General features: G+C 63.3%; 57 protein-coding genes (1 of these 57 cut by a window edge). 29 read left to right on the forward strand and 28 right to left on the reverse strand.

The window, feature by feature from the left end:
• The 6 genes from GGQ67_RS19830 to GGQ67_RS19855 form a co-directional block, all read right to left on the reverse strand.
• Nucleotides 1–1,002, reverse strand: a 1,002-nt coding sequence (locus GGQ67_RS19830; protein WP_183901859.1) for a 4-hydroxythreonine-4-phosphate dehydrogenase PdxA, incomplete at its 3' end; no start/stop codon positions are given.
• 441 nt (nucleotides 1,003–1,443) lie between these two features.
• Nucleotides 1,444–2,817, reverse strand: coding sequence for a glutamate--cysteine ligase (locus GGQ67_RS19835; protein ID WP_183901860.1), 1,374 nt, complete (start codon nucleotides 2,815–2,817; stop codon nucleotides 1,444–1,446).
• A 145-nt stretch (nucleotides 2,818–2,962) separates the two neighbouring features.
• Nucleotides 2,963–3,703 carry a 16S rRNA (uracil(1498)-N(3))-methyltransferase gene (locus GGQ67_RS19840; protein ID WP_183901861.1) on the reverse strand — a complete coding sequence of 247 codons (741 nt, stop codon included), beginning with the start codon at nucleotides 3,701–3,703 and terminating at the stop codon, nucleotides 2,963–2,965.
• A gap of 12 nt (nucleotides 3,704–3,715) precedes the next feature.
• Nucleotides 3,716–5,215, reverse strand: coding sequence for an inorganic phosphate transporter (locus GGQ67_RS19845; protein ID WP_183901862.1), 1,500 nt, complete (start codon nucleotides 5,213–5,215; stop codon nucleotides 3,716–3,718).
• Between the two features lie 64 nt (nucleotides 5,216–5,279).
• Nucleotides 5,280–5,792, reverse strand: a complete 513-nt coding sequence (locus GGQ67_RS19850) for an NUDIX hydrolase (RefSeq protein WP_183901863.1) — start codon at nucleotides 5,790–5,792, stop codon at nucleotides 5,280–5,282.
• 377 nt (nucleotides 5,793–6,169) lie between these two features.
• On the reverse strand, nucleotides 6,170–7,066 hold the full coding sequence (locus GGQ67_RS19855; protein WP_183901864.1) for a LysR family transcriptional regulator: 897 nt from the start codon (nucleotides 7,064–7,066) through the stop codon (nucleotides 6,170–6,172).
• Nucleotides 7,067–7,200: 134 nt separating this feature from the next.
• On the opposite strand from GGQ67_RS19855, the gene GGQ67_RS19860 reads away from it, so the two are divergent.
• The 4 genes from GGQ67_RS19860 (at nucleotide 7,201) to GGQ67_RS19875 (ending at nucleotide 11,962) form a co-directional block, all read left to right on the forward strand.
• Nucleotides 7,201–8,640 carry an FAD-binding oxidoreductase gene (locus tag GGQ67_RS19860; RefSeq protein WP_183901865.1) on the forward strand — a complete coding sequence of 480 codons (1,440 nt, stop codon included), beginning with the start codon at nucleotides 7,201–7,203 and terminating at the stop codon, nucleotides 8,638–8,640.
• Nucleotides 8,641–8,651: 11 nt separating this feature from the next.
• On the forward strand, nucleotides 8,652–9,857 hold the full coding sequence (locus tag GGQ67_RS19865; protein WP_183901944.1) for an FAD-binding protein: 1,206 nt from the start codon (nucleotides 8,652–8,654) through the stop codon (nucleotides 9,855–9,857).
• A 252-nt stretch (nucleotides 9,858–10,109) separates the two neighbouring features.
• The gene (gene glcF / locus GGQ67_RS19870; protein WP_183901866.1) at nucleotides 10,110–11,468 is read left to right on the forward strand and encodes a glycolate oxidase subunit GlcF; all 1,359 of its coding nucleotides are present in this window, start codon (nucleotides 10,110–10,112) and stop codon (nucleotides 11,466–11,468) included.
• Between the two features lie 56 nt (nucleotides 11,469–11,524).
• Nucleotides 11,525–11,962 (forward strand): hypothetical protein, encoded by a 438-nt coding sequence (locus GGQ67_RS19875; RefSeq protein ID WP_183901867.1) that lies wholly within the window; start codon nucleotides 11,525–11,527, stop codon nucleotides 11,960–11,962.
• A 75-nt stretch (nucleotides 11,963–12,037) separates the two neighbouring features.
• Here GGQ67_RS19875 and GGQ67_RS19880 read toward each other — a convergent pair whose 3' ends face one another.
• Entirely contained in the window at nucleotides 12,038–12,709 is a 672-nt protein-coding gene (locus GGQ67_RS19880; RefSeq protein ID WP_183901868.1) for a L,D-transpeptidase, read from the reverse strand.
• 123 nt (nucleotides 12,710–12,832) lie between these two features.
• The gene (locus GGQ67_RS19885) at nucleotides 12,833–13,594 is read right to left on the reverse strand and encodes a L,D-transpeptidase (RefSeq protein WP_183901869.1); all 762 of its coding nucleotides are present in this window, start codon (nucleotides 13,592–13,594) and stop codon (nucleotides 12,833–12,835) included.
• A 213-nt stretch (nucleotides 13,595–13,807) separates the two neighbouring features.
• Between GGQ67_RS19885 and GGQ67_RS19890 the strand changes: the two genes are divergently transcribed.
• Together GGQ67_RS19890 and GGQ67_RS19895 are read left to right on the forward strand one after the other, a co-directional pair.
• Nucleotides 13,808–14,437, forward strand: coding sequence for a DNA-3-methyladenine glycosylase I (locus GGQ67_RS19890; RefSeq protein WP_183901870.1), 630 nt, complete (start codon nucleotides 13,808–13,810; stop codon nucleotides 14,435–14,437).
• A complete protein-coding gene (locus GGQ67_RS19895; protein WP_183901871.1) occupies nucleotides 14,434–14,943 on the forward strand; it encodes a hypothetical protein in 510 nt (169 codons plus the stop codon). The genes GGQ67_RS19890 and GGQ67_RS19895 overlap by 4 nt, the downstream gene beginning before the upstream one ends.
• A 4-nt stretch (nucleotides 14,944–14,947) precedes the next feature.
• Here the strand turns inward: GGQ67_RS19895 and GGQ67_RS19900 are convergent, their stop codons facing one another.
• The 4 genes from GGQ67_RS19900 to GGQ67_RS19915 form a co-directional block, all read right to left on the reverse strand.
• Nucleotides 14,948–15,652: an HAD family hydrolase gene (locus GGQ67_RS19900; protein ID WP_183901872.1), complete on the reverse strand. Its 705-nt coding sequence runs from the start codon at nucleotides 15,650–15,652 to the stop codon at nucleotides 14,948–14,950.
• 65 nt (nucleotides 15,653–15,717) lie between these two features.
• Nucleotides 15,718–16,245, reverse strand: coding sequence for a TadE/TadG family type IV pilus assembly protein (locus tag GGQ67_RS19905; protein WP_183901873.1), 528 nt, complete (start codon nucleotides 16,243–16,245; stop codon nucleotides 15,718–15,720).
• Nucleotides 16,245–16,775: a TadE/TadG family type IV pilus assembly protein gene (locus GGQ67_RS19910; protein WP_183901874.1), complete on the reverse strand. Its 531-nt coding sequence runs from the start codon at nucleotides 16,773–16,775 to the stop codon at nucleotides 16,245–16,247. Before GGQ67_RS19910 ends, GGQ67_RS19905 begins: the two co-directional genes overlap by 1 nt.
• Nucleotides 16,775–18,118 carry a pilus assembly protein gene (locus tag GGQ67_RS19915; RefSeq protein WP_183901875.1) on the reverse strand — a complete coding sequence of 448 codons (1,344 nt, stop codon included), beginning with the start codon at nucleotides 18,116–18,118 and terminating at the stop codon, nucleotides 16,775–16,777. Before GGQ67_RS19915 ends, GGQ67_RS19910 begins: the two co-directional genes overlap by 1 nt.
• 328 nt (nucleotides 18,119–18,446) lie before the next feature.
• Here GGQ67_RS19915 and GGQ67_RS19920 point away from each other — a divergent pair, with 328 nt between their 5' ends.
• A complete protein-coding gene (locus GGQ67_RS19920; protein ID WP_183901876.1) occupies nucleotides 18,447–19,496 on the forward strand; it encodes an aldo/keto reductase in 1,050 nt (349 codons plus the stop codon).
• A gap of 64 nt (nucleotides 19,497–19,560) precedes the next feature.
• On the opposite strand, the gene copM is transcribed toward GGQ67_RS19920, so the two are convergent.
• From copM to relB, 7 genes are all read right to left on the reverse strand, one after another.
• On the reverse strand, nucleotides 19,561–19,932 hold the full coding sequence (copM, locus tag GGQ67_RS19925) for a CopM family metallochaperone (protein ID WP_183901877.1): 372 nt from the start codon (nucleotides 19,930–19,932) through the stop codon (nucleotides 19,561–19,563).
• Nucleotides 19,933–19,991: 59 nt separating this feature from the next.
• A complete protein-coding gene (locus tag GGQ67_RS19930) occupies nucleotides 19,992–20,381 on the reverse strand; it encodes a hypothetical protein (protein ID WP_183901878.1) in 390 nt (129 codons plus the stop codon).
• 49 nt (nucleotides 20,382–20,430) lie between these two features.
• Nucleotides 20,431–20,745, reverse strand: a complete 315-nt coding sequence (locus GGQ67_RS19935) for a BrnA antitoxin family protein (RefSeq protein WP_183901879.1) — start codon at nucleotides 20,743–20,745, stop codon at nucleotides 20,431–20,433.
• The gene (locus GGQ67_RS19940; RefSeq protein ID WP_183901880.1) at nucleotides 20,708–20,986 is read right to left on the reverse strand and encodes a BrnT family toxin; all 279 of its coding nucleotides are present in this window, start codon (nucleotides 20,984–20,986) and stop codon (nucleotides 20,708–20,710) included. Before GGQ67_RS19940 ends, GGQ67_RS19935 begins: the two co-directional genes overlap by 38 nt.
• Before the next feature lie 65 nt (nucleotides 20,987–21,051).
• On the reverse strand, nucleotides 21,052–21,807 hold the full coding sequence (locus GGQ67_RS19945; protein WP_183901881.1) for a hypothetical protein: 756 nt from the start codon (nucleotides 21,805–21,807) through the stop codon (nucleotides 21,052–21,054).
• Nucleotides 21,808–21,817: 10 nt separating this feature from the next.
• Nucleotides 21,818–22,087 carry a type II toxin-antitoxin system mRNA interferase toxin, RelE/StbE family gene (locus GGQ67_RS19950; protein WP_183901882.1) on the reverse strand — a complete coding sequence of 90 codons (270 nt, stop codon included), beginning with the start codon at nucleotides 22,085–22,087 and terminating at the stop codon, nucleotides 21,818–21,820.
• Entirely contained in the window at nucleotides 22,071–22,298 is a 228-nt protein-coding gene (relB, locus tag GGQ67_RS19955; protein ID WP_210279721.1) for a type II toxin-antitoxin system RelB family antitoxin, read from the reverse strand. The genes GGQ67_RS19950 and relB overlap by 17 nt, the downstream gene beginning before the upstream one ends.
• A gap of 128 nt (nucleotides 22,299–22,426) precedes the next feature.
• On the opposite strand from relB, the gene hisS reads away from it, so the two are divergent.
• The 3 genes from hisS (at nucleotide 22,427) to hisG (ending at nucleotide 26,064) form a co-directional block, all read left to right on the forward strand.
• Nucleotides 22,427–24,070 (forward strand): histidine--tRNA ligase, encoded by a 1,644-nt coding sequence (gene hisS, locus GGQ67_RS19960; protein WP_183901883.1) that lies wholly within the window; start codon nucleotides 22,427–22,429, stop codon nucleotides 24,068–24,070.
• A gap of 180 nt (nucleotides 24,071–24,250) precedes the next feature.
• Nucleotides 24,251–25,369: an ATP phosphoribosyltransferase regulatory subunit gene (locus tag GGQ67_RS19965; protein ID WP_183901884.1), complete on the forward strand. Its 1,119-nt coding sequence runs from the start codon at nucleotides 24,251–24,253 to the stop codon at nucleotides 25,367–25,369.
• Nucleotides 25,369–26,064, forward strand: a complete 696-nt coding sequence (gene hisG / locus GGQ67_RS19970) for an ATP phosphoribosyltransferase (protein ID WP_183901885.1) — start codon at nucleotides 25,369–25,371, stop codon at nucleotides 26,062–26,064. Before GGQ67_RS19965 ends, hisG begins: the two co-directional genes overlap by 1 nt.
• Nucleotides 26,065–26,153: 89 nt before the next feature.
• On the opposite strand, the gene GGQ67_RS19975 is transcribed toward hisG, so the two are convergent.
• Entirely contained in the window at nucleotides 26,154–26,600 is a 447-nt protein-coding gene (locus tag GGQ67_RS19975) for a DoxX family protein (protein ID WP_183901886.1), read from the reverse strand.
• A 209-nt stretch (nucleotides 26,601–26,809) separates the two neighbouring features.
• Here GGQ67_RS19975 and GGQ67_RS19980 point away from each other — a divergent pair, with 209 nt between their 5' ends.
• Nucleotides 26,810–27,520, forward strand: a complete 711-nt coding sequence (locus GGQ67_RS19980; RefSeq protein ID WP_183901887.1) for a glutathione binding-like protein — start codon at nucleotides 26,810–26,812, stop codon at nucleotides 27,518–27,520.
• A gap of 75 nt (nucleotides 27,521–27,595) precedes the next feature.
• Here the strand turns inward: GGQ67_RS19980 and GGQ67_RS19985 are convergent, their stop codons facing one another.
• The 3 genes from GGQ67_RS19985 to groES all read right to left on the reverse strand — a co-directional run bounded on the left by GGQ67_RS19985 (nucleotide 27,596) and on the right by groES (nucleotide 30,716).
• Nucleotides 27,596–28,042: a hypothetical protein gene (locus tag GGQ67_RS19985; RefSeq protein WP_183901888.1), complete on the reverse strand. Its 447-nt coding sequence runs from the start codon at nucleotides 28,040–28,042 to the stop codon at nucleotides 27,596–27,598.
• 681 nt (nucleotides 28,043–28,723) lie between these two features.
• Nucleotides 28,724–30,364, reverse strand: coding sequence for a chaperonin GroEL (groL, locus tag GGQ67_RS19990; protein WP_183901889.1), 1,641 nt, complete (start codon nucleotides 30,362–30,364; stop codon nucleotides 28,724–28,726).
• A gap of 55 nt (nucleotides 30,365–30,419) precedes the next feature.
• Nucleotides 30,420–30,716 carry a co-chaperone GroES gene (gene groES / locus GGQ67_RS19995; protein WP_018898571.1) on the reverse strand — a complete coding sequence of 99 codons (297 nt, stop codon included), beginning with the start codon at nucleotides 30,714–30,716 and terminating at the stop codon, nucleotides 30,420–30,422.
• 441 nt (nucleotides 30,717–31,157) lie between these two features.
• Between groES and chrA the strand changes: the two genes are divergently transcribed.
• From chrA to mctP, 5 genes are all read left to right on the forward strand, one after another.
• Nucleotides 31,158–32,576, forward strand: coding sequence for a chromate efflux transporter (gene chrA, locus GGQ67_RS20000; RefSeq protein ID WP_183901890.1), 1,419 nt, complete (start codon nucleotides 31,158–31,160; stop codon nucleotides 32,574–32,576).
• 119 nt (nucleotides 32,577–32,695) lie between these two features.
• Nucleotides 32,696–33,544: a TIGR01459 family HAD-type hydrolase gene (locus GGQ67_RS20005; RefSeq protein WP_183901891.1), complete on the forward strand. Its 849-nt coding sequence runs from the start codon at nucleotides 32,696–32,698 to the stop codon at nucleotides 33,542–33,544.
• A gap of 70 nt (nucleotides 33,545–33,614) precedes the next feature.
• A complete protein-coding gene (locus GGQ67_RS20010; protein ID WP_210279722.1) occupies nucleotides 33,615–34,601 on the forward strand; it encodes a bifunctional riboflavin kinase/FAD synthetase in 987 nt (328 codons plus the stop codon).
• A 173-nt stretch (nucleotides 34,602–34,774) separates the two neighbouring features.
• The gene (locus GGQ67_RS20015; RefSeq protein ID WP_183901892.1) at nucleotides 34,775–34,972 is read left to right on the forward strand and encodes a DUF3311 domain-containing protein; all 198 of its coding nucleotides are present in this window, start codon (nucleotides 34,775–34,777) and stop codon (nucleotides 34,970–34,972) included.
• Complete coding sequence (gene mctP, locus GGQ67_RS20020; RefSeq protein WP_183901893.1) at nucleotides 34,962–36,437, forward strand: monocarboxylate uptake permease MctP; 1,476 nt, start codon at nucleotides 34,962–34,964, stop codon at nucleotides 36,435–36,437. The genes GGQ67_RS20015 and mctP overlap by 11 nt, the downstream gene beginning before the upstream one ends.
• Before the next feature lie 43 nt (nucleotides 36,438–36,480).
• Here mctP and GGQ67_RS20025 read toward each other — a convergent pair whose 3' ends face one another.
• Both GGQ67_RS20025 and GGQ67_RS20030 read right to left on the reverse strand, forming a co-directional pair.
• Nucleotides 36,481–36,678, reverse strand: a complete 198-nt coding sequence (locus GGQ67_RS20025) for a type II toxin-antitoxin system HicA family toxin (protein ID WP_037186717.1) — start codon at nucleotides 36,676–36,678, stop codon at nucleotides 36,481–36,483.
• A complete protein-coding gene (locus GGQ67_RS20030; protein ID WP_037186714.1) occupies nucleotides 36,679–36,933 on the reverse strand; it encodes a DUF1902 domain-containing protein in 255 nt (84 codons plus the stop codon).
• Between the two features lie 318 nt (nucleotides 36,934–37,251).
• Between GGQ67_RS20030 and ileS the strand changes: the two genes are divergently transcribed.
• Both ileS and GGQ67_RS20040 read left to right on the forward strand, forming a co-directional pair.
• On the forward strand, nucleotides 37,252–40,173 hold the full coding sequence (gene ileS, locus GGQ67_RS20035; RefSeq protein WP_183901894.1) for an isoleucine--tRNA ligase: 2,922 nt from the start codon (nucleotides 37,252–37,254) through the stop codon (nucleotides 40,171–40,173).
• Nucleotides 40,174–40,311: 138 nt separating this feature from the next.
• The gene (locus GGQ67_RS20040; RefSeq protein ID WP_183901895.1) at nucleotides 40,312–40,941 is read left to right on the forward strand and encodes a hypothetical protein; all 630 of its coding nucleotides are present in this window, start codon (nucleotides 40,312–40,314) and stop codon (nucleotides 40,939–40,941) included.
• Nucleotides 40,942–41,671: 730 nt separating this feature from the next.
• On the opposite strand, the gene GGQ67_RS20045 is transcribed toward GGQ67_RS20040, so the two are convergent.
• The gene (locus GGQ67_RS20045; protein ID WP_183901947.1) at nucleotides 41,672–42,103 is read right to left on the reverse strand and encodes a nucleoside deaminase; all 432 of its coding nucleotides are present in this window, start codon (nucleotides 42,101–42,103) and stop codon (nucleotides 41,672–41,674) included.
• A gap of 89 nt (nucleotides 42,104–42,192) precedes the next feature.
• Here GGQ67_RS20045 and GGQ67_RS20050 point away from each other — a divergent pair, with 89 nt between their 5' ends.
• Genes GGQ67_RS20050 through GGQ67_RS20065 form a run of 4 tightly spaced genes read left to right on the forward strand, consistent with a single transcriptional unit; the run spans nucleotide 42,193 to nucleotide 46,016 of the window.
• Entirely contained in the window at nucleotides 42,193–44,244 is a 2,052-nt protein-coding gene (locus GGQ67_RS20050; RefSeq protein ID WP_183901896.1) for a pseudouridine synthase, read from the forward strand.
• Nucleotides 44,225–44,785, forward strand: a complete 561-nt coding sequence (gene rsmD / locus GGQ67_RS20055) for a 16S rRNA (guanine(966)-N(2))-methyltransferase RsmD (protein ID WP_183901897.1) — start codon at nucleotides 44,225–44,227, stop codon at nucleotides 44,783–44,785. Before GGQ67_RS20050 ends, rsmD begins: the two co-directional genes overlap by 20 nt.
• 23 nt (nucleotides 44,786–44,808) lie before the next feature.
• Entirely contained in the window at nucleotides 44,809–45,717 is a 909-nt protein-coding gene (locus GGQ67_RS20060; protein ID WP_183901898.1) for a patatin-like phospholipase family protein, read from the forward strand.
• A 23-nt stretch (nucleotides 45,718–45,740) separates the two neighbouring features.
• On the forward strand, nucleotides 45,741–46,016 hold the full coding sequence (locus GGQ67_RS20065) for a type II toxin-antitoxin system TacA family antitoxin (RefSeq protein ID WP_183901899.1): 276 nt from the start codon (nucleotides 45,741–45,743) through the stop codon (nucleotides 46,014–46,016).
• Here GGQ67_RS20065 and GGQ67_RS20070 read toward each other — a convergent pair.
• On the reverse strand, nucleotides 46,013–47,821 hold the full coding sequence (locus tag GGQ67_RS20070) for a monovalent cation:proton antiporter-2 (CPA2) family protein (RefSeq protein WP_183901900.1): 1,809 nt from the start codon (nucleotides 47,819–47,821) through the stop codon (nucleotides 46,013–46,015). The two genes, GGQ67_RS20065 and GGQ67_RS20070, sit on opposite strands and share 4 nt — an antisense overlap.
• Nucleotides 47,822–47,939: 118 nt before the next feature.
• Between GGQ67_RS20070 and GGQ67_RS20075 the strand changes: the two genes are divergently transcribed.
• The 7 genes from GGQ67_RS20075 (at nucleotide 47,940) to GGQ67_RS20105 (ending at nucleotide 54,641) form a co-directional block, all read left to right on the forward strand.
• Complete coding sequence (locus GGQ67_RS20075; RefSeq protein WP_183901901.1) at nucleotides 47,940–49,286, forward strand: TldD/PmbA family protein; 1,347 nt, start codon at nucleotides 47,940–47,942, stop codon at nucleotides 49,284–49,286.
• A gap of 138 nt (nucleotides 49,287–49,424) precedes the next feature.
• Nucleotides 49,425–50,219, forward strand: a complete 795-nt coding sequence (locus GGQ67_RS20080) for a 3'(2'),5'-bisphosphate nucleotidase CysQ (RefSeq protein WP_183901902.1) — start codon at nucleotides 49,425–49,427, stop codon at nucleotides 50,217–50,219.
• Nucleotides 50,220–50,287: 68 nt separating this feature from the next.
• The gene (locus GGQ67_RS20085; RefSeq protein ID WP_183901948.1) at nucleotides 50,288–50,533 is read left to right on the forward strand and encodes a DUF4170 domain-containing protein; all 246 of its coding nucleotides are present in this window, start codon (nucleotides 50,288–50,290) and stop codon (nucleotides 50,531–50,533) included.
• Between the two features lie 159 nt (nucleotides 50,534–50,692).
• Nucleotides 50,693–52,012: a lipid IV(A) 3-deoxy-D-manno-octulosonic acid transferase gene (gene waaA / locus GGQ67_RS20090; protein WP_183901903.1), complete on the forward strand. Its 1,320-nt coding sequence runs from the start codon at nucleotides 50,693–50,695 to the stop codon at nucleotides 52,010–52,012.
• A 120-nt stretch (nucleotides 52,013–52,132) separates the two neighbouring features.
• The gene (locus GGQ67_RS20095) at nucleotides 52,133–52,846 is read left to right on the forward strand and encodes an HAD family hydrolase (RefSeq protein ID WP_183901904.1); all 714 of its coding nucleotides are present in this window, start codon (nucleotides 52,133–52,135) and stop codon (nucleotides 52,844–52,846) included.
• 106 nt (nucleotides 52,847–52,952) lie between these two features.
• A complete protein-coding gene (lpxK, locus tag GGQ67_RS20100; RefSeq protein WP_183901905.1) occupies nucleotides 52,953–53,993 on the forward strand; it encodes a tetraacyldisaccharide 4'-kinase in 1,041 nt (346 codons plus the stop codon).
• A 306-nt stretch (nucleotides 53,994–54,299) separates the two neighbouring features.
• Nucleotides 54,300–54,641 (forward strand): YciI family protein, encoded by a 342-nt coding sequence (locus GGQ67_RS20105; protein WP_183901906.1) that lies wholly within the window; start codon nucleotides 54,300–54,302, stop codon nucleotides 54,639–54,641.
• A gap of 215 nt (nucleotides 54,642–54,856) precedes the next feature.
• Here the strand turns inward: GGQ67_RS20105 and GGQ67_RS20110 are convergent, their stop codons facing one another.
• Nucleotides 54,857–55,126: the 3' end of a phosphodiester glycosidase family protein gene (locus GGQ67_RS20110; protein ID WP_183901949.1), read on the reverse strand. 477 nt of this gene lie beyond the right edge of the window; only the last 270 of its 747 coding nucleotides appear in the window; the start codon falls outside the window, past its right edge — the gene reads right to left on this strand; the stop codon is at nucleotides 54,857–54,859.

The raw sequence follows: 55,126 nt of genomic DNA on the forward strand, positions 1-55,126 counted from the left end.
TGCCATGCGCGCGGCGAGCAGGATGGCTTCGCGGCTGGCGCCGACATCGGCGATGCCCTTGCCGGCGATATCGTAGGCCGTGCCATGCGCAGGCGTGCAGAGCGGGAACGGCAGGCCGCCCATCATCGTCACGCCCTTGTCGAAGCCCATCAGCTTCATGGCGATCTGGCCCTGGTCGTGGTACATCGTCAGCACCGCGTTGAAGCCTTCCTTCAGCGCCCGCAGAAACACCGTATCCGCGGGGAACGGGCCTTCGACATCGAGGCCGCGCGCCTTGGCGGCCGCGACCGCCGGCTCGATGATGTCGATCTCTTCCATGCCGAAGCTGCCGCCATCGCCCGCATGCGGATTGAGGCCGGCGACCGCGACCTTTGGCGATGCGATGCCCGATGCCTTCAGGCAAGAAAGCGTCAGTTCCAGTTCGGACAGGATGCCGTCGACCGAGAGATGGGCGGCCACGTCCTTCAGCGGGATATGCGAGCTGACACGCGCATTCCAGACCTTTTCCAGCACGTTGAATTCGCGGACCTTGCCCTTGAACGACAGCACGTCGCAGACGAAGCGGATCTCGTCGTCATAGCCGGGATAGGCGTAGCGCATCGCCTTCTTGTTGAAGGGCGTGAAGCAGACGGCCTCGACATGCCCGGCGCCGGCAAGCTCCAGCGCATGACGGAAATTGGTCGTGGCGAATTGCCCGCCGGCAAGCGTCGCCTCGCCGATCGTGACCTCCGAAGGGTCGAGATGCGCGAGATCGACGAAGACATGACCGTCGGTGCTCAGCCGACCGACCTGATCGGCATCGACGGTCGGGATCCGCAGCGTCAGGCCGGCATCGGCGGCGCCCTTGTCGAAGATGCGGCGATCACCGATGACGACCAGTTGAATGGCGGCGGCGATCTCCTCGAGCGCCACGAGCTTGGCCGTCAGTTCGGGACTGATGCCTGCGGGATCGCCCATGGCGAGGGCGATGACGGGGCGCGTCTGGCCGATGCTCGAATTCATGTTTTTCCTCCATCCTCACGACCGTCATACGCCATCCAAATTCCCACATCAAGTCTTTTGAATGCTGCATACAAAATTCCGCAGGTGTAAATCGAGCCATGCCTGGAAGCCGGAGAGCTTGTTCTTTGGGGCTGGACTGGCGAAGGCACGGCTTGCGCGGGGACGGATAGATCCGGGCCGCGCCATATGCGTTCAAGCGGCTATGTTCGCAGCGAGAAGGGGTCTCGCACGAGAATCCAAGCGGTTGTGATGAGGTGGATGGACGTGCTTGAGCTCGCGCTAGTCGTGCGCGGCACGTATCGCGCGATAGGATCCGGCGTTCAATATCAGAGAGAGGTTCTCGATTGCGCGGCGGTCGTCAGCGGCATCGCGGCATATCGGGAAGCGGCGGCCAGATCAGCCGCCACCAAATCCCTGTTCCGCTGGAGCCTGTTACAAGCTCTAGTATTGGTACTCTTCGAACACCGGCTCGACCGAGCCGTTCCAGCGGCCGTTGTAGAGCGCCAGCAGATCCTCGGCCAGTGTCGCCTTCTTGGCCATCACCTCGTCGAGCGGCGACAGGAAGATCGTCTCGTCCTGGCCGTCGCCATTGAGTTTGCCGCGCGCCTTGAGCCCGGCCTTGGAAATGGCCAGCACCTCGCGCGCCGTGTCGAACAGCGCATGCCCACGGAACGCACTCTTCAGTCCCTCGGCCGGCACCGCGTTGCGCAATGCGTTGACCTCGTCGAAGCTCCAGTCCTTGGTGAGCTGGTCGGCCGCTTCGAGCGCGGATGCTTCGTAGAGTAGCCCGACCCAGAAGGCCGGAAGCGCGCAGATCCGCCGCCACGGTCCGCCATCGGCACCGCGCATTTCGAGGAAGCGCTTCAACCTGACATCGGGGAACAGCGTCGAGAGATGGTTGGTCCAGTCGCCCATCGTCGGCTCCCAGGCGGCAATCTCGCCCTTCAGCGCGCCGTTCATGAACTGCCGGAAGGTGATGTGGGTGCAGTCCTTGTAGCGGCCGTCGCGGACGATGAAGTACATCGGCACGTCCAGCGCCCATTCCACATAGTCGTGGAAACCGAAATCGTCGCGGAAGGTGAAGTCGAGCAGGCCCGAACGGTTGTTGTCGGTGTCGCGCCAGATATCTCCGCGCCAGGATTGCAGGCCGTTGAGCTTGCCTTCGGTAAAGGGGGAGGAGGCAAACAGCGCGGTTGCCAGCGACTGCAGCTTCATCGATACGCGCATCTTCTTGCGCATGTCGGCTTCCGACGAGAAGTCGAGGTTCACCTGGATGGTGCAGGTCCGGTACATCATGTCGAGGCCCTGCGTGCCGACCTTCGGCATGTAGCGGCTCATGATGCCGTAACGCGATTTCGGCATGACCGGCGTCTCGGCCAGCGTCCATTTCGGGCTGCCGCCGATCCCCAGGAAGCGGATGCCCATCGGCTCGGCGATCTGGCGCAGCGTCGCCAGATGCGCGTTGGATTCCTTGCAGGTCTGGTGGATGTTTTCGAGTGGCGCGCCCGAGAGTTCGAACTGCCCGCCCGGCTCGATCGAGATCGCGCCCATGCCCGATTGTTCGGCGAGGCCGATGATGTTCTCGCCGTCGAGAATCGGCTCCCATCCGTCCGTCTGACCGAGACCCTTCAAGAGAGCCGAAATGCTGTTCTCACCCGAATACGGGACAGGGCTGTTGTCCGCGCGGAAGAAGGCGAACTTCTCATGTTCGGTGCCGATGCGGAACTTGTCTTCCGGCTTGTTTCCCGCCGCAAGATAGTCGGTCAGCTCCTGAACCGAAGAGAGCGGGGTCTGGTCGGTGGTATCGCGAGCCATTCAAGTAACCTGTATTCGGGAAGCGCCCGGACGTATCCGGACAGTAGGAAAGGGTGATTAGGACCGCTGGCCCGCATGTTGCAAGTGAAATTGTTTCATCGACCCATCAAAAAATACCAACATCCGTGGCCTGTTGCCAACGCGCCTATCGGGTCCAGTCGCCAAGCGCCGCCTGGATCACGGCCATCGCCGCGACGGCGGCGGTATCGGCGCGCAATATTCTCGGTCCGAGCGGGATGGCGGTCACGAAATCGAGGCCCTTGAGCCGCGCGCGCTCCTCCTCTGAAAACCCGCCCTCGGGCCCGACCAGCAGCGCCAGTTTCCGTTCCTTCACCGCGTTCAGGATCGGCAGGGGGTTTTGCCCGGCATCGCCCTCGTCGCAATAGATGATCCGCCGCTCGCTCGACCACCCGTCGAGCATCTCGGAAAGCCGCATCGGCTCGGCCACCTCGGGAATGCCGAGAATGCCGCATTGCTCGGCGGCCTCGATGACGTTGGCCCGGAGCTTGTCGAGATTGGTGATCTTGCCCTGCACATGCTGCGTCATCACGGGCCGCAACACGCCAGCGCCCATCTCGACCGCCTTCTGCACGAGATAGTCCAGCCGCCCGACCTTCAGCGGCGCGAAGAGATAGTGCAGGTCGGAAGGCTCCGGCTGCGGTCGGGTCTGCTCCTCGGGCACGATCATGATGCGCTTGCGGGTCGGCAGCGAAAGCCGCGCCTTCCATTCGCCGTCGCGGCCGTTGAAGACAAGGATCTCCGCGCCGTCGCCCATCCGCAGCACGTTGGCGAGGTAATTGTACTGGTCCGCCGTCGCCTCCGCCGCCACGCCTTGCGAGAGGGGAGCGGCGACGAACAGCCGTTGCATTCTGAAATTGGCGCGCATCGAAAGTCCTGTCTAAACAAACAGCGCGACCATAGCCCAATAGAGCATGGCCGCAAGCACGGCGGATGCCGGAACGGTGATGACCCAGGCGGCGATGATCGTCATCAGATGCGAACGTCGCACCAGCCGGCGCCGGCGAACCTCGTGGGTATTGGGGTCGTCGGGCTCTTCCAGCATCCAGACCTCGGCCTTGCGGCGCATGTATTCGATCCGGCGCTTGGAGTTGCGGGTGTACCATTCGCGGAAGAAGCCGACGCCGAACACGGCACCCACCGCGATATGCGTGGTACTGACCGGCAGGCCGAGCCAGGAGGCGACGATGACCGTGAACGCCGTCGCCATGGCCACGCAATAGGCGCGCATCGGGTTGAGCTTGGTGATCTGCTCGCCGACGAGCCGGATCAGGCGCGGCCCGAACAGCAGGAGGCCGATGGAGATGCCGAGCGCCCCGATCAGCATAACCCAAAGCGGCGGGCCGGCGCCCTGGCCGAGCGGCTGGCCGAGAGCAACGCGCACGATGGCCGAGAGCGGGCCGACCGCGTTGGACACGTCGTTGGCGCCGTGGGCAAACGACAGAAGCGCCGCCGCGCCGATAAGCGGCATCTGGAACAGCACCCGCAGCGAGCTGTTGCGGTTCTCCAGCCCCTGCGCCCGCATGCGCACCAGCGGCCGCGACACCAGCCAGCCGACCAGGCCGGCGGCGATGCCGAGCAGGATGATCGTGAGCGCGGAAAACCTTCCGGCGGGCTGAAGCTGCAGGATCATGTAGGCGGCGAAGCTGCCGACCATCATCGCGATCAGCACGGGCACCCACCGCTTGGCCGCGGTGATCTTGTCCACCTGGTAGATGATCAGCGTCTTTACGAGGTACAGCATGCCGGCGGCGATCACCCCGGCGATCAGCGGCGAGGTCATCCAGCTGGACGTGATCTCAAGCATGACGTGCCAGTTGACCGGTGCCGGCCCGAGCGCCCCAATGCCGGCGCCGATCACCGCGCCGACGATCGAGTGGGTGGTCGAAACCGGCGCGTTCAGCCATGTCGCGAGGTTGATCCAGAGCGCCGCCGCCATCAGCGCCGCCATCATGATCCAGGAGAGCGTGCCGGGCGGGATCTGCGACGCGTCGACGATGCTCGATGAGATCGTCTTGACCACCGCGCCGCCCGATATCGTCGCGCCGAGGATCTCGAAGATCGCGGCGATGACGAGCGCCTGGCCCATGGTCATGGCCCGCGCGCCGACCGCCGCGCCGACATTGTTCGTCACGTCGTTCGCGCCGATGTTCATGGCCATGTAGGCCGCGAGCGCCGCACCCGCGATCACCAGCCCGGCGCCGGGGCGGTCGAAGACGTAGATCGCGGCGAACAGCATGGCGAGGCCGAGAAAGACGAAGCCGATCCCCGGCGCCACGAGCTTGCGCGAGACGTATTTCGAGGCGTCCTCGACCTGCGTGAGCTTGTCGAGATCCTTGTCGAGCGTTCGTTTGGTGAGGACGGTGGGGCGGTCGGCCATGCTGTTCCCTGTGATTGAGGCCCGCTTTTGCGCCGCTAATTCTAGCAGCGCAAGATGGCGGGAATCATTCAGCCGGAATCTGCTTCAGCGCCATTGGCTCGCGTTGCGCGGCCATGCGGCGCTTGAAGAGCAGAAAGAGATCGCGCAGCTCGGGTTCGTTGACGCGCTTGGCCGCCTCGTCGCAGGACACCCACTCGAAGCGCCGCTCGCCCTTTTCCTTGAAACTCTTGGCGATCGTCGAGACTTCGAGTACGTAGACCTGAACCTTGCAGGTCACCTTCAGCCCGTTCTTCAGCACCTTGGGATAGTGATAGCAGCCGATCGTCTGGCTCTCGACCGTCCCGCGCACGCCGGCTTCTTCGTAAGCCTCCTGGGCGGCGACCTCATAGGAGGTCTTGCCCTCCATCGGCCATCCCTTGGGGATCACCCAGCGCCCCGTATCGCGGCTGGTCAGAAGCAGCACCTCGAGCGCACCGGTCTTGCCCTTCAGCCGATAGCAGAGCGCAGCATATTGCTGGCGCGGTGGGCGCCGGAACATCAGCTGAACATCGGAGGCGAAGCGGGTAAGAAGGCTCAATGGTCGGGTCACCTTTATCGGTTATGTGCGCATGTGCGAATATTAGTGTCTCATGGAAAGCTTGCGCGATCCATGTGCGTGGTTTGCTTTCGGTTCAGGCTTTAAATCTATCAATAGAGCCTTTCGTTTTGGTTTCGGTTTCAAGAAACCGCCATTGAATGCTCTATTTCCGTCACGTCGAGTGCCACTTAATATGATATTGACTTTCGTCATAATCAACGAAGACGTAACGACGCATGCCGATAGGCCCAAACATTGGCAATTCTGCGTCGGTTCTCCACAGAAAACATTGCCCGGCTAACGTCCTTATGGGAGGATTCGGTTGCCGAAGGCCTGTTCCGGCAGCGTGTATGGCGCAATGAGTCGGCGTGTTCTCGTCACCGCTCCCAATAGGGCACCGGCCCATAAAGCTCGGCGAGATAATCGATGAACAGCCGCACCTTGGCCGGCAGGAACTGGCGGCTCGGGTAGACGGCCGACAGCGCCACGTTGCGCGATCCCTCATGGGCCGGCAGCACCTGTATGAGCTGCCCGGATTTGAGCTCCGCGCCGATATCCCAGGTCGATCGCAGCGCGATGCCGAGGCCAGCGATGACGGCCTCGCGGATCACCTCGCTGGAATTGGTGACAAGCATCCCCTCCGGCCGGATCGACAGCGCGCCATCAGGCCCTTCGAGCCGCCAGACATCGTTATTGTGCGCCGGCAGGCAGCGGTGGCGCTTGAGATCGTCGATGCTCTCGGGCGTGCCATTGGCCTTGAGATAGTCGGGCGAGGCGCAAAGCACCCGGCGCACCGGCGCCAGTCGGCGGGCGACGAGGCTGGAATCGGTGAGCTCCGCGATGCGGATGGCCAGATCGAACCCGCCGCCGACGATGTCGCTGAATTCGTCGGCGAGCACGAGGTTGATGGCAAGATCGGGGTGGGCGTCCATGAAGCGTTTCAGATGCGGCGCGATATGCATGCGCCCGAACGAGGTCGGTGCTGAGACCTTCAGCGTCCCGTGCATCTGCGCCGAGCGTCCGGAAATGTAAAACTCCGCCTCCTCGAGCCCGGCCAGGATGCCGAGCACCCGATCGTAGAAACCCTGGCCGGCTTCGGTGAGCGAGATCTGCCGCGTCGTGCGCTGCAAGAGCCGCGTTCCCAGCCGGTCTTCCAGCCGCTTGATACGCTTGGACACCACCGCCGGCGAGAAGCCGAGCGCCCGCCCGGCAAGCGACATGCTGCCCGTCGCCGCCACCTTGGCGAAGATTTCGAGATCTCCAAGATTGGTCATGTCGCCCCGATAATTTCTTATTTTGTCATAAGTGCTTAGCATTTGCGCCGAATTGGGGAAAGTGTTAAGCCCGAAGCCTTGGCAGTATGGAGGATACGGCCGGTTTCGCCCTGGATGGCGAAGGGAGGAAAGGCATGTCCGACGCCATTTCGTTTCTCGCCCCGCGCGCCGATGTCATGGCGCGCCGCCGGCAGATCGTTGCCGATCTGGCCGATCTCCTGCCGCCGGAATGCCTGGTCTCCGAGCCGCGCGAACTCATGCCCTTCGAGACCGACGCCTTCGTCTCCTACCGGCGCATGCCGCTTGCCGTCGCGCTGCCGCGCAGCACGGCCGAAGTCGCGGCGGTGATGAAATATTGCCATCGCTATGGCATCCCCGTCGTCCCGCGCGGCGCCGGAACCTCGCTCTCGGGCGGCGCCATCCCGCAGGAGGACGCTGTTGTCGTCTGCGTCTCGAAGATGAACCGCATCATCGAGATCGACCTTTTCAATCGCGCCGCGGTGGTCGAGGCCGGCGTCACCAATCTCAACATCTCCGAAGCCGTCTCCGCCGATGGCTTCTTCTACGCGCCCGATCCGAGCTCGCAGCTCGCCTGCACCATCGGCGGCAATATCGGCATGAATTCCGGCGGCGCCCACTGCCTGAAATACGGCGTCACCACCAACAACCTGCTCGGCGTGAAAATGGTGCTGGTCGATGGCACGGTCATCGATCTCGGCGGCAAGGGGCTGGATGCCGGCGGCTACGATCTTCTCGGCCTCGTCTGCGGTCACGAGGGCCAGCTCGGCATCGTGACGGAGGCAACGGTGCGGCTGATCGCCAAGCCGGAGGGCGCCCGCCCGGTGCTCTTCGGCTTCCCGACCTCGGAGGAGGCAGGTTCCTGCGTCGCCGATATCATCGCGTCCGGCATCATCCCCGTCGCCATCGAATTCATGGACAAGCCGGCCATCGAGATCTGCGAAGCCTTCGCCAAGGCCGGTTATCCCCTTGATGTCGGCGCTTTGCTGATCGTCGAGGTCGAGGGTTCGGAAGCCGAGATGGACGGCATGCTCAAGGATATCGTCGACATCGCCCGCCGCCACGGTGTCAGCACCGTGCGCGAATGCCAGTCGGCCACGGAAGCAGCGCTCATCTGGAAAGGCCGGAAATCCGCCTTCGGCGCCACCGGCCGCATTGCCGATTATATCTGCATGGATGGCACCGTGCCGCTCAGCCAGCTCTCCTACGTGCTGAAGAAGACCTCCGAAATCATCGAGCGCCATGGCCTGCGCGTCGCCAATGTCTTCCACGCCGGTGACGGCAACATGCACCCGCTCATCCTTTTCAACGCCAACGATCCCGAGGACGCCGCCCGTGCCGAGGCGGCCGGTATGGAGATATTGAAGCTCTGCGTCGATGCCGGCGGCTGCCTCACCGGCGAACATGGCGTCGGCATCGAGAAGCGCGACCTGATGCGTCATCAATATTCCGATGCCGATCTCTTTCAGCAGATGGCCGTCCGCGCCGCCTTCGATCCCGGCTGGCTGCTCAATCCATCCAAGGTCTTCCCGCTCGAAGGGCGCCAGCCCCAATGATCGATCCCGGCATAATTGACCTATGCCCCACCACGGAAGAGGAAGCCGCCGAGATCATCCGCGCCCATGCGCGGGCCGGCACGCCGCTGAGCATCGCAGGCGGCAACACCCGCTCCGGCTTCGGCAATGCTGTGACAGCCGAACACCGCCTGCGCTCGACCGCGCTGTCAGGCATCGTCGCCTACAATCCCGGCGAGATGGTGCTGACCGCCCGCGCCGGCACGCCGCTTGCCGAGATCGAGGCGGCATTGGCCGACAGCGGCCAGACCATGGCCTTCGAGCCGATGGATCACCGCCCGCTCATGGGCACATCGGGCGAGCCGACCATCGGCGGCGTCTTCGCGGCCAACGTCTCCGGCCCGCGCCGCCTGATATCGGGTGCCGCCCGCGACAGCCTGCTCGGCGTCCGCTTCGTCAATGGGCGCGGCGAGGCGATCAAGGCCGGCGGGCGGGTGATGAAGAACGTCACCGGCCTCGACCTCGTCAAGCTGATGGCCGGTTCGCACGGCACGCTCGGCCTCATCACCGAGGTCACCTTCCGTGTGCCGCCCAAGCCCAAGTCGGAAGCGACGATCGTGATCTCGGGCCTCAACGACGCCGAGGCCGCCAACGCCATGGCCACGGCGATGGCATTGCCGGTCGAGGTCTCGGGCGCCGCCCACCTGCCCATGACCGTCGCCTGGAGCTTCCTCGGCAACCGGCTGCCCGAGGGCGAGGCGACCGTGCTGCGCATCGAGGGCCTGCCGGCCTCCGTTACGACGAGAGCCGAAAAGCTCGCTGCCGCCATGGCCGCCTTCGGCCCGGTCGCGCGGCTCGGTGAGGACGACAGCGCCATCCTCTGGCGCGAGGTCCGCGACGTGAAACCCTACGCCGATGGCGGCCCGCGCCCCGTCTGGCGCGTCTCCGTGGCGCCTTCGGTCGGCCACCAGCTGGTCGCGGCGCTGAGGCTGGAGACCGGCGTCGACGCCTTCTACGACTGGCAGGGTGGCCTCGTCTGGATGCGCATGGAAGCCGACGCCGAAGCCGGTCTGCTGCGCCGTTTCATGCACATACTCGGCGGCGGCCACGCCACGCTGATGCGCGCGCCCGCCGCGATGCGCGCGATGACCTCGGCCTTCGAGCCGCAGGTCGATGCCGTGGCGCTGCTGTCGGCGCGGGTGAAGGAGAAGTTCGATCCTGTGGGCATTTTCAGTCCGGGGAAGATGGGGGGATGGTGATGGTGTGGTGGGTAGGCGCGCTCGGGCAAAACCCCTCCCCAACCCCTCCCCACAAGGGGGAGGGGCTTGATGGGCGCGACGTCCTCGCCAGAGATCGCGACCTCTCAACGCCCGCTAGCGAGAGAATGAAGCAGGGCAAATCCCCCAGTTTAGCCCCTCCCCCTTGTGGGGAGGGGTTGGGGAGGGGTGTTTTATCTGAGGGGTCTTCATCGCCCCGCGACGCGCACGACAACAGGGGGCCGTTAGCCTGACATGCAAACCAACTTCACCCCCGCCCAGCTTGCCGATCCCCATGTCGCGGCCTCCGAGCAGATTTTGCGCAAATGCGTCCACTGCGGCTTCTGCACCGCCACCTGTCCCACTTACGTCACGCTTGGCAACGAGCTCGACAGCCCGCGCGGCCGCATCTATCTCATCAAGGACATGCTGGAAAACGACCGGCCGGCCGACACAGAGGTGGTCACCCATATCGATCGCTGCCTGTCCTGCCTTGCCTGCGTGACGACCTGTCCCTCCGGCGTCGATTACATGCACCTTGTCGATCACGCCCGCGCCCATATCGAAAAGACCTACAAGCGCCCCGTCATGAACCGGCTGACGCGCGCCGTCCTCGCCGCCGTTCTGCCCTATCCTGGCCGCTTCCGCCTGGCGCTTCGGCTTGCCCGCGTCGGCAGGCCGTTCGAAGGCCTGTTTCGTCGCCATCAGGCGCTGAAACCCTTCGCCGCCATGCTGGCGCTTGCCCCGCGCAGTTTGCCCACACCCTCGCATCTGGCGACGCCGGCAACACACAGGGCGGAGCAAGGCGAGAAGCGAGGACGCGTGGCGATCCTCACCGGCTGTGCGCAACAGGTGCTCGACCCCGCCATCAACGCAGCGACCACCCGGCTTCTCACCCGTCTCGGCGTCGAGGTCGTGGTGCCTAGGGGAGAGGTCTGCTGCGGCTCGCTGGTCCATCACATGGGCCGCGAGGAACAGGCGCTGGCGAGCGCCCGCGCCAATGTCGATGTCTGGACCCGCGAGATCGAGGATGGCGGGCTCGACGCCATCATCATCACCGCGTCCGGCTGCGGCACGACGATCAAGGATTACGGCCACATGCTGCGGCTCGATCCTCTGTATGCCGAAAAAGCCGCCCGCATCTCGGCGCTTGCACGAGACGTCACCGAATACCTGGCGACGCTCGACCTTCCCTCGCACATGCCGAGGGGGCTGACGGTCGCCTATCATTCCGCCTGTTCGATGCAGCACGGCCAGAAGATCACATTGGCGCCGAAGCAGCTCTTGAAGGCTGCGGGCTTCACGGTGCGCGATCCGGCCGAAGGCCACCTCTGCTGCGGCTCGGCCGGCACCTACAACATCATGCAGCCGGATATTTCCGATGCGCTCAAGGCCCGCAAGGTGAAGAATATCGAAGCGACGAAGCCCGATATCATCGCCACCGGAAATATCGGCTGCATCACCCAGATCGCGTCAGGCACCGCGGTTCCCATCCTGCACACCGTCGAGCTGCTCGACTGGGCCTATGGCGGTGACATGCCGGAAAAGCTGGTGGCCAAAACGCGTGGCCGGCAAAGTTCACGGCAAGCAAATTTAGCAGCCAGAAAAATTTAAGGGTTTCGGGCTAGCCTCGGGCGGCCGGATCGTCCGGCGGCATCTGGAGCTCAAGCATGCATCGTTTCATCCTGGCGTTCGCCGCTCTTCTCGGCGCCACCGAGGTCGCACAGGCCAACAGCCGTTTCTTCTGTTCCGCCGACGACAAGAATGTCCGCTTCACGATCGAGAGCGGGTTCAAGGACGAGCCGGGTCATGAGCTCAATCATTTCAGGGGCGCATTCATCCTCAAGAACGAAACCGCGCCGCAGCCGCTTGGCCGCGTCACGCTCGATTCCGATAGCCTGAGCAATCGCTGGTCGCACAATGGCGAGCTGCGGCTGGAAGTGCTCTACGATGGCGGAAAGGCGGCGGGCGGACAGAGCGTCAATCTCACCGTCTCCGCCGAGCAGCCGAATGGCGCAACGGCGTTTCAGGGCGTCTACGACATCGCGGTCTATGGCGGCGAAAAGCCGATCGCGTTTAACGGCAAGGTCAGCTGCGGCGCGAAATAGCATTTCCTCGACCACGAGGGAAACAGGCGGCCGGCTGGCCACCTGTCCTGATCATCGCGAGCACTGCGCGCGTTTTCAGCCGCCGAACAGCGTTCTGAGCACGTCGACGCCGCGGTCGTCGAAGGCGACGTTGCCCTGCTTGTTGCCGGGACCGACGACGATCACCTTGGTGCCGACGGGAACCCGCTCGTAAAGCTGCTCGACATCCTTGTTGACCATGCGGATGCAACCCGACGACAGGTTGAGGCCGATCGTCCAGGGCTGGTTGGTGCCGTGGATACGGAAAATCGTGTCGCGGCCGCCCTGGTAGAGATACATCGCGCGCGCGCCGAGCGGATTGTCGGGACCACCCGGCTGCACGGCGGGCAGTTTGTTTCCGGCGCGGGCCTCGCGGGCGCGCATTTCCGCCGGCGGCGTCCAGGTCGGCCATTCCGCCTTGCGCCCGACCTTCACCACGCCCGACCAGCCGAAGCCTTCGCGGCCGACGCCGATGCCGTAGCGCGTGGCCCGGTTGCGGCCTTCGACGAGATAGAGATATTTGTTGACGGTATCGACGATCACGGTGCCGGGCGCTTCGTCGGTGATGAGGCGAACCACGCGCTTCTTGTATTGCGGCTTGATCTGCTGGCTTTGCTTGACGCCACGCACGGCATCGGTTGCCGTCATCACGGGCTCGGCGCTGGCAACGGCCACCATGCCCGACAACGCGACGGCCACGGCCGCCGCGAGCAGAGATATTGTCTTCATATCGATTCCCCTCCAAGGCACGATCGCCGCCAAGGCTAATGGAATCGACCGGGATTTCAAGCTTGGAACCCCTGAAGATGCCGGGGTAGGCGGGAAGGAGGCTCCCCGCCCACCCCCGCTCACTCACATCACGACGACCCGGGCGCCGACTTTAACGCGCTCGTAGAGATCGACGATGTCTTCGTTGCGCAGGCGAATGCAGCCCGAGGAGACGGCGACCCCGATCGTCCACGGGGCGTTGGTGCCATGGATACGATAGAGCGTGGAGCCGAGATACATGGCGCGTGCGCCGAGCGGATTTTCCGGTCCGCCGTCCATGCGCGCCGGCAGGTAGCGTCCCTTCTGCGCCTCGCGCGAGATCATGTCGGATGGCGGCGTCCAGTTCGGCCACTCGGCCTTGCGGCTGACCTTCTGCACGCCCGCCCACTCGAAGCCCGGCTTGCCGACGCCGACGCCGTAGCGTCGCGCCTTGCCATCCGCCATGACCAGATAGAGGAAGCGGTTGTTGGTATCGATGACGATGTTGCCGGGCGCCTCCTTCGTCTGGTAGTCGACGATCTGCGGCAGGAACTGCGGCTGTAGCTGGCTGCGGATCACCGGAATACCGGAGGTGGCGGCCGACGCCGGCTGCGCGGCGGGCGCACGGCGCACGGCGCGCGGTGCAAACAGCCCGCGCGGCTGCTGCACGACGACGGGACGCTGGTAGGCGACCGGACGCTGGTAGACGACGGGGCGAACATTGCCGCCGTTGAGCTGCATGATCCACGGTGCGGCGAGATCGGGGCTCAGCACCACAGGCGGACGGGAAACGTAACGGTCGTCGCCAAGGGCGGCCGTGGAAAGGACGCCGAGCAGCGCTGCGGCGAGCAAAACGGATTTCATCATCGGACGAACTCTCTACAATGGCCGAAAATGGACGGGCGGCATCCGCCACCTGCCGATCATGCTGCCACCGTGCCCGCCAGCGAATGGTAAATTCGCATTCATTAAAAGCCGAACCGGACCATAAACTTTTCATCAGGGTTATCGTTCGGTTTGGAAACAGGGTTTGCAAATGGTAAAGCCGGATTCGCGGGGCACTGAAACGAATGGGACGTGATGAGCGACACAGGCATAACGATCGGTGAGGACGGCAGGAGCCGGTGTCATTGGCACGGCAACCTGCCGGATTATCTGCGCTATCACGACCAGGAATGGGGCAGGCCGGTCACCGACGATATCCGCCTGTTCGAGAAGATCTGCCTCGAAGGCTTTCAGTCCGGCCTCTCCTGGCTGACCATCCTGCGCAAGCGCGAGAACTTCCGCGCCGCCTTCGCCGGTTTCGATTTCGAGAAGGTGGCGCTGTTCACCGACGAGGACATCGAGCGCTGCGTGGCCGATGCCGGCATCATCCGCCACCGCGGCAAGATCGTCTCCACGATCAACAATGCCAGGCGCGCGATAGAGTTGCGCGACGAGTTCGGCTCGCTGGCGCACTATTTCTGGAGCTACGAGCCCGGTCACAACGAACGCCCCAAGGTGGTCGACCGCGCCACCATCATGGCCAATCCGACGACGCCGACCTCGGTCGCGATTTCCAAGAATTTGAAGAAGCGCGGCTGGACCTTTGTCGGCCCGACCACAATTTACGCATTCATGCAGGCAATGGGTCTCGTCAACGATCATCTGGAGGGCTGCTACTGCCGCTTAGAAGTAGAGGCGATGCGCGAGGCATTGATACGTCCATGAAGAAACTGATGGCAACGACGATCGCCGTGGCGGTGATCGCTCCCGCCGCGATGGCGCAGACACCGGACCTGCAGCGCGGCGAAAGGCTGGAAAAGCTGCAGTTTCCGGCGGTGACGATGGAGCTCAAGGGCTGGACGAAATTCGGCAACGGCAAGGTCTACACCTTGCCGATCAAGGCCGGCCAGCGCGTGAAGATCGATTTCACGACGAAGAGCCAGTTCGCTTTCCTGGCGATTTTCGATCTGGCGGCACCCGATGACGAGGCGATCTTCGGAACCGACGAGAACGGACAGACCTTTGAGACGACGGCCAAGCAGGACGCCACCTGGCTGATCCGCCCCTATTATTCGAAGGCCTCGCCAAGGCGTGGCCTCGGCGCGCCCTACAGCATTCTGGTGGAACCGCAGGCGGCCTCGACCGCGCCTGCCCCCACGGCGCCAGCAACGCCCGCGCCAGCCCCCGCCAAAGACAGCGAGCCGGCCCCGCTTTTCCCGTTGCGCAAATAAGGCTCTAGCCGAGGCTGTCGATCACGCCGCGCAATTCGCCGAGACGTTCGATCTTGCGAAAGCGCGGCGCCTCCGTCGGCTCCTCGACATGTTCGAGCACCCAGGTCAGCTCATGCGGCACGAACACGCCGTAGCTGCCGGCCGCGATCGCCGGCACGATGTCCGATTTCAGCGAGTTGCCCACCATCATCGCCCGTTCCGGCCCGCCGCCGATCTTGGAGAAGATCCGGCGATAGGTGACGGCCGTCTTGTCGGAGACGATCTCGACGGCATGGAAGAAATCCCCGAGCCCGGATTGCGCCAGCTTGCGCTCCTGGTCGAACAGGTCGCCCTTGGTGATGAGCACCAGCAGGTAATGGTCGGCAAGCGCCGCCAGCGTCTCGCGCACTTCGGGCAGCGTCTCGACCGGGTGTGACAGGAGATCCCGGCCGGTATCGAGGATCTGCGCGATGACGGAAGCAGGCACGTTGCCTTCGGTGATCTCGATCGCGGTCTCGATCATCGACAGCGTGAAGCCTTTGATGCCGAAACCGTAATGCTGGAGATTGCGCTTTTCCGCGGCAAGCAGCCGCTCCGAGACCACCTTGCCCTCGGCGTAATCAGAGAGCAGGTCGGTGAAATGCGTTTCCGTCAGCCGGTAGAATTGCTCGTTCTGCCACAGCGTATCGTCGGCATCGAAGCCGATCGTGGTCAGCATGCGGGTCGTCATGGGCGCACCCTCTTGTTCATGCGGAAACAATTAGGAGCCTCGCGCCCACGCCGCAAGGGATGGCGTCACTGATAGACGATGGCGCCGATGAAGCGCGGGCGCGAAAACGCCGTCTCGGCGAATGTCATTGTGCCGAAGCCGAGGATGTTCGTCATCGCGGTATAGCTCGCCGCACCCTCGACATAGATCACCGAATCGCCGTCGGTCAGCTCCGGCAGCGACGAGGCGTTGAGGACCTGTGCCTTCAACAGGCCGGCCGTGCCGCTCTCCTTCGTCCAGTCCAGCTTGTAGGCCCCGGCGGTCTTCTTGATGCTGGAGATACGAAGCGCGATCGGCGCGGTGCTGTTCTGCTGCAGATGCGTGAAGACGCTGTAGAGATTGGACACGAAAGCATTGTCGATCGAGGTCTGCCGCGAAATCACGTCGGCGACGATGCCATTGGCCTGCACGATGTTCTGGTAGGTCCGGTACAAGTCGAAGACCGTGATGCTGGCCAGAAAGAAAAACAGCAGGATCGGCGCGAGAAGGGCGAATTCGATTGCCGACGCACCGGTGCGCTCGCGGATCAGGCGGGAAAAGGCGTGCTTGAACATCAGGTCGGCTCGTTGACGAAGGCAAAGCTGGAGGTCAGCTGGATGGCGCCCGTGTTGTCCTTGGGAAAACTCAGGCCGAAGCCGAGCCCCGGCACCAGCGGATCGACCACATAGCAGGCGCGGGTGAAGATGATCTGCGACGGCTGGCCGGAATTGTAGCTGGTGACGGGATCGATGGCGACGGACCGGTCGACGCAGGGCGTGCCCGTCGTCGGAAAATCGGCGGCCTTGGTCACCGGCGTGAACTCGATGCGGATCGACTTGACGCAATCGCTGAGGATCACCGCCTCCTTGCAGACCGACGCCTTGAAATCGGCATAGCTCATCTTGGCGCCGTTGATCTGCAGCGCGCGTGAACTGCGGCTGACGGCGCGGTCGAGCATGATCGACTGCGTCATGATGAAGCCCGCCTCGAAGATCGAGAAGATCACGGCGAATACGATCGGTGCCAGGATGGCGAATTCGATCGCCGCCGCCCCGTTGCGGTCGCCGAGAAAGCCGTAGCGTCCAATGGAGAAGCCCGTTCTCATCACTGCGTCAGTCTCAGTTTGCGGATCGATGTCGAGATCGACTTGAACGCGTCGCCGATGCCGGCGCCGGAGGCCTGGTAGAAATGCGCCGAACTCGTCGCGCAGTTCTTCATGCTGTTGATGGCGGTCTGGTCGCTGCCGAGCTCGAAGCCGATGGTGAAGATGGTGATGCCCTTGGCCTTCGCGGTCGTGCAGATCTTGCTGAGATAGGACGCCGTGTCGCCGGACATCGTGTTGTTGCTCGGGCTGAGATCCGGCGAGCGCGTGTAGTCCTTCGGACGGAATTGCGCGGTGATCACGCCGTCGGTCATCAGGACCAGCACCTTCATGGTATCGGCGTCGCTGAAGCTGGAGGGACGGTTTGAGAACTTCGAGGACATCTGGCCGCTGGCGATCGCCGCCTGGACGATGCTCGATGAGGCGGGATTGAGCAGCATATAGCCCCACTGCATCGCATTCTGCGTGCCGGTGCCGTCATAGAGTTGCAGCGCGTTCAGCCGGGCCTTGAGAACGGTCGCGTCGTTGGAGAAATAGGTGATCGCGTCCTCCTCGCCGGGGCACCACCACCACTTTTTTTCCTTGTCCGTCGTGTTGTAGTTCCAGTTCGTGAAGATCGGCAGGTTCGAACGGGCCTTGAAGCTCGGGATCGCATCGCTGCCGTAGCCCGTATTGTCGAGCTCGAAGCATGATCCCTTGTAGGTCGGGTCCTTGGTCGGCTGCGCCTGGCCGGTCAGGCGCGTGCCGCCGAGCTTGTCGAACACCGCGGCCCCCACGTTGACGTGGCCCGCATAGGGCACGACGCTGATCGTCGTGTAATCCTTGGTATCGTCGGTCAGGATCTGGTCGATGAACTGCTGCGAGGCGACCTTCAGGTTCTTGATCTTGCTGCCGACCATCGAACCGGACATGTCGAGCATCAGCGACAGCTCGATATTCTGCTTGGCCTCCTCGGCGCTCGACGCCGTCCTGATCGTCAACGTCTTGACGCCTGCCAGATGCATGAAGGCGGTGTTGATCGTGTAGGAGGCGTTGGCCGAGATCTTGCGCGAGTTCATCGCGGTCGCCTCGGAGAAGTTGATGACCACGTCCGCGCCGTAGGCGAGATTGTTCATGTAGCTTTTCAGGACGTCGGCGGTCTTTTGCTTCTGCGACAGCGACGCCGCCGCCAGCACGCCGCGATCAAGCCCATCCTGCATCTCGACGCGCACCGCTTCATAGCGCGCCAGGTCGACCCCGGCGCCGCCAGCCAGTGTCAACGGCACGAAAAGCAGCGCGACTATCATCGCCACATTGCCGCGCTTGTTGCGCAGCAGTGAACTCACAAGCTGAACCAAGGATGTCATGATTGCCCCCGCATCTGCGAGGTTTGTTTAGGTGGATATCAATTAGAATTTTATGAATCCGTGCGGAAAGTGCTGTAAATACAATCACTAAGAGCGGTAATTGTGTAGTGCAATCATGACTGTGTGCCAATGAGTTGCGGGCGTCCTAAATCGTTGCAACCGGTGCGTATCGCATGAGCCGTTGAAACCGGGCGCGCGAAACTTATGTCTGATGAGTTCACGCCTGCCGCGGCCGCGGCCATGCCAGCCCCGTGCCGCCCAAAAATCATAGAACCGGGATAATTCGTCCGCCGGCGCTGCCGCGGTCCTCACAAGGAAACGTTTCAACATGCGTTACAACCAGCTCGGAAATACCGGCCTGTTCGTCTCTGAAATCTGCCTGGGCACCATGACCTTCGGCGCCGCCGACGACAAAAGCCCCTGGGGCGCCATCGCCGATGTGGACCAGAAGGCGGCCGATGCGATCGTCGGTCGGTCGCTGGCTTCAGGCGTCAATTTCATCGATACCGCCGACGTCTACTCTTTCGGTGATTCCGAGAAGCTGCTCGGCCAGTCGCTGAAGAACCTCGGCGTGGCCCGCAAGGATGTCGTCATCGCCACCAAGGTCTACGGCGCGATGGGCGACAAGCCGAACGATCGCGGCGCCTCTCGCGGTCACATCATGGATTCGGTCGAAAAAAGCCTCGAGCGCCTGCAGACCGATCACATCGATCTCTACCAGATCCACGGCACCGACAGCGTCACCCCGATCGACGAGACGCTGCGCGCGATGGACGATCTCGTCTCGCGCGGTCTTGTCCGCTATGTCGGCGTTTCCAACTGGCAGGCCTGGCGTATCGCCAAGGCGCTCGGCATATCGGAACATCGCGGCTTTGCCCGCTTCGAAACCGTGCAGGCCTATTATTCCATCGCCGGCCGCGACCTCGAGCGCGATATCGTGCCGATGATGAACGAGGAGAAGGTCGGGCTGATGGTCTGGTCGCCGCTGGCCGGCGGGCTGCTTTCGGGCAAGTATGGCCCCGGCGCGCCTGGGAACGGTGAAGGCCGCCGCGCTGCCTTCGACTTTCCGCCCGTCGACAAGGACCGCGCCTGGGCCTGCGTCGCCGTCATGCGCGAGATCGCCGAAAAGCATGGCGTCAGCGTCGCCACCGTGGCGCTTGCCTATGTGCTTGCCAAGCCCTTCGTGACATCGGTCATCATCGGCGCCAAACGCATCGAGCAACTCGACCAGAACCTCGCAGCCGTCGCGCTGAAGCTCGACGCCGACGATCTGAAGAGGCTGGACGAGGTGAGCGAACTGGCGCCCGAATATCCCGGCTGGATGCTGACCCGCCAGGGCGCCGGTCGCCGCCCGCAGCCTTTCGAGCCGAAGGGCTAAGCGCGGATTGAAGCGCCGGACGCCGGGGAGACCGGGCGTCCGGCTTGTCATCGATGAGGCGGCCTTACTTGGCGTTCGCCTTCAGCCATGCCTGCATCTCGGTGATCTCGGCTTCCTGCGCCTTGATGACGCCCTCGGCCAGCTTGCGCATGTCGGCATCCTTGCCGTATTGCAGTTCCACTTTGGCCATGTCGATCGCTCCCTGGTGGTGGGCGATCATGCCGCGCACGAAGTCGACATCGGCATTGCCGCTGTATTCGATCATCATGCCCTTGTGCATTTTGTTGTTGGCCTCTGAAAAGGCGCGGCTGGACGGGCCGTCGTCGCCCATCGGCATGCTCATATCCATGGTCTTGTCTTCCGCGCCTGCGGGAAGAGCGGTGAGCGAAAGGCCGGCGACGAGCCCGGTCGTGAGAACGAGTAGTTTAAAAGACATGGGATATCCTTCCTCTGTCTAACAATGAAAATCCGATGCGGCTGATAGCGCCGCGTTTCTCAGGGTCTTGATTGTCGGATCGGACGGGGAGGGGGAGCCAGTGGCGCCGGCCTTGCGCCGGGAAGAGCAAGCGCGATCGCCGGCGAGGGATAGGAGAACGCCTGCTTGCCATCGTCGTGAACGATCACGTCGACGGGCACGACCAGACAGGCGGAACAGAGCGGCATGTGCGTCATGCCGCCGCCCTCGCAAGGGCTCTTCGCCAACGCCGAGGCCTTGATGCTGTTCCCCATCTCCATATCGGCCATAGCTTGATGCGACATGCCCGTGCTCATATCGGCAGCGGCAGGCTGGTTCATCGACGCGCACATGGGGCATCCGGCCCACGCGAACATCGTTCCGTAGGCCAGCCAGGCAAGCATCATCATCGCGATAGACAGCAGGCGCATCGGCAAAACATAGGCAATCGCGCCACCAATGCCAAGACGTCGCGTTGCGCTAATCGAGCTTGGCGGCCTTGCGCAGCGCATCGTTGATCCGCCCCTGCCAGCCCTTGCCGGTCGCCTTAAAGGCGTCGATCACGTCGGGATCGAGCCTGAGCGATATCTGCCGCTTCGGGCTCTCCATCGCCGGCCGGCCGCGTGAACGCCTGATGCTCTCGGCAAACTCGGGAAAGACCTCGGCAAAGGGGCGCGCCTTCTTGAAGTCCTCTTCGGTCCACTCGGGATTGTCGGGATCGTCGGCGATACCACGTTGGATCGCGGCCTCCTCCTCGTCAGTGAGGTCGAGGATCTTTCGACTGGAATTGTTCATAGAGCCTCCTTTCCTGGCGGCTTGCCCGGCGCATCGAGATGACCGAAATGCCCTCGCTCCCGAGAACAGCGAAAACGACGGCGATCACATCCTCGATCAGGATGCCCACGGCCTTCAGCCTCGGGCTCCTGGCGTCGAGGATCAACGCCGCCGCGAAGAAATCCTCATCCAGGTCGCGAAAGTCCAGCCCATGCTTCGCAGCATTGCGGACACGTTTCGGCTCATCCCAAACGATCTTCATCGATACGATATCGCAAAATAAAAGTGATACAATAAATCTTTGATTGCATCACGATATCCTGCAATTCAGCAGGCCGCAATCACCTGATGCACGACCTCGTAATCCGGACTTTCCTCGCCGATCGGCACCACCGGCCAGGCCCATGCCGCCCGCGCCTCCGGCATCGCGACCCCGTGCATCAGATCGCTCTCCTCACGGGTCTGCCCATTGCGGTCGATCACGGCATAGGAGATGTCGGTGACGAGGCAGCTCTTGAACGGCATGCGCGACAGCCCGGAGATATGCGCCGCGATCAGCTGCTCCACCGTATCGTCAGGCATCCGCTCGCGCTCCGCCTCGAACCGCCGCTGAACGCCGCGCCCGACCTGCGAGAGCAGATTGGCCGAAACGACGAGGTCGAGATAGGGCACGTTGCGCAGGAAGCCCAGCGGCTCCGGCTGTTCGCCGGCCGCGAGCGCGTCATAGCCCGAGAGATCGCGCTCGATCAGCCGGACATTGCGATAAGCCTTGCGGCGCATCTTCATCCTGACCGTCGCGACATGCACGAGATCGATCAGAACGACAGTATCGAAGTTGGCCGCCAGCTCCCGGATCGGCACGTCGCGCAGCAGGCCGGAGCCCAGCACCACGGCCGTCCGCCGCTGCTTGCAACCCGCCATGGCCACAAGGATCGCCCGCCGCGTATTCTCCTCGTGCTCCGCCCACTGCCGGCTGCAACGATTGGCGCGGGACCACAGATTGACGGAGTAGCGGATATATTTGCGGTGCGGCTTGCTGGTGAAGGGAAGGGTGGCGGCGTAGAGGAGGGCTTCTGCGATCACTATGTTGCTTTCAGCGATAAATGTCCCGGCGATGGCCGATTTCGACCACGAGCACGACTAGCTTCTGGTCCTGAATATCGCAGATGATGCGGTAGTCGCCGACCTCATAGCGCCAATAGCTGCCAAGCGCATGGCCCTTCAAGGCCTTGCCGAGGTCGCGCGGATTTTCGTGGGTGACCAGCCGCTCGTCCAAGAATTGCCGGATACGCCTGCGAATGACCGGATCGAGCTTCTTGGTGTATTTCTGGGCCGAGATCGTATACTCAATCGTCCATGCCACGCCAGAACTCCTCGGAGCTGATGACCTGGTCTTCTCCCTTGCGGAGGCGCTCCATTGCCGCCTCGGCGAGCGCGATGTCGTGCAAATCCTCCAGGTGCTGTCCGATCACGTCGCGCACATAGGCGTCCGGCGCAGCACCCGCTTCGGCCGCATATTCCTCGACGAGCTTCATCATCTCGTCCGGCATTTCGATCGTGACGCGCTTGTTCATGGCGATGATCCCTTCAGATGATCGAGATATACCATCCGATCGCACACTTCGCCAGCCACCACACTTGCCGCATCCGGCCCTTTCCGCTAGGAAACCGCCACTGTCACACCGAGCGGAAGACGTTGGAAATGAACGACAAGCAGAAGAAACCACAAAAGCTCAAGGCCAGACTTCCCCGCGGCTTCGTCGATCGTTCGGCGGCCGATATTCGCGCCGTCAACGAGATGACCGCGAAGATCCGCGAAGTCTATGAGCATTATGGTTTCGATCCTGTCGAAACGCCGCTCTTCGAATACACCGATGCGCTCGGCAAGTTCCTGCCCGATGCCGACCGGCCGAACGAAGGCGTCTTCTCGCTGCAGGACGACGACGAGCAGTGGATGTCGCTGCGCTACGACCTGACGGCGCCGCTGGCCCGCCATGTCGCGGAAAACTTCAACGAGATCCAGCTGCCCTACCGCACCTATCGCGCCGGCTATGTCTTCCGCAACGAAAAGCCCGGCCCTGGCCGCTTCCGCCAGTTTATGCAGTTCGACGCCGACACCGTTGGTGCGCCAGGCGTGCAGGCCGATGCCGAAATGTGCATGATGATGGCCGATACGCTGGAAGCCCTCGGCATCAAGCGCGGTGACTACGTCATTCGCGTCAACAATCGCAAGGTTCTGGATGGCGTTCTGGAAGCGATCGGCCTCGGCGGCGACGACAAGGCAGCCCAGCGCCTTAACGTGCTGCGCGCCATCGACAAGCTCGACAAGTTCGGCCCCGAGGGTGTGGCTCTCCTGCTCGGCCCCGGCCGCAAGGATGAATCAGGCGATTTCACCAAGGGCGCCGGGCTGAATGAAGAGCAGATCGCCATCATTACCATGATGTTCAAGCCGACTGTTATTAGTTGGTCGCAGGCAGTGCCGGGTGATATCGCTACAATAGACGTTGAGATGGGAGAACCATGGCGGTTTGCTCCTCTAAAAGCGCAGTTTATTGCAATGGGAGCAGAAGCATCGAGTACCTTCAACGAAGGTGGTGACGAACTCAATACCATGAGCGCGTTGTTCTCTGCCGCTGGTTACGGTCCTGACCGCATCAAGATCGACCCCTCCGTCGTCCGAGGCCTCGAATACTACACCGGCCCGGTCTACGAAGCCGAGCTTCTGTTCGACGTCACCAACGAAAAAGGCGAGAAGGTCGTCTTCGGTTCCGTCGGTGGCGGCGGTCGTTATGATGGTCTGGTCTCCCGCTTCATGGGCCAGCCGGTTCCGGCAACAGGCTTCTCCATCGGCGTCTCGCGCCTGATGACGGCGCTGAAGAACCTCGGCAAGCTCGGCCAGAGCGAGGTTATCGAACCCGTCCTCGTCACCGTCATGGATGGCGATGTCGAGGCCATGGGCCGCTATCAGCGGATCACCCAGGAACTCCGCCAGGCCGGCATCCGCGCCGAAATGTACCAGGGCAACTGGAAGAAGTTCGGTAATCAGCTGAAATACGCCGACCGCCGCGGCTGCCCCGTCGCCATCATCCAGGGCGGAGATGAGCGCGCCGACGGCGTCGTGCAGATCAAGGACCTGATCGAGGGCAAGCGCCTCTCTGGCGAGATCGAGGACAACGCCTCGTGGCGCGAAGCACGTGTCGCGCAGGAAACGGTCGAGGAGGCCGATCTGGTCGCCAAGGTGAAGGAGATCCTGGCGGCGCAGGCGGAAGATCGGCGCCGAGGCGCCGATGACTATTACGAGGAATATGATCGCAATCAAGTTGGTAGCACTAATGACCACGAATGATGCCGATCTTCCCTTCTCCCCTCGGGGAGAAGGTGGCCCGAAGGGTCGGATGAGGGGGCTGCTCGGTAGAAGCTGTCCTTCGCTGTCCGCTCAGGACATTCGTCGTTTACACTCCTCATCCCCCTCATCTGCCCTGTCGGGCATCTTCTCCCCGGTGGGGAGAAGAGGGAGCTCCCGTCCATGCCCCTGATAAACCTCCCAGCCTTCTCCGAAGACCTGCTCGCCGAATTCGCCGCCCGCCGCACCGAGCGCGTCGACACCCCGGTCATCCAGCCGGCCGAGCCCTTTCTCGATATCGCCGGCGAGGACCTTCGCCGCCGCATCTTCATGACCGAGAGCGAAACCGGCGCCAGCCTGTGTCTCCGCCCGGAATTCACCATTCCCGTCTGCCTGCGCCATATCGAAAGCGCCATGGGCACGCCGAAGCGCTATGCCTATCTGGGCGAGGTGTTCCGCCAGCGCCGCGAAGGCGGCAATGAGTTCTATCAGGCGGGCATCGAAGATCTCGGTGACATCAACATCCCGAGCGCCGACGCCCGCGCCATCGGCGATGCGGCGGCCGTGCTGTCGCGCCTGCTGCCGGGCAAGAAACTGGCCGTCACGCTCGGCGATCAGGCCGTGTTCGAAGCCGTCGTCCAGGCGCTTGGCCTGCCGCTCGGCTGGCAGAAGCGGCTGATCCATGCCTTCGGCGACACCACCCATCTCGAAGCGCTGCTCGCCAGCCTCGTCAGCCCGCAATTCGTCACCGGCCTCAGCGACGATATCGCGCGCCTACTGGGCGCCGACGACGAGGAGGCGCTCGTCGCCCATATCGATGCCACGATGCAGGCGACGGGCTATTCCACCAATGCCAGCCGTTCGCCGCAGGATATCGCCCGCAGGCTGAAAGAGAAGCTGATCCTGTCGGAAACCCGGCTCGATGACGCGGCCTTCCTTGTCCTCAAGAAGTTCCTGTCGCTCAACGTGCCGCTGATCAACGCTTCGGCGGCGCTTTCCGGCTTCGCCGATGCCGCCGGCCTCAAGCTCGGCAATGCCCTGTCGCGCTTCGATGGTCGCGTCGCGGCGCTCGCCAATGCCGGCGTCGATCTCGCGCTGATCGATTATCGCGCCGCCTTCGGCCGCCCGCTGGATTACTACACCGGCCTCGTCTTCGAGATCGGCGTCGAGGGTTCCGATGCCGTGCTCGCCGGTGGCGGCCGCTTCGACAAGCTGATGACCCTGCTCGGCGCGAAAGAACGCATCCCCGCCGTCGGCTTCTCGCTGTGGCTGGATCGCATCGAAACGGAAAGGGCCGCCTGATGACCATCACCATCGCGCTGCCCTCCAAGGGCCGGATGAAGGACGATGCCTCGGCCATCTTCGAGAAGGCCGGCATGAAGATCACCGCCGTCGGCAACGACCGCTCCTATCGCGGCCGCGTCGAAGGCTGGGATGATGTCGAGGTCGCCTTCCTCTCGGCCTCCGAGATTTCCAAGGAACTCGCCAATGGCACCGTCGATTTCGGCGTCACCGGCGAAGACCTGATCCGCGAAGGCTTGGCGGAAGCCGACAAGCGCGTCGAATTCTGCGCCCGCCTCGGCTTCGGCCATGCCGATGTCATCGTCGCCGTGCCGGAGATCTGGCTCGATGTCGACAGCATGGCCGATCTCGGCGATGTCGCCACCGATTTCCGCGCCCGCCACGGCCGCCGCCTGACGATCGCCACCAAATACTGGCGGCTGACGCAGCAGTTCTTCTCGCGCCAGCATGGCATCCAGCTCTATCGTATCGTCGAGAGCCTGGGCGCCACCGAGGGCGCGCCGGCATCGGGCTCGGCCGATATCATCGTCGATATCACCTCGACGGGCTCGACGCTGCGCGCCAACCACCTGAAGATCCTGTCGGATGGCGTCATCCTGCGCTCCGAGGCCTGCCTCGTACGTGCCCGCAAGGAAAGCCACGCCGACGAGCCTTCCGTTGCGCGCCTCATCGAAGCCGTCAGCGCCGCGCTCTGACATCTATCGTCGTGATTGCTCACGAAAAAGCCCGCCGCCAGATAACCTGACGGCGGGCTTTCATGCTTGGGAGGCTTAAGTGGCGCCGATTATGCGGCAGCCGGCAGGGCGCCGCGGCGCGCGTCGATCGAGTAGAGGCCCGGGCCGAAGGTGGCGAGCAGGATGTAGGCGCCGGCAAGCGTGACGTTCTTCATCAGCATGATGCCGTTGAGAGCGTTGATCCAGCCGAGAGCGGCATCCGGCCAGCCGGGAACGGCAACGGTGCCGGAGTGGAACACAGCGCCGGTGAAGACGCAGAACGCAGCCAGTGCCCAGCCGACGATCTTCGTCTGGAAGCCGACGAGAACGGCAAGACCGGTGACGAGTTCGAACAGGCCGGCGAGGTAGGCAAGCGCGGTGGCGGCGGGCAGGCCGGCGCCGGTGATCATGCCGGCGGTGCCGGTCGGGTCGGTCAGCTTGCCGAAGCCGGAATAGATGAAGATGAAGGAGAGGAGGATGCGGGCGACGAGAATGACGACGTTCTGGCTATTGGACATGGAACTGTCTCCGGTTGAATGAGTTGAGACCGCTGTGCCCCCGGCACGGTTGTCGATCTCGTATGCATCGTTTTTCCTCTTTTTTAGTATCTATGGAAAGATGGACGGCAGCTGACAGTTCGTTCAGTAATAGTGAACGATGATGGCGGCTTGCCAGTGCACCGCGCGCTCTTCTATGGTCGGCATCTAGCCCCAAATGGAGACTTCAGATGGCAGATCTTTCCGCATTCCCGATCACCAAACGCTGGCCGGCAAGCAACCCCGATATCATCCAGCTCTATTCGCTGCCGACGCCGAACGGCGTGAAAGTGTCGATTGCGCTGGAGGAACTGGCACTCCCCTACGAGCCGCACCTGATCTCCTTCGGCACCAACGATCAGAAGTCTCCGGAATTCCTGTCGCTCAATCCGAACGGCCGCATTCCGGCGATCATCGATCCCAATGGTCCCGGCGGCAGGCCGATCGGCCTGTTCGAATCCGGTGCGATCCTCGTCTACCTCGCCGAGAAGACCGGCAAGCTCATGCCACCGGATGCGGCCGGCCGCTACGAGACAATCCAGTGGGTGTTCTTTCAGATGGGCGGCATCGGGCCGATGTTCGGCCAGTTCGGCCACTTCCATAAGTTCGCCGCCGAAAAGGTCGCCAACAATTCCTATCCGGTGGAACGCTACCGTGACGAGTCCAGGCGGCTGCTCGGTGTGCTGGAAGAGCGTCTGCAGGACCGCCAGTGGATCATGGGTGACGCCTATACGATCGCCGACATCACCACATTCCCGTGGGTGCGCGGCGCCGACGTCTTCTATGGCGGCCGTGAACTCCTGGAATACGACAAGTTCCCGGCGGTGATGGACTGGCTGAAGCGTTGCATCGCCCGCCCGGCCAGCGAGAAAGGGCTGAACATCCCGGCGCGCCCGGCCTGAGCCTTCGGCGGCAACGCGGGCCCAAAACGTCAAAAGCCGGAGCGATGCCCCGGCTTTTTGTCATGGCGGCGAATATTACTGGCGGCGGACCGCGGCCTTGCCGGCGTCGGCCTCTATGCGCGGGAAGATGAACATGCCGATCATGCTGCCATTGCCTTCCTCTTCGTAGCCGTTCGATTCCCCCATGCAGAACATCGGCTGGCGGTAGCCGTTCGGCAGGATGATCGTGGTCGAAAAACAGAAGGACGAGGACCGCGCCGCGGCCTGTTCGAAAATCTGGACGATGCGGCCACGATCCTTCGGATCATAGCAGCGCATCAGGCTGAGCAAGCCGCATTCCCGCACGGTCAGCCCATGAAGCCGGGCGCTTCGTTCCTGAAGGTGGATCACGCCGCTGGAAAAGTCTCCGACCCAGCTTTCGGAAATGGAAAGCTGAGCAAGCATGTCGGGATTGTTGTCGTTGAGTTCCAGCGATCCACGCATGAGCGGTGCGGATGCGGCGGCTTTTGTTATCTTAAACAAATTGTTCCCCAGTTTGGGCGCAGCGTTCTCCCACGCTGCACACCCGGCAAACATCACAGATTCAGTCGGCGCCGGGCATCATGCTCGGTGCGTGGAAAATAGCGTTCCGAGCGGTCGCTCCGTTGATTGAGCCCACTCTGCCCAGCCTTTCCAAAATATGCAACTTCTAATTTAATTCAGGATAAATAACTCGGTGCATGCGTCAATGCAATTCTGAGCGACGTTGGCGGTGCGGCGGCAAGAGCGTCTGAACGAAGCGCCGAACGCAGCGCGAATTTATAAGTTTTTTTGCAGGAACGGCAACGGCTTTTCACGCGCTCTCGCAAGTGCGCGCCATGCGGCAAATAAGCAAAAATAACGGAAAGGTTGATGAAAACCTGCTAAATAAAGCGCGATTGATGGACTTGCGGGGTTTTCAGGCCGCTGGCGGCAACCATTGGATCGAAAACTCTTTTGTTTCGGGCGTTTGAAGCACCAGCAAAAATCGTCCACCGAGCAAGCTTCACGAAAGCCTCGCCGCCGTCTCTGGTCGGCAATTAGCCTGATTATACGTTTCACCAGTCGGTTGAAAAAATCGACGCTCGAATGTGAGTGCGAATCACATAACGAAAAGGGCGACCCGAGGGCCGCCCTTCCGTAACCTGAACCGGTTGGCTCAGATGTGATGACCTTATGGTCTGATCACATCATGTCCATGCCGCCCATGCCGCCCATGCCGCCAGGCATGCCGGCCGGAGCGTCCTTCTTCGGCAGCTCGGCGATCATGGCTTCCGTCGTGATTAGCAGCGAAGCAACCGAAGCGGCGTTCTGCAGAGCCGTACGAACGACCTTGACCGGGTCGACGATGCCCATGGCGATCATGTCGCCATACTCGGACGTCTGAGCGTTGTAGCCGAAGTTGTCTTCGTTCTTCTCGAGGATCTTGCCGACCACGATCGAAGCTTCGTCACCAGCGTTGTCAGCGATCTGGCGAACCAGGGACTGCAGCGCCTTGCGAACGATGTTGACGCCAGCTTCCTGGTCGTCGTTCTCGCCCTTTGCGGTGATCTTGGAAGACGAACGGAGCAGGGCCACGCCGCCGCCCGGTACGATGCCTTCCTGAACAGCAGCGCGCGTCGCGTTCAGAGCGTCGTCGATGCGGTCCTTGCGTTCCTTGACTTCGATTTCCGTGGAACCGCCAACGCGGATGACGGCAACGCCGCCAGCGAGCTTGGCAAGACGTTCCTGCAGCTTTTCGCGGTCATAATCGGAAGAGGTTTCTTCGATCTGAGCCTTGATCTGCGCAACGCGGCCTTCGATGTCGGACTTGGCGCCGGCGCCGTCGACGATCGTCGTGTTTTCCTTGGAGATCGAAACCTTCTTCGAACGGCCGAGCATGTCGAGCGTTACGGATTCGAGCTTGATGCCGAGGTCTTCGGAGATAACGGTGCCGCCCGTGAGGATGGCGATGTCTTCCAGCATGGCCTTGCGGCGGTCGCCGAAGCCAGGAGCCTTGACGGCAGCGATCTTCAGGCCGCCACGCAGCTTGTTGACGACGAGGGTCGCAAGAGCTTCGCCTTCGACGTCTTCAGCGATGATGAGGAGCGGCTTGCCGGTCTGAACGACGGCTTCGAGAACCGGGAGCATCGCCTGCAGGTTCGAGAGCTTCTTCTCGTGGAGGAGAATGTAAGCGTCGTCGAGGTCGGCGACCATCTTTTCCGGGTTGGTGACGAAGTACGGCGACAGGTAGCCGCGGTCGAACTGCATGCCTTCGACGACTTCGAGTTCGGTTTCGGCGGTCTTGGCTTCTTCGACGGTGATGACACCTTCGTTGCCGACCTTCTGCATGGCTTCGGCGATATCAGCGCCGACCTGCTTGTCGCCGTTTGCGGAGATCGTGCCGACCTGGGCGACTTCAGCCGAGGTGGAGATCTTCTTTGCCTTTGCCTGCAGATCCTTGACGACTTCCGCGACAGCGAGGTCGATACCGCGCTTCAGGTCCATCGGGTTCATGCCGGCGGCAACTGCCTTGGCGCCTTCGCGAACGATAGCGCGGGCGAGAACCGTAGCCGTCGTGGTGCCGTCGCCGGCGATGTCGTTGGTCTTCGAAGCAACTTCGCGGACCATCTGGGCGCCCATGTTTTCGAACTTGTCTTCGAGTTCGATTTCCTTGGCGACCGATACACCGTCCTTGGTGATGCGCGGAGCGCCGAAGGACTTGTCGATAACGACGTTACGACCCTTCGGGCCGAGGGTTACCTGCACTGCGTCAGCGAGGATGTCGACGCCGCGCAGCATCTTTTCGCGCGCAGAGCGGCCGAACTTTACTTCTTTAGCTGCCATTTTGAGAACTCCTGAAAAGGGGTGTCAGCGAATTACGATGAAGGGAACCGGCTGATCAGCCGATGATGCCCATGATGTCGGCTTCCTTCATGATCAGAAGGTCTTCGCCGTTGATCTTGACTTCGGTGCCGGACCACTTGCCGAACAGAACGCGGTCGCCAGCCTTTACGTCGAGAGCGACGACCTTGCCGGACTCGTCACGAGCGCCGGTGCCGACGGCGACGATTTCGCCTTCCTGCGGCTTTTCCTTGGCGGTGTCAGGAATGATGATGCCGCCCTTGGTCTTTTCTTCGGACTCAACGCGGCGAACAACGACGCGATCGTGAAGGGGGCGGAAGTTGGTGCTTGCCATTGTCTAATCCCTCGATCAAATGACACTCGCAGGCCGATATGGCCCACACGGATGGGTGTTAGCACTCTCCTCTGGTGAGTGCTAGCGACCTGCATTTAGGAGCGCCCATCTGGGGAGTCAAGGGAAGCGGTCGTAATTTTCCGACGCCCCGTCTCTATAGCCGTTTGATGGCAAAGTTGTGAACCTGTCGCCCACGCCTTCCGGGCGGGAAAACGCGCCAATGGTTAATGCCCGAAAGGGGAGGGCGATGTCCGTTTCTCAGCCCCGGCATCGTGATCCGTCATTGTCATAAACCCGTGTCCGGAATTTGCGACATGCGATCGGGCAGCGCCGGCTCGCTCGCGCCGTCGGGCCGGGGCCAGTCCAGGATTGTCCGGCCCCGATGCGGGTGATATCGAGCGACGGGGCAGCCGGCAGAGGTCGGAAAACGAGAGCGAATTGATGAGCGTGGACGGAGCGGTGATGGCGGATGACAGCGTGGCATCGGTGCCGCTTGTCGAGGCTGTCCGTGTCTGGGCCAGGATCGGCTGTCTGAGCTTCGGCGGTCCCGCCGGCCAGATCGCCCTGATGCACCGGACCATCGTCGACGAAAAGCGCTGGATCTCCGAGGACCGCTTCCTGCACGCACTGAACTACTGCATGCTGCTGCCGGGACCCGAGGCGCAGCAGCTCGCCACCTATATCGGCTGGCTGATGCATGGCGTGCGCGGCGGCATCCTCGCCGGCCTGCTCTTCATCCTGCCGGGCTTCGTCGTGATGCTCGGGCTTTCGGCTCTTTACGCCGTCTTCCAGGAAACCGCCTGGCTTCCCGCCCTGTTCTTCGGGCTCAAGGCGGCCGTTCTCGCCGTCGTCGTCGAGGCCTTGCTGCGCCTTGCCCGCCGCGCCCTGAAGACCCGCGTGCACTATTACATCGCGATTGCATCGTTCCTGGCGCTGTTCATGCTGAACGCGCCGTTCCCCATCGTCGTCATCCTCGCCGGCCTCACAGGCTTCGCGCTGCACCGCTACGCCAGCCGCAACGCGCCGGCTGAAGCCGTCCAGGCCCGGGCATCGCAACGCCGCTTGCCCGCCTTCACGACCCACACGGTCGCCCGGCCACTCCTTGTTCTCGTCTTCTGGATCCTCGTCTGGCAGGCGCCGCTGCTTTTCGTCCGCAATCTGGAGGCTCCGACCGATCTGATCGCCGAGACGCTCAGCGGCGAAACCAATGTCTTCGGCGCGCTCTTCATCTTCTTCTCCAAGATGGCGGTCATCACTTTCGGCGGCGCCTATGCGGTTCTCTCCTATGTCGCGCAGGTCGCTGTCGGCCAGTATGCCTGGCTGCAGCCGGGCGAGATGCTGGATGGTCTGGCCCTGGCCGAAACCACGCCCGGCCCCCTGGTGCTCGTTCTCTGTTTCGTCGGCTTCCTCGCCGGCTACCGCAACCCGCTCTTCATGGCGCCGCTGCTGGGCGGCGCGCTTGGCGCCGCGCTGGTTGCCTGGGCCACCTTCGTGCCAAGCTTCGTCTGGATCTTCGCCGGCGCGCCCTACATCGAGAAGCTGCGCAACAACGCCGCCCTGACCGCGGCCCTGTCAGCCATCACCGCCGCCGTCGTCGGCGTCATCCTCAACCTGTCGCTCTGGTTCGGCCTGCACGTGCTCTTCGCCGAAGTCGGCCGGATATCGCTTCTGTCACGCGGCGCGGGCCTTCCCGTCGTCAGTTTCGCCTGGCCGCAATGGGCAACGCTCGACATAGCGGCGCTGGCGATCTTCGTGATCGCGTCCATCCTTTTGTTTTACGTCAAGATGGGCATGGTCAAGGTGTTGGGGCTCTCGGCCGCCGCCGGCCTCGCCATCAAGGGGGCGGCTCTTCTGCTCTGAAGGTGCGTCGGAGCGCATCGGGTCGCAAGAATTTCATACTCCCGCATTGCAAAATTTCTTGCCATCCAGGCGGGGCTTTGCCATGTCAGCCTTCATCGAATGAAAACCGGGACTTGGAAATGGCGCAGCGCATCGAGAATTTCGCAGAGATCACCAGCCACTATGACGCGGTGTTCTGCGATGTGTGGGGCGTGCTGCATAACGGCGTTTCGCTCTTTCCGAAGGCCGCCGCCGCCCTGCAGGCCGCGCGCGAGGCCGGCCTGACGGTCGTCCTGATCACCAATTCACCGCGCATCGCGCCGCTGGTCGTCGATCAGCTCCGCCACATCGGCATCCAGGACGAGGCCTATGATCGCATCGTCACCTCCGGCGATGTGACCCGCGGCCTGATCGCCGAGGGCCCGAAGAAGGTCTTCCTGCTCGGCCCGGATCGCGACATCGCCATCATCGAGGGCATCGGCGTCACCCGCGTTTCCGCCGAGGAGGCCGATTGCGTCGTCTGCACCGGCTTCTTCGACGACGAGACAGAGACGCCCGAGGATTACACCGACATGTTGAAGGCCTTCCAGGCCCGCGACATCCCGATGATCTGCGCCAACCCCGACCTGATTGTCGAGCGTGGCCACAAGATGATCCCCTGCGCCGGCGCCATGGCCGCCTACTACGATCAGCTCGGCGGCAAGACCCGCATTGCCGGCAAGCCGCACAAGCCGATTTATGACGCCGTGCTTTCGGTTGCCCGCGAAATCCGCGGCGACCTCAAGATGGACCGCATCCTGGCGATCGGCGACGGCATGCCGACCGACGTGCGCGGCGCTCTCGATTACGGCCTCGACCTCCTTTATATCAGCGGCGGCATCCACGCGGCCGAATACACGCTGAACGGCGAAACCGACGAGGCGATCCTCACCGCCTATCTCGAACGCGAGAAGGCAACGCCGAAATGGTGGATGCCACGTCTGGCGTGAGCCCCTCGCGCAACGGCCGCGAGCCCAAAGCCTGCTTGTCTAAGCCAGAAGCATCAGTAAAGTCTGCCCGATGACCGTCTTTCACCGCAACGAAACCCGAGAGCCCTTGCCCGATCACTTGCACGGCGGCGTGGTCGCCATCGGCAATTTCGACGGTGTGCATCGCGGTCATCAGTCGGTGCTGGAACGTGCGCTCGAGATCGCGCAGGCGCGCGGTGTTCCGGCCCTCGTGCTGACATTCGAGCCGCATCCGCGCACGGTCTTCAACCCGCAGGCGCCGGTGTTCCGCCTGACGCCCGCGCCGTTGCGCGCCCGCATCCTGGAGGCCATGGGTTTCGGCGCGGTCATCGAATACCCCTTCGACCGCGCCTTTTCGCAGCGCTCGGCCGACGATTTCATCCATTCGATCCTGAAGGATTGGCTCTGTGCCTCCGAGGTCGTCACCGGCTTCGATTTCCATTTCGGTCGCGGCCGCGAAGGGGGGCCGGCTTTCCTCATGGAGGCCGGCAACAAATACGGTTTCGGCGTCACCCTGATCGACGCCTTTCGCGACGAGAATTCCGACGTCGTCTCCTCGAGCCGCATTCGAGCGCTCTTGAAGGCGGGCGAGGTCAACGAGGTCGCCGGCCTGCTCGGCTATCACTACACGGTCGAATCCGAGGTGATCGGCGGCGAAAAGCTCGGCCGCCAGCTGGGCTTCCCGACGGCCAACATGCGCCTTCCGACCGAGGTCGAGCTGAAGCCCGGCATCTATGCCGTGCGCTTCCGCTTCGAGGACGGCACGATGCATGACGCGGTGGCGAGCTATGGCCGCCGCCCGACGGTCACCGACAACGGCGCGCCGCTGCTCGAGACCTATGTGTTCGATTTCTCCGGCGACCTCTACGGCCAGATCTGTTCCGTCTCCTTCTTCTCCTACCTGCGCCCCGAACTGAAGTTCGACGGTCTGGAACCGCTGGTCGAGCAGATGAACCGCGACAAGGACGAGGCGAGGGCGGTCCTGTCGGGCCTCCAGCCGATCAGCGCGCTCGACCGCAAGCTCTGCGGCCTCGCCTAGGTCGCTTCCACACCGAAATCGGAGATCGCGGAACGGCGGTGCCTGACGCCGCCATCGACGAACTGTGTCTTTTTCGCGGCGACAACGCTTGCCGTGACGTGCGGCTGGCATATGTCATCTATCTGATAAGACGCGGATAAGCTGCGCCGGATCCCGCGAAAGGCACTCTCCTCATGGACAAAAGATTTGGAACGGCGGCCTGCTGGCTGCTCATCATTCCCTATATCGGGCTGCTCTGGGTCCCCTTCTACAATTTCCGCGATCCCGTGCTCTTCGGCTTCCCCTTCTTCTACTGGTATCAGCTCCTCTGGGTGCCGATCACCGCCTTCCTGACCTGGATCGCCTACCGGAGCATGCGCAATGACGACTGATCTCAACGTCACGGCGCTCAGCGTCTTCCTCTTCTTTTTCGTCCTCGTCACCGTCATGGGCTTCGTCGCCTCGCGCTGGCGCAAGCCCGAAACGCTCGCCCATATCGACGAATGGGGCCTCGGCGGCCGCTCCTTCGGCACCTGGATCACCTGGTTCCTGGTCGGCGGCGATTTCTACACCGCCTATACCGTCATCGCCGTTCCGGCGCTGGTCTATACCGTCGGCGCCTACGGCTTTTTCGCGCTGCCCTACACGATCGTCGTCTATCCCTTCGTCTTCATGGTCATGCCGGTGCTCTGGAAGCGGGCGCGGGACTTCGGCTATGTCACGGCCGGTGACGTCGTCCACGGCCAGTACGGCTCGCGCGGGCTGGAACTCGCGGTCGCCGCCACCGGCGTCATCGCCACCATGCCCTATATCGCCCTGCAACTCGTCGGCATGACGGCGGCGCTGAAGGCGCTCGGCCTGAATGGCGAGGTGCCGCTCGCCATCGCCTTCATCGTGCTCGCGCTCTACACCTATTCGGCGGGTCTCAGGGCGCCGGCGCTGATCGCCTTCGTCAAGGACATCATGATCTATATCGTGGTGATCGCCGCCGTGGCGCTGATCCCGTCGAAGCTCGGCGGCTATGCCAATGTCTTCGCCTCCGCCGACGCCGCCTTCCAGGCCAAGGGCTCCGGCAGCCTGCTGCTCGGCTCCAACCAGTATGTCGCCTATGCGACGCTGGCGCTCGGCTCGGCACTCGCCGCCTTCATGTATCCGCACACGCTGACAGGCATCTTCGCCTCCAACAGCGGCAACACCATCCGCAAGAACGCGGTGCTGCTGCCCGCCTATACGCTGCTGCTCGGCCTCTTGGCCCTGCTCGGCTACATGGGCCACGCCGCCGGCCTCAAGCTCGACAGCGCCAACGACGTGGTGCCGGCACTGTTCCAGACGCTCTTCCCCAGCTGGTTCGCCGGCTTTGCCTTCGCGGCGATCGCCATCGGCGCGCTGGTGCCTGCGGCGGTGATGAGTATCGGCGCCGCCAATCTCTTCACCCGCAATTTCTGGAAGGCCTACGTCAATCCCGAGGTCGACCCGGCGGGCGAGGCGAAGGTCGCGAAGATGACCTCGCTCGTGGTCAAGGTCGGCGCGCTTCTGGTCATCGTCTTCCTCCCCACCCAGTTCGCCCTCGACCTGCAGCTTCTGGGCGGCATCTGGATACTGCAGACGCTCCCGGCCCTGGTCTTCGGCCTCTACACCAACTGGTTCCGCGCCCCGGGCCTGCTCGCCGGCTGGTTCGTCGGCTTCTTCGGCGGCACGCTGCTGGTCTGGATCAACGGCCTGAAGCCCCTGCAGCCGGTGACGATGGGAGAGACCTCGTTCACCGTCTATATCGGGCTGCTGGCGCTGGCGGTGAACATCATCGTCGCGGTGGTGGTGAATGCTGTGGCGCCGGGCAAGGCCGTGGCGCGGGCTTGAGCGTGTTGTGAGGGGAGGACCGCGGGTGATGCCGCGGCCTTCCTCAAAGCTTTCCCTTGTAACCGGCGTCTTTCAGGATCGCGTTAGCCGTATGACGGCTTTGGAGATTGCGCGGCACCAAAAGCATCTTCTTGGTGTCAGGCGATTGCCATTTCTCGTGCGATCCCTTAGCATTCTTCAGATAGACGTAGCCGAGGGCGGAAATGATCTCGCAGACAATCTTGTAATAGCCCTCGGCCATTCAGGCCGCCGCGACATGTGGGGTCGGGCGTTGCCAGAGAATCGCTGGAACGAGATCTTTCAGCGGCGTGTCGGCAAGGTCGGATGAGGACATGTGATTGGCGATGATCAGGTCGATGGCGCTGTCGAAGATGATGTCCTCGAACGCGTCTATATCGGCCGTTTCGATATGGAGCCCTTCGATATCGCTCTCGGAATAGAAGACCTTGGCCTCCTCGTCCCAGATTGCCTTGATGAAAAAGGTGCGTTTCACCATCGAAAGAGCCTCTGTGTTGCCGTGGCCTCAATATATAGCATCGGCGGTGACGCACAACGGTAGCAGAGGGCGGAGCTGCACCAATTCTCCTCTTCCTTTTCCACGTAAAAGCGCCTATGAACCGGCGCGATGAACACATTCCGGCTGGCGATCACGATACGAATTATCGGCCCGGCCTTCCGCGCGCGCTAAGCGGCCGGAAGGTCCGGGTTTTCGGCGCTCGACCTCAGAGCGCTTCCGCCACCACGATATTTCCAAGTCCGTTGCGCCCGTTTGCGAGGCGTAAAGCACGATCGCTAGAAGAGACGATTGCCAGACATGACCGATACAGCCGAAAAGATCGATTACTCCAAGACCCTCTATCTCCCCGAAACCGATTTCCCGATGCGCGCCGGTCTGCCGCAGAAGGAGCCGGAAACCGTTGCCCGCTGGCAGGAGATGGGCCTCTACAAGAAGCTGCGCGCATCCGCCGCCGGCCGCGAGAAATTCGTCCTGCACGACGGTCCTCCCTATGCCAACGGCAACATCCACATCGGCCACGCGCTGAACAAGATCCTCAAGGACGTCATCAACCGCTCGTTCCAGATGCGCGGTTTCGACGCCAACTATGTTCCCGGCTGGGATTGCCACGGCCTTCCGATCGAGTGGAAGATCGAGGAAAAGTATCGCGAGAAGGGCAAGAACAAGGACGAGATCCCGGTCAACGAGTTCCGCAAGGAATGCCGCGAATTCGCCGCCGGCTGGATCCGGACCCAGGCCGCGGAGTTCAAGCGTCTCGGCATCGAGGGTGATTTCGACAACCCCTACACGACGATGGCCTTCCACGCCGAAAGCCGTATCGCCGGCGAACTCTTGAAGATCGCAAAGTCCGGCCAGCTCTATCGCGGCTCCAAGCCGGTCATGTGGTCGGTCGTCGAGCGCACGGCGCTGGCTGAAGCCGAGGTCGAATACCACGACATCGAGAGCGACATGATCTGGGTGAAGTTTCCGGTTGTCAGCCAAGGAGTCGTTCCGGCGACAGCTCGCGGAGGCCCGGGGCAACAATCATTGGCGGATGCTTCGATCGTCATCTGGACGACTACGCCGTGGACAATTCCTGGCAATCGAGCAATCGCATTCTCTAGTCGCGTAAAGTACGCGCTGTACCGAGTTGTTAAGGCAGAGAACGATTTCGGCCCGCAACCCGGTGAGAAGCTGGTTTTCGCCCAAGCTCTGGCAGATGCGTCGGCTCAGAAAGCAAAAATTGAACTTGAACTCGTTGCTGAGTTGGACGCCGAAAGGGATCTCGCGCGCGTCGTTTGCGCCCACCCCTTCAAGAACCTCGGCGGCGGCTACGAATTCCTCGTGCCCCTCCTCGATGGCGACCACGTCACCGACGAGGCCGGCACCGGCTTCGTGCACACCGCGCCCAGCCACGGCCGCGAGGACTTTGACGCCTGGATGAGCCATGCCCGCGAGATCGAAGCCCGCGGCATCGACACCAAGATCCCGTTCCCGGTCGACGATGCCGGTTTCTACACCGCTGACGCCCCCGGCCTCGAAGGCGGCCGCGTCATCGACGACAACGGCAAGAAGGGCGATGCCAACGAGCGCGTCATCAAGGAACTCATTGCCCGCAACGCGCTCTTCGCTCGTGGCCGGCTGAAGCATTCCTATCCGCATTCCTGGCGCTCGAAGAAGCCGGTCATCTTCCGCAACACGCCGCAGTGGTTCGTCTACATGGACAAGACGCTGGCCGACGGCACGACGCTGCGTTCGCGCGCGCTGAACGCCATCGACGACACCCGCTTCGTCCCCGCCGCCGGCCAGAACCGTCTGCGCGCCATGATCGAAGGCCGCCCGGACTGGGTTCTGTCGCGTCAGCGCGCCTGGGGCGTGCCGATCTGCGTCTTCGTCGACGAGGCCGGCGAAGTCTTGGTCGATGACGAGGTCAATGCGCGCATTCTCGAAGCCTTCGAAGCCGAAGGCGCCGATGCCTGGTTCGCCGAAGGCGCGCGCGAGCGCTTCCTCGGCAAGAAGGCCAACGAGCCCTGGAAGCAGGTCATGGACATCCTCGATGTCTGGTTCGACAGTGGCTCGACCCACACCTTCACGCTGGAAGATCGCCCGGATCTCAAGTGGCCGGCCGATCTCTATCTCGAAGGCTCCGACCAGCATCGCGGCTGGTTCCACTCGTCGCTGCTGGAATCGGCCGCCACCCGTGGCCGCGCGCCTTACAACGCCGTCCTCACCCATGGCTTCACCATGGACGAGAAGGGCGAGAAGATGTCGAAGTCGAAGGGCAACGTCACCTCGCCGCAGGAAATCATGAAGGATGCCGGCGCAGACATCCTGCGCCTCTGGGTCATGACCTCGGACTACGCCGACGACCTGCGCGTCGGCAAGACGATCATCCAGACCAATGTCGACGCCTATAGAAAGCTGCGCAACACCATTCGCTGGATGCTCGGTACGCTGGCGCACGACAAGGGCGAGACCTTCCAGGTCTCCGAAATGCCGGAGCTGGAGCAGCTGATGCTCCATCGTCTGGCCGAGCTCGACCAGCTGGTGCGTGAAAACTACGACGCCTTCGACTTCAAGAAGATCGCCCGCGCGCTGATCGATTTCGCCAATGTCGAGCTCTCGGCCTTCTACTTCGACGTTCGCAAGGATGCGCTCTATTGCGACGCGCCATCCAGCCTGCGTCGCCGCGCCTCGCTGCATGTCATCCGCAACATCTTCGATTGCATGGTGACCTGGCTCGCCCCGATGCTGCCCTTCACGACGGAAGAGGCATGGCTATCGCGCAACCCCGGTGCCGTCTCCGTCCACCTCGAGCAGTTCCCGGAAATCCCCGCGAACTGGAAGAACGAGGCGCTCGCCGAGAAGTGGAAGAAGATCCGTGCCGTGCGCACGGTCGTGACCGGCGCGCTCGAGATCGAGCGCAAGGACAAGCGCATCGGCTCCTCGCTGGAGGCCGCCCCGGTCGTCCACATCGCCGATGCTGAGCTTTTGAAGGCGCTTGATGGCCAGGACTTCGAGGAGATCTGCATCACCTCGGGCATCGTCATCGAGGCCAACGAAGGCCCGGCCAATGCCTTCCGTCTCACCGAGGTGGCCGGCGTCAGCGTCGAGCCGAAGCTTGCGGAAGGCGCCAAATGCGCCCGCTCGTGGCGGATCACGACGGATGTCGGCTCCGATCCGCAATACCCCGATGTTTCGGCCCGCGATGCGGCGGCACTGCGCGAACTTGCTGCATAAGCTGAAGAAAGTTGCCGGATGAATTGCGCAATCGCGGTTCATCCGGTAAAAGCTGCCTGAAAATGGCCGGATTTTTCCGTCAGGGGGAGGATGTCCGGTTGAAGCGTTGACTGCACCGGCATGGCTGGAAGGGTTTTCATGTTATCGAAGCGTTGGTTCCGTTTGGGCGCATGCCTGACTGTTGCGATGGCAGGCACTGCGATGATGTCGGGCTGCACGAGTGGCCCCCGATACGGCACGGACAAGACGGCATTCCAGCAGCTGACCGATGACCTTGGCCAATCCACCTCGCTGACCGGCGCCGAGCCCAAGAACAAGGGCGTGAAATACAATCCGCGTCCGGGCCTCGTGGTTCCCAAGACCGGCGGCCAGGAAAACCTGGTTGCGCCGCAGCAGTCGATCGCCAGCAAGGACAATCCGGAATGGGTCGAATCGCCTGAGGAAACCCGCGCCCGTCTCGTCAAGGAAGCCGACGAGAACAGCGACAAGTCCAACTACCAGTCGCCGCTCGCCAACAACCAGATCGAAGGCGGTCGCCGCACGACGGATGCGCAGACCAAGGCCTACCGCGAAGCCCGCGCCATCCAGAAGGGCGCCTATATCGACCAGCGCCGCTTCATCTCCGATCCGCCGACCGAATACCGTCAGGTCGACGATCCCGCCAAGCTCGACGACGTCGGCGAGCCCGAGCTGAAGAAGATGAAGAAGAAGAAAAAGGAAGCCGCCGTCGCCGGCTCCGGCAAGCAGTGGTGGAACCTGCTGCAGTAAGGTTTCGGGCGCGGTGAGCTTTTTACAAACGTTCGATGTGAGCGCGTAGGGGAAAGACCCCTCCCAACCCTCCCCACAAGGGGGAGGGCTTAATTTGTGGCGATGTTGACGCCAAGACCGTGAGCGGGCCACGAGTCCTCTCCCCCACCTGTGGGGGGAGATGCCCGGCAGGGCAGAGGGGGGTGTTCCACGGCGAGACCTCTCTATCATCGCACCACATCCCCACAGACACACCAAAACCCCACGCGGCCTCTCACCCGTGTCTCCACCATGCAATCTTCACTCGGACGGGGCGCTGAAAATCACCTCGATTGAGTAAGTAGAATATGGCGCTTCCCAGCGCCCCGTTCGGCGGTTTTTATCCGCGACTCCGATCTCTCTGCCTTTCCGCCCAACTTCGCGGCGGAACCATGTGTGCCTCACAGGCACGTCCGGGTTCAACTCAGGCCCGTCTTGCGACAGAACCCGCCGTCACCGGAGGGAGATCATTTTCCGCGGACCCGGACCGTGAGGTTTTGCGTCCTACCCTCACGCTCCGCGCCGATCCCGCCTCGCCGGCACGCCTGCCGGTGTATCCGATGACGGGACGCCGATAGTGTAGGGGTGGGTTTCGAGCGCGGGGATGAACGAGCGGCCAAGATTATTTTAAGTTATTGATAGGAAATCAATATTTCGACTTTAGGTTCTGCGAAGTTGGCGCATTGCAGCGCCTGATTGGCCGGAAGCGCGCCTAATCCCGTTTCCCCTGAAAGAAGCCCCGCAAGATCTCCGCCGCCTGCACCTCGCTCATCCCGGAGTACACCTCCGGCGCATGATGGCACGTCGGCTGCGCGTAGAACCGCACGCCGCTGTCCACCCCGCCACCCTTCGGGTCCTCCGCACCGTAATAGAGCCGGCGGATGCGGGCAAACGAGATGGCCGCCGCGCACATCGTGCAGGGTTCCAGCGTCACGTAGAGATCGGCGCCCGTCAATCGCTCCTGGCCGAGCGCCTCGCAGGCCATGCGGATGGCGGCCACTTCGGCGTGCGCGGTGATGTCGTTGAGCTCGCGGGTGCGGTTGCCGGAACTGGCGATCACGGTGCCGTCGAGGACGACCACGGCGCCGATCGGCACCTCGCCGCGCGCGCCCGCGGCACGCGCCTCCTCAAGCGCCAGCTCCATAAATTGATTTGTCTTCACGATCCGACAATTTCCACTTAACCGCAGGGGCGCGAACTGATAGAAGGCCCCAAAAGGCAGGCAAACAACAAATGACATTCAAAGACAAGCCAAAACGGCCGGGTGGCAAGCCATCCCCGCGCGATACCGGCGCGAAATCGGGCGAGAAGCCCGCACGGAAGTTCGCAAAATCGGCTGACAAGGCGGATGCCGTGTCCGACGTGACGAGCGACAGCAAGGCGGAACGCATCTCCAAGGTGATGGCGCGCGCCGGCGTTGCCTCGCGTCGCGATATCGAGCGCATGATCCTCGATGGCCGCGTCACGCTGAACGGCAAGCCGCTGGATACGCCCGTCGTCAACGTCACGCTGACGGACAGAATAGAAGTCGACGGCATGCCGATCCGCGGCATCGAGCGCACGCGCCTGTGGCTTTACCACAAGCCGGCCGGCCTGGTGACCACCAATGCCGATCCGGAAGGCCGTCCGACCGTATTCGACAACCTGCCCGATGATCTGCCGCGCGTCATGTCGATCGGCCGCCTCGATATCAACACCGAAGGCCTGCTGCTCTTGACCAACGACGGCGGCCTGGCGCGTGCGCTGGAACTGCCGACGACAGGCTGGCTGCGCCGCTACCGCGTGCGCGCCCACGGCGAGATCGACCAGGAAGAACTCGACAAGCTGAAGGACGGCATCGCCGTCGACGGCGTGCTCTACGGCGCCATCGAAGCGACGCTCGACAAGGTGCAGGGCTCCAACGTCTGGCTCACCATGGGCCTGCGCGAAGGCAAGAACCGCGAAATCAAGAACGTGCTCGGCGCGCTCGGTCTCGATGTCAACCGCCTGATCCGCATCTCCTACGGCCCGTTCCAGCTCGGCGATATCCCCGAGCGGGCGGTGATCGAAGTGCGTGGACGCACGTTGCGCGACCAGCTCGGCCCGCGCCTGATCGAGGACGCCAAGGCCAATTTCGACGCGCCGATCTACAACGCGCCCGCCGTGACCGAGGAAGAGGAAGCCGACGCCAGGCCCGAGCGCCGCGAGCGCTCGTGGAAGCCGGAAGACAAGCGCGAACGCGCGCTGAGCCGCCTCGACACCAAGCGCGACGATAAACGCGACGATCGCCGTGGCGGTGATCGCGATCGCGATGGTGGCAGGGGCCCGAGCCGTGGTGGCGACCGCAAGGACGAGGGCCCGAAGCGTCCGGCGCTCGGCAGCCGCCGCAACGCCAATGTCTGGATGGCGCCCGGCGCCCGTCCGCTCGGCGAAAAGGCGGCCGCCAAGGCCGAGAAGAACGCCCAGACGGCGCTCCGCCGTGGCGAGAAGCCCGGCCGTTCCAAGCCGCAGCCGACAAGCTACGACGAAGGCCCGCGCGTGCAGATCAACCGCGCCCGCGACGAAGAGGGCGAATGGATCCGCTCCAGCGATGTGAGCCGCGAAGACGACCGCAAGCGCGGCGACCGTGGCGATCGCGGCTTCGGTGACCGTCCCCGTGGCGACCGCTCGTTTGGTGATCGCGGTGACCGCTCCGGCGGCGACCGCACGGCTCGCGGCGACCGGCCTTATGGTGATCGCCCACCCCGTGGCGATCGTCCCCAGGGCGAGCGCCCAAGAGGCGATCGTCCCTTTGGTGACAAGCCGCGTGGCGAGCGCAAGCCGCGCGAGGATGGCGACCGTCCGCGCTCCTTCGGTGACCGCCCGGCACGTAGTGATCGACCACGTGGCGATCGGCCTTTCGGTGATCGTCCTCCCCGTGGTAACCGTCCGACAGGCGACCGGCCGTTCGGCGACCGCCGTCCGCGCGAAGAGGGCGACGAGCGTCCCCGCGCCAAGCGTTTCTCCGGCGAGGCTCGTTCCGAGCGTCCGGCCGGCGAGCGTTCGTATGGCGATCGGCCCCGTGGAGATCGTCCCCAGGGCGAGCGCCCAAGAGGCGATCGTCCCTTCGGCGACAAACCGCGTGGTGACGGGCCGCGCGGCAAGAGCTTCGGGGCGAAGCCTGGCGGCTCCAAGCCGGGCGCGAAGAGTTTTTCGGGCAAGCCTTCGGGCGATCGTCCCGGTGGCGGCGGCAAGCCCTCGGGCGGGCCGTCGCGTGGTGGACCAAAAGGCAAGGGAATAGGACGCGGTGCGGATCGTCGGCGGTGAGTTTCGCGGACGGTCGCTCGCCGTGCCTAAATCCAACGACATCCGGCCGACTGCCGACCGGACGCGTGAGAGCCTGTTCAATATTCTGAGCCATGCCTATCCGGAATGCGTCGATGGCACCCGGATACTCGATCTCTTCGCCGGCACAGGCGCGGTTGGGCTGGAAGCCGTCTCGCGCGGCTGTCGCCATGCGCTCTTCGTTGAAAACAGCGTCGAGGGCAGGGGCCTGCTCTGGGAAAACATCGATGCGCTCGGCCTGCACGGCAAGACGCGCATTCTGAGACGCGACGCGACCGATCTCGGCAGCGTCGGCAACCTCGAGCCGTTCCAGTTCCTCTTCGCCGACCCGCCCTATGGCAAGGGTCTCGGCGAAAAGGCAATGGCGGCTGCCGCCAAGGGTGGTTGGCTGTTTCCGGGCGCGATTGCCGTGCTCGAGGAGCGCGCCGACGTTGCCGTTTCGGTCGATCCTTCCTATCTGTTCCTGGAAAACCGCATCTTCGGCGATACCAGGGTGCATTTCTACCGCTACCAGCCTGAATAGGTAGCGGCGACAGGGGGCGAAGGGTGACACAGCAGGCCGAAAAGACCAGTTCCGCGTTCCCTGCTCTCGAAGATGTTGCCTCCGGCGCGTCGCCGCGTATCGCCATCGCCTTCGGCGGCGGCGGTGCACGCGGCCTCGCCCATATCCACGTCATCGAAACGCTGGACGAACTCGGCATTCGACCGGTGGCGATATCGGGCTCCTCGATCGGCGCCATCATGGGCGCCGGCATGGCGGCCGGCATGACCGGCGAGGCCATCCGCGAACACGCGCTGATGACCGTCGGCAACAAGACCGCCGTGGTGAGCCGCCTCTGGGGCCTGCGCCCGCAGACCGTGCGCGACGCGGTGGCGAACGGCGTGCGCATCGGCCAGTTCAACCTCGAACGCATCCTGAAAGCCTTCCTTCCCGCCGATCTCCCCGATCGCTTCGAGGACCTGCCGATCCCGATGACGGTGACCGCCACCGACTATTACGGCCAGCAGGAAGTGCTGGTGAGCGAAGGGCAGCTGTTTCCGGCCCTCGCAGCCTCTTCCGCCATCCCTGCCGTCTTCATGCCGGTGCGGCTCCACGGCCGGGTGATGATCGACGGCGGCATCAGCAATCCCGTCCCCTATGAATGCCTGATGGACCGCGCCGATATCGTCATCGGCATCGACGTCGTCGGCGCGCCTGAAGGTGACGGCACGCATATTCCGAACCGCATGGAAAGCATCTTCGGCTCCGGCCAGCTGATGATGCAGACGGCGATCACGCTCAAACTCCGCATCCAGCCGCCCCACATTTTCCTGCGCCCCGCCGTCGGCCGCACCGGCGTCATGGATTTTTTGAAGGCCCGCGAAGTGCTGGCCATGTCTCAGGGTGTCAAGGACGAGCTGAAGTATGCTCTGGATGGCGCGATCGAGACGCATGCGCGGGCCGAGCGGCTGTGATAACGTCCGATTAGGAGGGCGTCATGAGCAACGCGAACCCACCAATGCGTACAGTCAGATTGAAAGCATCCGACGACGTCTGGTCGCTGATCGACCGCGCCGCGAAGCTACGAGGGCAGACAAGCGCCGAGTTCATTGTCGATGCCGCGCAGCGCGCCGCCGAGGATGCCCTTGCCGATTGCACGATCGCGTATGTCCCGGCGTCAAGCTACGATCACTACCTCCAAATATTGGATCAGCCGCCTTGCAATGATGGTTTTCGACGGCTCATGCGCGTGGAAAAGCCCTGGCAGTGCTAAACATCCGCCACCGCATCCCCCGTGCCCGCCAGCGGATCCTGTGAGAAATCCATCGTCCGCTTCGGCTTCACCAGCGGTTCCGGCTTGACCGGCTGCGAGTAGAGCATGTCGCGGCCTGCCTGTAGTCCCTCGGTGACCTGCAGCACCAGCCGCTGCTCGTCGCGGCGGCGGATGTCTTCGCCGATCTCGTAGGCGGCGGCCTCGCTGATGCCGAGCGCCTCCAGCGTCCGGCGACCGAACAGCAGGCCCGATTCCAGCGTTTCGCGCAGTTCGTAGTCGACATTGAGGTTCCGCAGCGCGATCGAGTGGACGCGGTCGTAGGAGCGCACGAAAAGCTTGGCCTCGGGATAGTCAGCCTGCACCAGCTCGACGATCTTGTCGGTCACTTCCCGTTTCTGCGTGCAGACGACGACGATCTTGGCGTGGTCGATGCCGGACGCCCGCAGCACGTCCTTGCGCGTGCCGTCGCCGAAATAGATGCGGAAACCGAAGGAGGAGGCCTGGCGGATGCGGTCGGCCGAGGTGTCGATGACGGTCACCGCGCGCCCGCCGGCAAGCAGGATCTGCGACGCGATCTGGCCGAAACGCGAGAAGCCGATCATCAGCACGTCGGCGCCGGCGCCCTCGAAATCCTCCTCCAGCGTCTCCTTCGTCTCGCCGCTCTGGAACCTTTTGGCAAGCTTGGTGCCGATCGGCGTCAGCGCCATGGACAGCGTTACGATGGCGATCAGGAGGGATGCCGTGCTCGATGGCATCAGCGACGAAGCACCGGCCGCCGAAAACAGCACGAAGCCGAATTCACCGCCCTGCGGCAGCAGGAAGGCGATGCGGATCGCGTCATTGTGATCGGAGCCCGTCAGCCGGCAGAGCGCGTAGATGATGAGCGCCTTCGCCGCCATGACGACAGGCACGGTGACGAGGATGACCAGCGCGTTGTCCCAGAGCACGTCGAGCTGCAGCGACAGGCCGACGGCGATGAAGAAGATGGCGAGAAGCACGCCGCGGAAAGGCTCGATATCCGCTTCAAGCTCGTGTCGATAGGAGGATTCCGCCAGCATCACGCCCGCCAGGAACGCGCCCATCGCCATCGACAGCCCGGCCATCTGCATCAGCGTCGCCGACCCCATGACGACGAAAAGTGCCGCCGCGATCATCGCCTCGCGTGCGCCGGTGCTGGCGATGATCTGGAACAGCGGCGTCAGGAGGTAGCGGCCCATGACGATCATCGCGCCGACAGCGCCGATGGCGATCCCGAAATCGACGATCGGCGTGCCGTGGCCCTTGCCGGTGTCGAGGATGTTGATCAGCGCCAGAAGCGGCACGATGGCGAGATCCTGGAACAGCAGCATCGAGAAGGAGCGCTGCCCGTAGCGCGTGCTGACGTCGCCGTCGTCCTCCAGTATCTGCATGGCAAACGCGGTGGACGACAGCGCCAGGCCGAATCCGGCGATGATACTGCCGCGCCAGTCGAGCAGGCCGGAGAGATCGGCGAGCGCCGTCAGCACCAGCCCGGTGAGGATCACCTGCGCGGCGCCGAGCCCGAATATGTCGCGCCGCATCTGCCAGAGCCGGCTCGGCTTCAGCTCCAGCCCGATGATGAAAAGCAGGAACACGACGCCGAGTTCGGCGACGTTCAGGATCTGCTCTCCGTCAGTCAGCCCGTTGAAGATCGGCCCGATCACCACGCCGGCGGCGAGATAGCCGAGCACCGTTCCAAGCCCCAGCCGCTTGAAGATCGGGGCCGAAACGACCGCGCCGCCGAGCAGCAGGATCGTTTCGGTGAAGAGGGCGTTGGGCTCGGACATCCGCTAAGCTTCTTTCAATGGTGATGGTTGCGCAAGCAGCGCGAAAAAGAATCGGCGCCGTCGGCCTTGATGCTTTCCGTAGCGCACAATAAATGGAACGCGAAGGAAAGGCCAAACCATGTCCTCTGAAATTGATTCCTCGACGCTTCTCTCCCGCGCCAGCCAGCTGATCGACCTCGCCAGGAAGGCGGGCGCCGATGCCGCCGATGCGGTGGTCGTCCGCTCCCGATCGCAATCCGTCAGCGTGCGGCTCGGCAAGGTGGAAGAAACAGAATCCTCCGAGAGCGATGATTTCTCGCTGCGCGTCTTCGTCGGAAAGCGCGTCGCCAGCGTCTCGGCCAATCCCGGCTTCGACATGTCGGTGCTCGCCGAGCGCGCGGTCGCCATGGCCAAGGTCTCGCCTGAAGATCCCTTCGCGTGCCTCGCGGACGAGAGCCGGCTCGCCAGATCCTATCCCGACCTGCAACTGCTCGACAGCACCGAGGTCTCCGCCGACCAGCTGCGCGAGGCGGCCCTTGCGACGGAAGCGGCCGGTCTTGCTGTCCCCGGCGTCACCAATTCCTCGGGCGCCGGCGCATCCTCGGGTCGCGGCGGCATGGTTCTCGTCACCTCGCACGGCTTTGAAGGCAGCTACATGGGCTCGCGCTTCGGCCGCTCCGTCAGCGTTATCGCCGGCGAGGGCACCGGCATGGAGCGCGACTACGATTTCGACAGCCGCATCTATTTCTCCGAACTGGACGATCCCGCCGAAATCGGCCGCCGCGCCGGTGAACGCGCCGTCAAGCGCCTGAAGCCGCGCCAGGTCGATACCGGCAAAAATGTCACCGTGATCTTCGATCCGCGTATCGCCCGCGGCTTCGTCGGCCACATCGCCGGCGCCATCAACGGTGCATCGGTCGCCCGCAAGACCAGCTTCCTGCGCGACAGGATGGGCGAACAGGTGTTGAAATCCGGCCTGTCGATCACCGACGATCCGATGATCGTGCGCGGCCCCGCCTCGCGCCCCTTCGATGGCGAAGGCGTCTCCGGCGAGCGCATGGTGATGATCGAGGACGGTGTCCTGAAGCACTGGTTCCTTTCGACATCAACCGCCCGCGAGATCGGCATGGAGACCAACGGCCGTGGCGTGCGCGGCGGCAATGCGGTGACGCCCGCCTCGACCAACCTGGCGCTCGAGCCCGGCGATATCTCGCCCGAGGACCTGATCCGTGGCGTCGGCAACGGTTTCTACATCACCGAGCTGATCGGGCAGGGGGTCAACATGATCACCGGCGAATACAGCCGTGGCGCCACCGGTTTCTGGATCGAAAACGGTGAATTGACCTTCGCGGTTTCGGAAGTGACCATTGCATCGAACCTCAAGGAGATGTTCATGCGGGTAACGCCGGCCAACGACATCGACCGCAAGTACGGGGTAGCCGCCCCGACCATCGCGATCGAGGGAATGACGCTGGCCGGACGGTGATCGCGGGCTAAAGCGCCTCGCGATCTTTCAGATTCGCTCATTGCGCTTTAGGTCTTTCTTTTACCGCATGTCTTCATCGCAAAACCGCTTCACACTTTTGCGCGACATGCTCTAGCCGCTGACGGATTGGAATTTGGGATGAGCGACGTGGACAATGCCCGCTGGCAGAGCGATCTGGACCTGATCGCCGACGCTGCAAGGCGAGCAGGTGCCGTGGCGCTTGGCCATTTCAACCAGTCGCCCGAGGTCTGGTGGAAGAACGAGGGCCGCTCGCCGGTCAGCGCCGCCGATTTCGCCGCCAACGAAATCCTTGAAACCCTGCTGCGCGCCGCCCGCCCGGATTACGGCTGGCTGTCGGAAGAGACCGAGGACAGCGCCGATCGCCTGTCGCGCGACACGCTCTTCATCATCGATCCGATCGACGGCACCCGCGGCTTCCTCGCCGGCCAGAAGCTCTGGTGCGTCAGCATCGCCGTCGTCCACAAGGGGCGGCCGGTTGCCGGTGTGCTCAACGCGCCGGCACTCGACGAACTCTATGAGGCGGTCGCCGGTGGCGTCGCCCTGAAGAACGGCATGCCGATCCGCGTATCGGAGCCGAAGCCGCCGGTTCGCTTCGCCATCGCCGAGGATGTGCTGAACGGCTTCCCCCAGCCGCTGCGCGCCAGGATCGAGCGGATCAGGCACGTGCCTTCGCTCGCCTACCGCGTCGCCATGGTGGCCGATGGGGCGATCGACGGCACCTTCGTGAAGCGCAATTCCCACGACTGGGATCTGGCCGCCGCCGACCTCATTCTGGAACGGGCGGGTGGCCGTCTCGTCAACCTCGATGGAACGGCGCTGACCTATAACCGCGCGGATGTTCGCCATGGCGAGCTTTGCGCCGGCTCCGAGCCGCTGTTGAATGAATTTCTATCCCCTATCGCGGCGCGCTGAGCAGTTGACGTTTCCGTCAAAATCCCTCAGATGAAACGGCGGAGGAGCAGATGAAGGAAGTGACCGAAATGACCAAGTCCGGTGAAAAGAAGCAATTGTTGCACCTCGTGTTCGGCGGCGAACTGGAAAGTCTCGATGACGTGCAGTTCAGCGATCTCTCGGGCCTGGATATCGTCGGCATCTTCCCCGATTACGCATCCGCTCTGACGGCCTGGAAGTCCAAGGCCCAGTCGACCGTCGATAATGCCCACATGCGCTATTTCATTGTCCATATGCACCGCTTGCTTGATCCCGAAGACAAGTCCGGCAAATAATTTTCGGCCCTGGTGGCCCCCGTTTTTATCCAGCCGCCTGTCTTATCGAGGTACAGGGGCGGTTGTTGACGCATTCTGAACAAACTGATCGGTCATTTCGGCCGCAATGATATTTGGGAATGGGTTGATGTCGATCATCGTCGATCGGAGACGTGTCATATGAGCGGCCGCATGGCGCGTTTCGCGCTGGGCGCTTATCAGGCGGCCGGGACGTTGATCACGCCCTTCGTCGGCGGTTATCTGACCTATCGCGCCGCCAAGGGCAAGGAAGACAGGGCTCGCCGGCTCGAGCGCTCCGGCTATGCCAGCGCCGATCGCCCCGCCGGTCCGCTGGTGTGGTTTCATGCCGCGAGCGTCGGCGAGATGAACGCCGTCATTCCCCTGATCCGCGAGATCCGCCGCCGCGACGTCCACGTCATCCTGACGACGGGCACCGTCACCTCGGCCAAGCTCGCCGCCGAACGCGTCGGCTCCGAAGTCATCCACCAATATGTGCCGCTCGACCTGAAGCCCGCCGTCAGCCGCTTCCTCGATTATTGGCAGCCCGATTGCGCGCTGATCGCCGAATCCGAGATCTGGCCGGCCACCGTGCTGGAGCTGGGCCGCCGCCGCATCCCGCAGATCCTCGTCAACGCCCGCATGTCCGATCGCTCCTTCGCCCGCTGGACCCGCCGTCAGGCGCTGGCCGAGGCGCTGTTCGAGAACCTCGCGCTCGTCATCGCGCAGTCGGATGTCGATGCCGAGCGTTTCCGCGACCTGGGCGCGCGCCAGGTGCTGATGTCCGGCAATCTCAAGGTCGATACCGACGCGCCGTCTTATGATCCCGCCACCTTCGCGCGCTATCAGCAGCAGGTCGGCGACCGCAAGACATGGGCGGCGATCTCCACCTTCGATGGCGAGGAGAAGGCGGCCGGCATCGTCCACCGCACGCTGAGGGAGCGCAACGGCCAGCTGACGATCATCGTGCCGCGCCATCCCGAGCGCGCCGATGCCATCGAGGCCGAACTGGTCAAGCAGGGGCTGAAGGTCGCCCGCCGCACCCGCGAGGATATGCTCACCCCCGATGTCGACGTCTTCCTCGGCGATACGATCGGCGAGATGGGGCTTTATCTGCGCATGACGGAGGTCGCCTTCGTCGGCCGCTCGCTGTTCGGCGAGGGCGGGCAGAACCCGCTGGAGCCGGCCATGCTCGGCTGCGCGGTGCTCTCGGGAAGCAATGTCCAGAATTTCCGCGAGGCCTACCAGCGGCTTGCCCGCCGTGGCAGCGCCCGCATGGTGCGCGATACCGAGATGCTGGCCAAGGGCGTGCATTATTTGCTGACCAACGACCCGGCGCGCCGCAATATGATCGAGGCTGGCGCCGCGGCCGTGCAAGAAATGCGCGGTGCGCTGACGGCGACGATGAAGGGTCTCGAGCCCTACATCAATCCGCTGACGGTAAAGGCAAGGCTGCTGCCGAAGACGGCGGCGCAACGCTAGAGCACGTCGCGCAAAAGTGTGAAGCGGTTTTGCGATAACGACATGCGGTAAAACAAACAGCTAAAGCGCAACGAGCGAATCTGAAAGATCGCGAGGCGCTTTAAAGCTAGGGTCAAGGACATGCAGGTGATCAAGGGTATCCTGTTCGACAAGGATGGCACGCTCCTCGATTATGACGAGAGCTGGCTGCCGGTGAACCGCGAGCTGGCGCTGATCGCCGCCAGGGACGACGCTGCGCTTGCCGACCGCCTGCTGCTTGCCTGCGGCATGGATCCCTTGACCGGCCATATCGTTCCCGACAGCCTGCTCGCCGCCGGTAACACGCGCCAGATTTCGGAGGGCCTCGTCGCCGCCGGGTCGACGGTTCCCGTCGACGAGCTGACGGTAAGGCTCGACGAACTCTTTTCCCATGCCGCAGATTTCTCCGTGCCGGTCACCGATCTCGCTTCTTTCTTCGCCCGCCTGCATGCGCGCGGCTTCAAGCTCGGCGTCGCCTCCAGCGATAACGAGCGCTCGATCCGACAGACGGCCAAGCGCTTCGGCTTTGCCGAATACATCGATTACGTCGCCGGCTACGACAGCGGCCACGGCACCAAGCCGGAGCCCGGCATGGTGCTCGGCTTCTGCGCGGCCACGGGTCTTGACCCCTCCGAAGTCGCCGTCGTCGGTGACAACAACCACGATCTGCACATGGGCCGCAACGCCAATGTCGGGCTGACGGTCGCGGTTTTGACCGGCACCGGATCGCGTGAATCGCTCGCCGCCGCCAGCGATCATTGCCTCAACGATATCACCGAACTCGAAGGGCTGCTGCCCGGCCTGCAGTTCGCCTGATCGACCAAAGGCTTGCTTTTTCTTGAAAATTGCCTTTTCTTTTCGCTCGGGTGGAGATGACATCGGCGGGCGCCATGCCGGCGGTGCGAAAAGCAGGACGGCGAAGATGGTATCCGAAGCGCCACCATTCTGGTGGACGAAAGCCGATTGGCGCGCCTGGACGCTCTATCCGATCTCCTTTCTTTACGGCCGTATCTCGGGCTACCGCATGGTCAACGCCAGGCGCGCTTCCGTGCCCGTCCCTGTGATCTGCGTCGGCAATTTCACCGTCGGCGGCGCCGGCAAGACGCCGACCGCCATTGCGATCGCCCGCGCCGCCAAGGCCAAGGGCCTGACGCCCGGCTTCCTCAGTCGCGGTTATGGCGGCTCGCTCGATGTGACCACCGTGGTCGATGCCGGCCACCACCGCGCCGTGGCCGTCGGCGACGAACCGCTGCTTCTCGCCCGCGAGGCGCTCACCGTCATTTCCCGCCGCCGGGTCGAGGGCGCCAGGCGCCTCGTCAAGGAAGGCGCCGACCTGATCATCATGGATGACGGCTTCCAGAGCGCCCGCCTCGCCATCGATTACGCGCTGCTGGTCATCGACGCCACGCGTGGCCTCGGCAACGGCCATATCGTTCCGGGCGGCCCGGTGCGCGCGCCGATCAAGCTGCAACTGCGCTACGCGACAGCGCTTCTGAAGGTCGGCGCGGGTGCAGCCGCCGACCAGATCGTGCGCATCGCGGCGCGCGCCGCCAAGCCCTATTTCACCGCATCCGTGACGGTCTCCGACGGCGCCGATCTGAAGGGCCGGAAGGTTCTGGCCTTCGCCGGCATCGCCGATCCTTCGAAATTCTTCCGTACGGTCGATGAGATCGGTGCCGAAACCGTCGCCCGCCGCTCCTTCGGCGATCACGAGCATCTGACCGACGACGAGATCGACGACATCCTCGAAACCGCCGCCCGCGACGACCTCCAGATCGTCACCACCTCCAAGGACTTCGTGCGGCTGGCGGGTCACCACGGCAAGGCCGAGACGCTGGCCTCGAAATGCCGGGTGATCGAGGTGGAAATGACCTTCGAGGACCACCTGGCGCCGGGGCTGATCATCGACCGCGCGCTCGATGCCTGCCGCGAGCGCCGGCTTAAGGAGATGGCGGCGGGGTAAGCGTGTTGAGGCGTTCTGCCGTGAAGCACCCCCCTCTGTCCTGCCGGACATCTCCCCCACAAGGGGGGAGATCGACGTGTGGTTAGGCTTTCGCCAGACGTTGAGGTACAAGCGGGCGGTCGCGCCCAGCCAATCTCCCCACCTGTGGGGGAGATGCCCGGCAGGGCAGAGGGGGGTAATTCTTGTGCCACGCCTGCCTGTTGCAACCCGCGCTCGATGCCCACGTCATCACCCCCGATCATATCACATGTCGGATGCCGCAGCCCCCAATCGTCTCTACAATAGGTTCAACATGGAGGAGACGTCATGCCCCGCTATCTGGTAGCCATTCACCATCCTGATGATTACGACCCCGCCGTCTCGGAAGATGAGGCGATGCATCGTGCGATCGATGCGCTCAACGACGAGATGATCGCTGCGGGCATCCGGCTCTTCGTCGGCGGCCTGCATCGGGCGGGCACCGCCAAGTCGTTGCGCGCCGATGCCGATGGAAATGTGTCGGTGAGCGACGGTCCCCATCTCAAAACCAGGGAGCATGTCGGCGGTTTATGGGTGCTGGAGGCTGATGGCATGGACGAGGCGTTGGCCTGGGGCCGCAAGGCTGCCATCGCTTGTCGGGCTCCTGTCGAGGTTCGGGCGTTCCACTAGCGCTGTCGATGCGATGGGCGTTGTGCCGTGTGTCGCCCCCCTCTGTCCTGCCGGACATCTCCCCCACAGGTGGGGAGATTGGCTGGGCTTGCCCGCTCGCTCCTACTTCAACGTTTGGCGAAGACCTAACCGCGAGTCGATCTCCCCCCTTGTGGGGGAGATGCCCGGCAGGGCAGAGGGGGGTAATCCTGGCTCCAATCTCGCTACAAGCCGGCCTACTCCACCACCCCGAACACCGGCCCATACCCGCCATGCCAGGAAAAATCACTGCGCCCCAATTCGCCGCTATAGAACCCCGCACCACCCCCGCCATCGAGAAACAGCGCGTCCGGGCATTGCAGGCGATCGCGGAAAAGCCGCGCGAAATCGTGAAAGTTGACGGGATCGTCGCTGACCGCGAAACGGACGGTGCCATTGTCGCAGACACCCACGCCGCTGCGCCGCGTGCGGTCGCTGGAGCCGGCGATGAAGATCGGGTTGATCCT

This window comes from Rhizobium metallidurans (genome assembly GCF_014196505.1).
In the GTDB taxonomy this organism is placed as follows: Bacteria; Pseudomonadota; Alphaproteobacteria; order Rhizobiales; family Rhizobiaceae; genus Rhizobium; species Rhizobium metallidurans.

Coding starts and splice junctions, on each gene's coding strand:
- GGQ67_RS20075 (WP_183901901.1), top strand. CDS start 47,940: ATGTCCTCTGAAATTGATTCCTCGACGCTTCTCTCCCGCGCCAGCCAG.
- GGQ67_RS19980 (WP_183901887.1), top strand. CDS start 26,810: ATGGCAGATCTTTCCGCATTCCCGATCACCAAACGCTGGCCGGCAAGC.
- GGQ67_RS19890 (WP_183901870.1), top strand. CDS start 13,808: ATGAGCGACACAGGCATAACGATCGGTGAGGACGGCAGGAGCCGGTGT.
- GGQ67_RS19855 (WP_183901864.1), bottom strand. CDS start 7,066: ATGACCAATCTTGGAGATCTCGAAATCTTCGCCAAGGTGGCGGCGACG.
- GGQ67_RS20070 (WP_183901900.1), bottom strand. CDS start 47,821: ATGTCCGAGCCCAACGCCCTCTTCACCGAAACGATCCTGCTGCTCGGC.
- GGQ67_RS19840 (WP_183901861.1), bottom strand. CDS start 3,703: ATGCGCGCCAATTTCAGAATGCAACGGCTGTTCGTCGCCGCTCCCCTC.
- GGQ67_RS19905 (WP_183901873.1), bottom strand. CDS start 16,245: ATGTTCAAGCACGCCTTTTCCCGCCTGATCCGCGAGCGCACCGGTGCG.
- GGQ67_RS20105 (WP_183901906.1), top strand. CDS start 54,300: ATGCCCCGCTATCTGGTAGCCATTCACCATCCTGATGATTACGACCCC.
- copM (WP_183901877.1), bottom strand. CDS start 19,932: ATGTCTTTTAAACTACTCGTTCTCACGACCGGGCTCGTCGCCGGCCTT.
- hisG (WP_183901885.1), top strand. CDS start 25,369: ATGACCATCACCATCGCGCTGCCCTCCAAGGGCCGGATGAAGGACGAT.
- GGQ67_RS20025 (WP_037186717.1), bottom strand. CDS start 36,678: ATGGCCGAGGGCTATTACAAGATTGTCTGCGAGATCATTTCCGCCCTC.
- lpxK (WP_183901905.1), top strand. CDS start 52,953: ATGGTATCCGAAGCGCCACCATTCTGGTGGACGAAAGCCGATTGGCGC.
- groL (WP_183901889.1), bottom strand. CDS start 30,364: ATGGCAGCTAAAGAAGTAAAGTTCGGCCGCTCTGCGCGCGAAAAGATG.
- GGQ67_RS20080 (WP_183901902.1), top strand. CDS start 49,425: ATGAGCGACGTGGACAATGCCCGCTGGCAGAGCGATCTGGACCTGATC.
- GGQ67_RS20010 (WP_210279722.1), top strand. CDS start 33,615: ATGACCGTCTTTCACCGCAACGAAACCCGAGAGCCCTTGCCCGATCAC.
- GGQ67_RS19900 (WP_183901872.1), bottom strand. CDS start 15,652: ATGACGACCCGCATGCTGACCACGATCGGCTTCGATGCCGACGATACG.
- GGQ67_RS19860 (WP_183901865.1), top strand. CDS start 7,201: ATGTCCGACGCCATTTCGTTTCTCGCCCCGCGCGCCGATGTCATGGCG.
- GGQ67_RS19845 (WP_183901862.1), bottom strand. CDS start 5,215: ATGGCCGACCGCCCCACCGTCCTCACCAAACGAACGCTCGACAAGGAT.
- GGQ67_RS19895 (WP_183901871.1), top strand. CDS start 14,434: ATGAAGAAACTGATGGCAACGACGATCGCCGTGGCGGTGATCGCTCCC.
- waaA (WP_183901903.1), top strand. CDS start 50,693: ATGAGCGGCCGCATGGCGCGTTTCGCGCTGGGCGCTTATCAGGCGGCC.
- GGQ67_RS20015 (WP_183901892.1), top strand. CDS start 34,775: ATGGACAAAAGATTTGGAACGGCGGCCTGCTGGCTGCTCATCATTCCC.
- chrA (WP_183901890.1), top strand. CDS start 31,158: ATGAGCGTGGACGGAGCGGTGATGGCGGATGACAGCGTGGCATCGGTG.
- GGQ67_RS20065 (WP_183901899.1), top strand. CDS start 45,741: ATGAGCAACGCGAACCCACCAATGCGTACAGTCAGATTGAAAGCATCC.
- GGQ67_RS19965 (WP_183901884.1), top strand. CDS start 24,251: ATGCCCCTGATAAACCTCCCAGCCTTCTCCGAAGACCTGCTCGCCGAA.
- GGQ67_RS19930 (WP_183901878.1), bottom strand. CDS start 20,381: ATGCGCCTGCTGTCTATCGCGATGATGATGCTTGCCTGGCTGGCCTAC.
- GGQ67_RS20050 (WP_183901896.1), top strand. CDS start 42,193: ATGACATTCAAAGACAAGCCAAAACGGCCGGGTGGCAAGCCATCCCCG.
- GGQ67_RS19940 (WP_183901880.1), bottom strand. CDS start 20,986: ATGAAGATCGTTTGGGATGAGCCGAAACGTGTCCGCAATGCTGCGAAG.
- ileS (WP_183901894.1), top strand. CDS start 37,252: ATGACCGATACAGCCGAAAAGATCGATTACTCCAAGACCCTCTATCTC.
- GGQ67_RS19910 (WP_183901874.1), bottom strand. CDS start 16,775: ATGAGAACGGGCTTCTCCATTGGACGCTACGGCTTTCTCGGCGACCGC.
- GGQ67_RS19885 (WP_183901869.1), bottom strand. CDS start 13,594: ATGATGAAATCCGTTTTGCTCGCCGCAGCGCTGCTCGGCGTCCTTTCC.
- GGQ67_RS19915 (WP_183901875.1), bottom strand. CDS start 18,118: ATGACATCCTTGGTTCAGCTTGTGAGTTCACTGCTGCGCAACAAGCGC.
- GGQ67_RS19935 (WP_183901879.1), bottom strand. CDS start 20,745: ATGAACAATTCCAGTCGAAAGATCCTCGACCTCACTGACGAGGAGGAG.
- GGQ67_RS20040 (WP_183901895.1), top strand. CDS start 40,312: ATGTTATCGAAGCGTTGGTTCCGTTTGGGCGCATGCCTGACTGTTGCG.
- GGQ67_RS20085 (WP_183901948.1), top strand. CDS start 50,288: ATGACCAAGTCCGGTGAAAAGAAGCAATTGTTGCACCTCGTGTTCGGC.
- GGQ67_RS19835 (WP_183901860.1), bottom strand. CDS start 2,817: ATGGCTCGCGATACCACCGACCAGACCCCGCTCTCTTCGGTTCAGGAG.
- GGQ67_RS19975 (WP_183901886.1), bottom strand. CDS start 26,600: ATGTCCAATAGCCAGAACGTCGTCATTCTCGTCGCCCGCATCCTCCTC.
- GGQ67_RS19880 (WP_183901868.1), bottom strand. CDS start 12,709: ATGAAGACAATATCTCTGCTCGCGGCGGCCGTGGCCGTCGCGTTGTCG.
- GGQ67_RS20095 (WP_183901904.1), top strand. CDS start 52,133: ATGCAGGTGATCAAGGGTATCCTGTTCGACAAGGATGGCACGCTCCTC.
- GGQ67_RS20045 (WP_183901947.1), bottom strand. CDS start 42,103: ATGGAGCTGGCGCTTGAGGAGGCGCGTGCCGCGGGCGCGCGCGGCGAG.
- mctP (WP_183901893.1), top strand. CDS start 34,962: ATGACGACTGATCTCAACGTCACGGCGCTCAGCGTCTTCCTCTTCTTT.
- glcF (WP_183901866.1), top strand. CDS start 10,110: ATGCAAACCAACTTCACCCCCGCCCAGCTTGCCGATCCCCATGTCGCG.
- GGQ67_RS20030 (WP_037186714.1), bottom strand. CDS start 36,933: ATGGTGAAACGCACCTTTTTCATCAAGGCAATCTGGGACGAGGAGGCC.
- GGQ67_RS19920 (WP_183901876.1), top strand. CDS start 18,447: ATGCGTTACAACCAGCTCGGAAATACCGGCCTGTTCGTCTCTGAAATC.
- hisS (WP_183901883.1), top strand. CDS start 22,427: ATGAACGACAAGCAGAAGAAACCACAAAAGCTCAAGGCCAGACTTCCC.
- GGQ67_RS20005 (WP_183901891.1), top strand. CDS start 32,696: ATGGCGCAGCGCATCGAGAATTTCGCAGAGATCACCAGCCACTATGAC.
- relB (WP_210279721.1), bottom strand. CDS start 22,298: ATGAACAAGCGCGTCACGATCGAAATGCCGGACGAGATGATGAAGCTC.
- groES (WP_018898571.1), bottom strand. CDS start 30,716: ATGGCAAGCACCAACTTCCGCCCCCTTCACGATCGCGTCGTTGTTCGC.
- GGQ67_RS19875 (WP_183901867.1), top strand. CDS start 11,525: ATGCATCGTTTCATCCTGGCGTTCGCCGCTCTTCTCGGCGCCACCGAG.